The following is a 57,671-nucleotide window of genomic DNA, read 5'->3' as shown; positions in this document are numbered from 1 at the left end:
CGCTTTAAGGCCGCAACAAGGCACACGGTAGTGACCAAACGCAGAGTGTGGTCACGCCAGGGCGCCAGAGTCCGGGTCTCAGGGAGTACTGAACATGGCTACAGCAAACAAATGGTTCCAGCAGTTGGCGTTCGCCGGTCTGACCGCGGCCCTGGTCGGCGTAAGCGTCTCTGCCACTGCCGGTGACAGCGGCTACCCAGAGCCGTACGAAGGCCAGTATGTTGGCCAGCAAGGCTACCACTACGCCACTGTCACCGGCGTAACGCCTGTCTACAATGATGTCCGGGTTGTCGAACCCAGAACCCAGTGCTGGGACCAGACCGTCACCTATCAGCAACCTTCCCCTGCCGGCGCCATTATTGGCGGCCTTGTGGGCGCGGCTGTTGGGCGCAACGTGGTGAAGGGGCACAAGCACCGCGGCTATCGTCATTACGGCCGTCACCACTATCGCCACCACCACCGCGCCAATAAGGGCGCGGGTATGGTAGCGGGCGCTGCGGTGGGCGCGATCATTGGCAGCGCGATCAGCCGCAACCAGGCGCCGGTGCAATACGGCACCGAGCAACGCTGCCAGGTAGTGGAAGAAGTGAGCACCCGCCGGGAGCTGATTGGTTATGACGTGAACTACCGTTACAACGGCCAGGAATATCTAATTCGCACTGACCACCATCCTGGCGATAGAATTCGGGTTCGCGTAGACGTCACGCCGGTATTGTGAACATATATTGTTCTTTCAGCGGCGTTGTGGAATTGACAGGAGCAGAGCTGTGAAAGTCGCATTGGTTTGTCTGTGGGTGGCCGTTCTGGTCGCCGCGCCGGTTTCCGCATCCTCGCGGTATCAGGGGGATGTGCCAGCCCCGAGGATCGCCAGCGTTCACAAACTGCCTATGCAGCCCCTAGCCAGTTTTCGGGTGCAAAACAAGGGCATCTCTAAAAATGAAGCCGCCGCAATCGTAAAGCGCCAGTTCGGTGGCAAGATTCTGGCGATCAGTGAAGTCCAGCGCAAAGGCAAAGCCGCCTACCGGGTTAAGGGACTTTCTGACCAGAGTCAGGTCTATGTAGTGTTCGTTGATAAACAGAGCGGGCGTATCTCTCGCTAGTCAACCGCGAAGAGGTCGACAAGCGAACGCTCGCCCGCACAACGACTGCCGAAAAGAATTTATTGAGGAAAGACCATGCGCGCACTGCTGGTGGAAGATGAGCACGCCCTGCGTGAACAGTTGGCGGCCTCCCTGCGCAAGGGGGGATACACCGTGGACGAAGCCCCGGACGGCGAAGAAGCCCTGTACCTCGGGCGAGAGTTTCCCTACGACGTAGCGGTGATGGATCTGGGCCTACCCAAGGTGGATGGCATTCAGGTGATCGAGACCCTGCGCAAGGAATCCCGGCATTTTCCCATTCTGATCCTCACCGCCCGCGGCCATTGGCAGGAGCGGGTGCGCGGGCTCGAAGCCGGTGGTGACGACTATCTTACCAAGCCCTTCCATACCGAAGAGCTGCTGGCCCGGCTCAATGCGCTGGTGCGCCGTTCTGCGGGATTTTCTTCACCCACCATCAATGCGGGCCCCATCGAACTGGATACCAGTGCCCAGCGGGTAAAGGTGTCCGGCAGTGAGTTGGAGCTGACTTCGTTCGAATACAAGGTGCTGGAATATCTGATGTTGCACCCGGACGAAGTGGTGTCGAAAACCACGCTCACCGAGCACATTTACGAGCAGGATTGCGATCGCGACAGTAACGTGATCGAAGTGTTTATCGGTCGCCTGCGTAAAAAACTGGATGCCGCCGGTGGGGTCAAACCGATCGAAACCCTGCGCGGGCGCGGCTACCGCTTTAGCCCGGCGGACTGATGGCATGGTGGACGCGGCTGCACCGCCTGAGGCAGGTGCTGTTCCGCTGGGTACACTCCCTTTCTGGCCGCCTTTCTCTGATGGCCACACTGGTGTTACTGGTATTCCTCGCGGTTTTTTCCGGGGTGCTGGAGCGGGCTTTCCGCACCTCGCTGGATGAAGCCAAAGCGCGGGAACTGCAGTTGCACGTGTACACGCTGCTGGCCGTGGCGGAACCCGACGGCGATACCCTGCAACTACCCCTGAGCCTGCCGGAACCCCGGTTCAATCAGCCGGACTCCGGCCTCATCGGCGCGGTGATGGATGCGCGGGGACGGGTGATCTGGCGCTCTCCCTCGGCATTGAGCCTGCCGAATTTTTCAGCCCTTCCTCTTCCGCTGCCGCTGCGCCAGGGGCAGCAGGTATTTGCCGAAGTGCAGATGCCGGATCTGAATCAGCCTTACACCAGCTTTCGCCAGGGTATTGCCTGGGGGCTGGACAACGAACTGCAATTTACCTTTGTTGTGCTGGAAGACGCGGCGCCGCTGTATGCCCAGCTCAAGCAGTTCAATACCACGCTGTGGCGCTGGCTGGGTATCGGTTCACTGGCGCTGATCGCCGTGCAATTACTGGTGCTGCAATGGGGGCTGGCGCCGTTGCGCGGGCTGACCCGCGCGCTGAAAAACATGCAGCACGGCGGCGCCGATCGCCTGCAGGGTCGTTTTCCCCAGGAGTTGGTCCCGCTCACTGACAATCTGAACCTGCTGATCGAGAACGAACGACGCCAGCGAGAGAAGACCCGGCATACCCTCGGTGACCTGGCCCACAGCCTGAAAACACCCCTGGCGGTGCTGAAGGGGATGGATGTGGCTGCCGATCCCCGCAGTGCGCAGCAGGCGCTGGCGGAGCAGGTAGAGCGGATGGATAGCATCATCAGTTACCAGCTGAAGCGGGCGGTGACGTCTTCGCCAAAATCGATTCTGCGCGGCGTTCCGGTACAACCGCTTGCGGAAAAAATTCTGTCCGCGCTGGACAAGGCCTATCGCCACAAAACCATCGATGCCGAATTGCTGTGCGATGAGTCCGTTCTGTTTTACGGCGATGAAGGGGACCTGATGGAAATGCTCGGCAACCTGCTCGATAACGGCTACAAGTACGGTGGCGGTAAACTGCTGGTGAGTATCCGCAATACCGAGGATCGGCGGCGGCTTGAGATTACTGTCAGCGACAATGGCCCCGGCCTGTCCGAGTCCCAGTGGCAACATGTGATCCAGCGCGGTGTGCGCGCGGACCAGCAACAGCAGGGGCAGGGGATCGGGCTTGCGGTAGTGGTGGATATTGTGGAGAGTTACCACGGTTCAATCGGTCTGGTGCCATCGGTCCGGCGCGATGGTGAACCGCGCGATGATGACCAGCGCGCAGACGCAGACCTCGGGGGGCTTACCCTGCGCGTCGACCTGTAAAACCAAATAAACAATAAACAAAAGGAGTTGGTATGTTTTCTCGACCTTCCAAGACGTTGTCTCGCGGCCCGAGGTTTGCGCTATTGGGCCTTATCACCTGCGCATTTGCGGCGCCCGCGCTCGCCGCCAAGGTGCCCTCGCTCTGGCCCGGCGGTGCGGAAGTAGCGGTGGTGCTGACGTATGACGACGCACTGGATTCCCATCTGGATGTGGCCATCCCCCAGCTCAACGAGCACAGATTTCCGGGCACGTTTTATTTGAGTGGCGCGCGCCCCTCAATCCGCATGCGTCTGCACGAATGGCGCCGCGCCGCGGAAACCGGCCACGAGCTCGGCAACCATATGCTGTACCACCCGTGCCGCAAATCAGTCGCCAACCGCAGCTGGGTAAAGCCCTGGCAGGATCTGGATAAGTACACCCTGGAGCAGTTTGTCGACGAGGTGCAGGCTACCAACAGCATGCTCGAAGCCATCGACGGAGAGCAGCAGCGCACCTTCGCCTATCCCTGCGGCGATATGGTCGCTGGTGGGGAGGATGTGGTGCCGGAGCTGAAAAAGCTGGTGCCCGCAGCGCGTCTGTTTTCTGCAGATGGACAGCACCAACCTGCGGACAAGGATTTTTACCGGGTCGCATCGTTTGATGGCGCCGAGAAAAGTGGGGAAGAGCTGATTGCCGTGGTGGAAGCCGCGCGGGAAAACAACAGCCTGGTGGGCTTTATGTTTCACGGTGTGGGTGGGGATTACATCACCGTATCTGAAAAAGACCACCAGGCACTGCTGGAGCATCTGGCGGCACACCCAGATCGCTATTGGGTGGCTACCATGCGCGAGGCGGTGGAGCACCTGAAAAAAGAACAGGCGCGGCAAAAACTCTGATCAGCCCGGTCTACGCCGTGCGGGCGTAAACCGATTGGCGATCAGTGCGAAGGCGCTCAGGAGCTTTCGCTGCCCTTGGCGCCTTCGATTTCTTCCGCTGTTTCCAGTGGAGTATTGGTACTGGCCCGCTCCCCGCGGCGCTGACCCGGGACCACGCCCTGCCACAATTTGTCTGCCAGAGCCTGTGGCGACTCGCTGCGCCCGTCGGCGACCCACTGCACGATGGCGTGCGCCACATCCGGCCAGGCGATGCGCACGCCCCTGGGGTGCTCTTCCAACCAGCGGCCAATGGTCAGTGCATCGATATGCTCCACCACCTTGGCCAGCTGCAGCTCTTTTAGGGCCATGCCATTGGCCTCCTGTTCGAACTGTCCCTTGAGCGGGCGGGTGAGGATCGGTTTGCCGAGAGTCAGGGTCTCCGCGATCAGCTCAAAGCCGCTATTACAGATGACCGCACGTGCGCTGGCGACGTCGTGACGGAAGCCTTCCACCGATGGAGCCTTGAGGGTGATGTTATCTGCCTTGGGCAAGTCTGTGGGCAGGCCGTACACAATAAATTGCTGTGGCAGTTGTGCCAGGTGTTGCAGCAGTGGCGCCGCATGCTCAAACGGCAGGTAGACCAGAATATGGTCCTGTTCCACCGGGGCCGGTTCTTCGTGCGCGTGGGCGATAGGCGGCAGGATCGGGTGGCCAAAGTGATACCAGTGCATGCCCAGGCTTACCGGAACCGGCGCGAAGGCTTTCATGATGCTGCGCGCAACCCAGCCGAAGGCCGGGGTCGGAATGGCGAAGTTGAATGCGTACTGGTGACCGAGGCCCAGGCTCGGACATTTGCGCTTTTTCGCCGCCCAGGCCGTGACCGGCTCGAAGTCGCTGATGACCAGGTCAAAATCGTTCACCGGCAGATCGCGAATATCTTTCAGCAGTTTGCGCACATCCAGTTGCCTGGCGGTCGCCAGCTTATCGATCTTGCCTTCCTTGTGCACAAAGGTCAGGCCTTCGCGCCACCAGTAGTCACCAAAGGCTTCCATGGCAAAGAGCTTTTCCGGCGGGCGACCGGAGAAAAGCCACTGTACTTCCAGATTGGGAAATTGCTGAAAGGCTTCTGCCATGGCCCTGGCGCGGGAAATGTGGCCGTTACCAGTACCTTGAACGCCGTACAAAATTTTCAAGTTGCTTCTCCGGGAGAAATGCGAGGGTTGTCAATTTCTGGAGCAGGGTGGTGCTGCGCAATAGTTATAGCAGTACGCCGCTCACCGCGAAGCCAACACCGATGCCAAGTAGCGCACCGGCAAACACATCCGTGGGGAAGTGCACGCCGAGGCCTACACGGGAAGTGCCGACGCCCGCGGCCCAGAGGTATCCAAGCGCCCACAGAGGGTTAAGGCACTGAGCGAGCATGGTCACAAACAGGAAGGCGCCGGAGGTGTGGCCCGAGGGCAGGCTGAAGCGGTCATTGGCCACCACGATGGAGCGCAGTCCCGGAATGGATTCCGGCGGCCGGTTGCGGCGGGTGGTATTTTTGATGGTCCAGTAAAGGGAGCGCTCGATGGCGAATGCGGCACCGCACACGGTGAAAAACTGCAGTGCGGCGCTCAGGCTCATGGCCGCGACCACCAGCGGTGACAGCAGGTAGAGCCAGCCGTCGGCAGAGCGGGACAGCAGCAGATAGTTTCTGCGGGATGCCGGCCGTGTCGCCCGTTCTGCCATTCGCAGCACCAGTGACACATCGACGGTTTTCAGTGTGATAGGTAAGCTTCGCATACGGTAAAAGTACGAAGCCTATGTTGCGCAGACTTGAACAAAATATGTCAGGTCTGTGAAATCTGCCCCTTTTGCAGGAAATTAGTGGGTCCCGTCATGCCGGACTTGATCCGGCATCCAGTCTCGCGGCGCTGGATTCCGGGTCGAGCCCGGAATGACGGGGTTGGCTTCAATCAATACCAATCTTGATGGCACCAGACCCCGGCAGCTTTTCCACCAGCTCGTGACCGCACAGTTTTGAAGGGGTGAAATAACCCCCTTCTCCCTGATAGTCGAGCAGGAACTCCACCACCGCAAGGGAGCCGTGCACGGTCACATCGTAGCCGTTGGCGGTAACTACACGTCCCACCCGGCGCTCGCCGCGGCGGTCATTGCGCACTTCGCCCCACACCCAGGTTTGCTGCTCTGCGCGCTGGTTTTCGCTGGGGCCGCGGACCTTGTCGTCGACCTTGCCCTTGAGCCAGTTCTGCACCCATTTCATGCGCAACAGCCAGCGGAAGGCGTTCAGTTTCTGCATTTTTTTAGCCCGGCGCGGGCTCATGGGGATGTACACCTCGATATTGGGAATCTCGGTGGAGTAGTAGGCGGTGGCGACGTCACCCCAGGGAATGGCGACGGCGAACTTTTCACCGCGGCCGAAATTGATCTTGCGGGTCAGCTCGGCGTGGGGCGTCATCTCGATCTTGCCGTTGCGACGCACCGCGCCACCCACGCCGAGGCTTTCGATCGAGGTCTTGGCGGTACCGGGGCTGAGGCCGGAATCCGAATCGAATCCCAGGGTCAGGTGCGTAGCGCTGTACATTTCCCTGTGCAGAGCGGTCGCCAGGCAGTCTGTCGGAATCACATCAAACCCGGTGCCCGGGCACAGTACCACGCCGGCGGCGCGGGCTTCCGCATCCAGGCCATGGGCCAGTTGATAGACCGACATTTCACCGGTGATGTCCTGGTAGTGAGTGCCGCTGGCAATACAGGCGCGGATCATCGGTTCGGCGGTGGCCGAGAATGGCCCCGCACAGTGAATTACCGCCGCCACATCCTTCAGGGTATGTGCGAGCGCGTCTTCATCGTCCAGAGAAACGGCAATGGCGGGCAGGCCAAGCTCTGTGGCCAGCGGCTGCAATTTGGCCGCACTGCGACCGGACAGAATGGGCTTCAGGCCCTTGGCCACGGCTTTGCGGGCAATCAGCTCGCCGGTATACCCATAGGCGCCGTATATCAGGATGTGCTTTTTGTTAACCGAGTTGTTCACCGAGTGTCCTTATTGTCTTTTTTGGGCGAAGCCCGGTATCAGTCGAGGGGGCGTTCCAGGGCAAAGCGCGCGATCGTCTCGCCGTCTTTCTCAATGGTTTCCGCAAACATGGTGAGGGGGCGTGCCCACACACCGAACTCATCATACAGAGCGCGGTAGATCGCCAGTTGTTCCCCGGTCTCGCTGTGGGTGGCAATTTCCATCAGGTGATACAGGTTGCCTTTGTAGTGCCGGTAGATACCTTTTTGTGGGGCTTGCATAGAACTCACGTGGTTTAGTCCAAATGAAAAGGAGAGAGCTGAATCTGGGTAATACGCTGCCCGTGCAGCACGGCAATGCCACTGTAGCGGCGTTCACCGGTAGAGGTGAATTCAAATTCGTATTGCCGCTGCAGCCGCACATGACCGCGCCGGTCGCGCTTCAGGCGGGTGCGGTTCAGCATCACCGTATCGTCCAGCAACTGCACACCGGTTTTTGCACAGTGATCTTTTACGATGCGCCGCACCCGATCCTTGGCCGCCATACCGGCCCAGAAATACCAGGCGGGCAGTGCCAGGAGAGAAATCCAGAAGAGGTCGGCGAGCGAGTAATACATAAGCGTTGCAGTTGCTATCATCAAACCGCGCAAGAATACCACCACAGGAGGAAACATGTCTGGCACGATTCTCATCACTGGCTGCAACCGCGGCATCGGACTGGAAATGGCCCGCCAATTTGCCGCGGATGGTTGGAAAGTGATCGCTACCTGCCGCAATCCCTCCGCCGCCTGGGAATTGAGCGAGCTGGCGGAGTCCCATGAAAATCTGCAGGTACACGGGCTGGATGTCACCGATTACCAGCAGCTCGAGGAACTCGCGCACAGTTTAGATGAGCTTCCGCTGGATGTACTGGTCAGCAACGCGGGCTATTACGGCCCGAAAGGGGTGACCTTTGGCAGTGTGGATGTGGAAGAGTGGCGCAAGGTGCTGGAGGTCAACACCATCGCACCCTACAAACTGGTGGAAGCATTTGCTCCCCACCTGACCGCCGGAAAGCGCAAAGTGATCGGTGTACTGAGCAGCAAGGTCGGCAGTATCGATGACAATGGTTCCGGCGGTGGTTACCTGTACCGCTCATCCAAAACGGCGGTCAATCAGGTTGTTAAGAGCCTGTCCATCGACCTGGCGGAACAGGGCATCCGGGTGCTCGCGTTGCACCCTGGTTGGGTGCAAACGGAGATGGGGGGTCCCAACGCATTGATTTCCACTCAGCAAAGCGTGCAAGGACTCAAGCATCTACTGCTGAACGCGACACCGGAAGACAGCGGTTGTTTCTTCAATTACGACGGCTCGGAAATTCCCTGGTAAATCACTGTGCTTTCCTAGGGGAGCGGGATCAGGTCCAAATGCTGGGCGATCTGCCCAAGAGACATCAGTATGCACATGGTGATCACCAGAGGCCGGATCAGGCGGGTGCCGCCGGCGAGCATGGTGTGACTGCCGATAAAGGCGCCCAGCATCTGCCCGACCATCATGGCGCCGCCAATGGTCCATATCACCTTGCCACCTGCGGCAAACAGCGCGAGGGAAACCACGTTGGTGGTGAGGTTGAATAGCTTTGCGCGGATAGTAGCGGTGAGCAGGGTCTGCCCGCGAAACGCGACCCCGGAGGCCGCGAAGAAGGTGCCGGTTCCAGGACCAAAGGCCCCGTCGTACACGCCCACGGCGGGCACGCAGGTCAGCGCCCACTGCTTTTCACTCATTTTCCCCTCACGTTCGCTGTTGCCCATATTGGGGGTAAACCACACGTACAGCGCGACGCTCAACAGCAACAGGGGTATTACCCAGTCGAGCCAGCTGGTATCCACCCGCTGAATCAGCCAGGCACCCACGCCCGCACCAATCCCGGCAGTAATTACTGGGAAAATAAGTGAACGCTCGCGCAAATGCCCCTTGGAATACAGCGTGGCCGTTGCGGTAAAGGTACCCAGAATCGCCTGACTCTTGTTTGTGGCCAGTGCGGCCACCGGTGGTACACCGGCGAGCAACAAGGCGGGTACCGTCAGCAGGCCGCCGCCACCGGCCAGGGTATCCACCCAGCCCGCCAGCATAGCTACGGCAAACAGAATCAACAGCAGGGTCAGGGTGATTTCCATCGGGTACTTCTTGGATAAAACGGTTTAGGGTTTTTCGGTAGGGGAGTTCAGTGATTCTATCGGCAGGCTGAGCGCGCCGGCGATCAGTGCTTCTTTGCGCGCCTTGCTCCATTTCTTGATCTGCAGCTCCAGTTTCAATGCTTCGGAGTGACTGTCGACCCCCTGCTGGAATTCCAGGGTCAGGGGGCCGCGCCCACGCAGTGCTTTTGCCGCTTTTGGGCCACTACTGTTGTGCTCTTCAAAGCGCCGTTCAACGTCTCGGGTAATGCCGGTATAGAGCGACCCTTTGTTGGTGCGAATCAGGTAAATAAACCAGTCGGACAAAACACTACCGTCGATAAAAAGCGATTAAAACAGACTCTGCTGATCCCCGGACTGGGGTGGCAGGGTGAACTGGCTGCAGTCCAGGTCCAGCTTGCGTGCATTCAGCCCCAGCTTGCGACAGGTTATCCGAAATCGCTGCCGCAGTAACTGGGCAAATACGCCGGTACCGCGCTGGCGCTGTCCAAATTCCGCCTGGTTGTCCTTACCTCCGCGACTCTGTTGCACCAGGCTCATGACGTGTTGCGCCCGCTCGGGGTAGTGCTCCGCCAGCCACTGGCGAAACAGGGGCGCTACCTCAAAAGGCAGCCGCAGCAGAATATAGGCGGCGTGGATGGCACCTGCCGCGTGGGCGCGCGTGAGTATCTGTTCCAGTTCCGAATCGTTGAGGGCGGGAATCATCGGCGCGGCCATCACTGCGGTGGGAATGCCGGCATTGGCCAGCGCTTCAATGGTGCGCAGGCGCGCCGCCGGTCCTGCGGTGCGCGGCTCCAGCCTGCGTTTCAGTTCGTTGTCCAGTGTGGTTACGCTGATGCCCACGTGCACCAGATTGTCCCGGGACATTTCCGCCAGAATGGGCAGGTCACGCAGGATCAGCTGGCTCTTGGTGACGAGGGTGACCGGGTGGCGATAGCGTTGCAGGGTTTCCAGTATCCGGCGAGTGATCTGTTTGTCTTTCTCGAGCGGCTGGTAGGGGTCGGTATTGGTACCCATGGCGATGGGGCTGCACTGGTAGCTCTTTTTGCGCAGTGCCGATTCCAGCAGTTCCACCGCATTGGGCTTGTAGAACAGCCGCGTTTCAAAATCGAGCCCGGGCGACAGGTCCATATAAGCGTGGGCCGGGCGGGCGTAGCAATAAACACAGCCATGCTCACAGCCCCGATAGGCGTTGATCGACTGGGTGAAGGGAATGTCCGGTGAGTTATTGGTGGCGATGATCGATTTTGCCTTTTCCTCGATCGCTACCGTCTCGATCCGCTCCTGAGGTTCCAGCAGGGTCTCCCAGCCGTCACTCTCGCGGCTGCTAACCTGATTTACAAAGCGTCCCGCCAGGTTACTGATGGCTCCGCGGCCCTTGAGGGGTTGGGTGGGGTTGTCGGGAGCGTCATTGGCCACGGTGGGTATTCGGTGCTTGGCTGTATGTTTGTACAGTTTATTGCCAGGCCGCAGACGGTGCAAGCGCGTTCCCCAGCACTTACAATGACCGATCAGTACGCGCTAAAAACCAGCCATCAGGAACTAGGGAATGGATCTTCAATCTGTCGCCGCTATCTATGCATTTGCGGTCAAGGTGCTCCAGATATTCGCCATGCTGTTTGCCTTCGGGCTGGTGGTGCTGGTGCTGTATGTGGTGTATCTGTATCTGTCGGATATCAGCCAGACCAAGCAGGCGATCCGCCGCAATTTTCCGGTACTGGGGCGTTTCCGCTATCAGTTCGAGCACTTGGGCGAGTTCTTCCGCCAATATTTCTTTGCCCTCGACCGGGAGGAGATGCCGTTCAATCGCGCCCAGCGCAGCTGGGTGTATCGGGCAGCGAAGAATGTGGATTCCACCCTGGCCTTTGGTTCCACCCGCCCCCTGAATCAGCCCGGCGATATTGTCTTTCTCAATCATCCGTTTCCCACTCTGGCCAAGGATGCAGTACCAGCGCGGGAGGTCACTCTGGGGGAGGGTGTTGCGCGCAGACCCTATACCACCCGCTCGATTTTCAATATTTCTGGAATGAGCTTCGGCGCCCTGTCGGTACCGGCGGTGACTGCGCTTTCCAAAGGCGCGGCGAAAGCCGGTATCTGGCTGAATACCGGGGAAGGGGGCCTGTCTTCCCACCATCTGGCCGGTGGTTGCGACATCGTGTTTCAGATTGGCACGGCAAAATACGGAGTGCGCGATGCCGAGGGCAATCTGTCCGATGCAAAGCTGCGCGAGGTTGCCGGGCACGAGCAGGTAAAAATGTTCGAGTTGAAACTCTCGCAAGGGGCAAAGCCCGGCAAGGGCGGTATCTTGCCGGGGGTGAAGGTGACACCGGAGATTGCCCTGGTGCGCGGTATACCGGTGGGAGAGGACTCGATCAGCCCCAATGGCCACCCGGAGTTCAATGATGTCGACGGGCTGCTGGACATGCTCAATCATATTCGCGAAGTCACCGGCAAGCCCACCGGGTTCAAATGTGTGATCGGCAATAGCGACTGGCTGCACGAGCTGTGTGAAGCCATTTTGCGCCGCGGCGCCGAGAGCGCGCCGGACTTTATCACCATCGACAGTGCCGATGGTGGCAGCGGTGCTGCGCCGCAGAGCCTGTTGGACTACATGGGCCTGCCGCTGAATCGCAGCCTGCCCCTGGTGGTGGATCTGATTGCCGAATACGGTCTGCGCGACCGCATTAAAATCATTTGTGCGGGCAAACTGCTCACGCCTTCGATGGTGGCCTGGGCGCTCGCCATGGGGGCCGACTTCGTCAACTGCGCGCGGGGATTTATGTTCGCCCTCGGCTGTATTCAGGCCATGCAGTGCAACAAAAACACCTGCCCCACCGGCGTCACTACACACAACCCGGATTTACAGCAGGGGCTGGACCCCATGGACAAAGCAGAGCGTGTCTATCACTACGCGCACAATATGGAATACGAGGTGGGAACCATCGCGCACTCCTGTGGCGTACCGGAACCGCGCCTGTTGCGCCGCGCTCACGTTGAGGTCATCAACGAGCGCGGTGTGCCGGTCCCTCTGACCACCCTGGCGCCGGAAGGAAAGCCCAAGGCGGTGATCGCCAGCGATCGCGATCAGATCTGAGCGGCGTTACGCTCGACACAGGCACAACAAACATACGCACAACAGAGAGAGCGTGAGCATGGAAGGCGTCACCACACTGGTTGGGCAGGGGCTGTATATGGCGGTGGCCGCAGTGGTCGGTCTCGGTATCGCCCGTGTTCTGATGCGCGATAACACCCTTGGTTGTCTGATCGCCGGCGTACTTGCCGGAATGTTGTTACCGGTATTTGATTACGACACCGGGCTGCGCGCGGAAAACCTGCATCAGCTGGTATTTTTCGTCATCCTGCCGGTACTGATTTTTCAGTCCGCGTGGAAGATCGACCCGGATATCCTGTTTCGCTGGCTGGGGCCGGTACTGTTGCTGGCGACCCTCGGCGTGTTGATCTGTTGTCTGATTACGGCGCTGCTTGTCTTCTACGGTATTCACCATCCTACCGGTTTTCCCTGGCTGGCCGCGTTTCTCACTGGCGCCATACTGGCCGCCACCGATCCGGTGGCGGTGGTGGCGCGTTTGCGCGAGAGCCGTGCAAATGAAGAGTTGTTAACCCTGGTGGAAGGGGAAAGCCTGTTTAACGACGCGGTCGCAATTGTACTGTTTGCGTTTGCGCTGGGTATTGCCAGCCACAGTGCGATGGAAGGCAGTGTGGCCACCGGCGAGGCGATCAGTGGTGTGGGCGGTTTTGCGCTGTATTTTGCCGCGGTATTTTTTGGTGGCCTTGCGGTGGGCACCATCTGTGGGCTGGTTACCGCTATCGTGATTCTGTTTCTGGGCTCGGCGGGCGCTGCGCTGATGGTTCTGGTACTGGCGGCCTTCGGCAGCTTTTACCTGGCGGAGCACGTGGTCGGGGTCTCTGGAATCCTGTCGGTCATGATCTGCGCTATTGTGGCTCGCGCGTGTCTGCGCGAGCAGCAGGAAACCTACCTGGCTCATGCGGCACCGACCTGGGAGTGGCTGGGGTTATTTTTCAATGCGCTGATCTTCGTGATCATGGGGCTGGTGATCACCTTCGAGATGTTTACGCACCAGTGGCTGGCGATGATCATAGCCATCGTTGCGGCCATTGGTGCGCGGGCCCTGGCGGTGTTTCTGGTGGCGCCCTTCGCGCGCTTTGTGGGGCCCCCGATTCCAAACAGCTGGCGATTGATTTTGAGCTGGGGCGGTTTGCGCGGTGTCATTGCGGTGGCGCTGGTGCTGTCACTGCCCACGAAGCTGCCGTACTGGTGGACGGTGCAGTCGATGGTATTTGGTGTGGTGTTGTTTTCGTTACTGGTACAGGGGACAACCAGTACGCGATTGATCAAAAAACTGGGGCTTTGAATTCGGGCAGCGATATCACTGCCCGCAGGTGGTCAGTTAGATAGCCAGGGCTTTTAGGACGCCCAATTCAGAATAACCTTGCCCGATTCACCAGAACCCATGGTGTCAAAACCCTGCTGGAATTCGTCCACGGAAAATTGGTGGGTGATGATGGGGGAGAGGTCGAGGCCGGACTGGATCAGGCTGGCCATTTTGTACCAGGTCTCGAACATTTCCCGTCCGTAGATGCCCTTGAGAATCAGGCCTTTAAAGATCACCTGACTCCAGTCGATGGCCATTTCGCCCGGGGGAATCCCCAGCATGGCAATCTTGCCGCCGTGGTTCATGGCGGAGAGCATATCGCGGAAGGCGACGGCGACGCCGGACATTTCCAGGCCCACGTCAAAGCCTTCGGTCATGCCGATGTCTTTCATTACATCCGACAGTTTTTCCCTGCTGACATTGACGGTGCGCGTCGCGCCCATTTTCTTAGCAAGTTCCAGGCGGTAGTCGTTGATATCGGTAATCACCACGTGGCGTGCACCCACGTGGCGGGCGACGGCCGCGGCCATGATTCCGATGGGGCCGGCACCGGTAATCAGCACGTCTTCACCGACGAGATCAAACGACAGTGCCGTGTGCACCGCATTGCCAAACGGATCGAAGATGGAGGCGAGCTCGTCGGAAATATTGTCCGGAATTTTGAAGGCGTTGAGCGCCGGGATTACCAGGTATTCCGCAAACGCGCCCTGGCGGTCTACGCCCACACCGTAGGTATTGCGGCACAGGTGGCGGCGGCCGGCGCGGCAGTTGCGGCAGTGGCCACAGGTGATATGGCCCTCGCCACTCACTCTGTCACCGATCTTGAAACCGGCGACTTCCTGGCCCATGCCAACAACTTCACCCACATACTCGTGGCCCACCACCATGGGTACGGGAATGGTTTTCTGCGACCACTCGTCCCAGTGGAAAATGTGCATGTCGGTGCCGCAGATCGCGGTTTTACGGATCTTGATCAGCAGGTCGTTGTGGCCCGGTTCCGGTACCTCAACGTCGGTCATCCAGATGCCGGGTTCGGACTTTAATTTGGATAATGCTTTCATAAATACTGCTTAGATAATCTCGAGTTCTTTCCCGACTTCAATAAATGCGTCGATGCAGCGGTCCAGCTGTTCGCGGGTGTGCGCGGCGGACATCTGGGTGCGGATACGGGCCTGGCCTTTGGGGACCACCGGATAGAAGAAGCCCACCACGTAGATGCCTTTCTCCAGCATCTTGTCGGCCATTTTCTGTGCCAGGGCGGCGTCACCGATCATTACCGGAATAATCGCGTGGTCCGCACCGGCGAGGGTGAAACCGGCGTCGGTCATGCGCTTGCGGAAGTACTGGGAGTTTTCCTGCAGCTGGTCGCGCAGTTCGCCACCTTCCACCAGCATGTCCAGTACCTTCAACGACGCGGTGACGATGGCGGGCGCGACGGAGTTGGAGAACAGGTAGGGGCGCGAGCGCTGGCGCAGCAGGTCGATGATTTCCTTGCGGCCGGAGGTGAATCCGCCGGAGGCGCCACCCAGGGCTTTGCCGAGGGTGCCGGTGATGATGTCGACGCGCTCGACCACATCGCAGTATTCGTGGGTGCCGCGGCCGTGTTGGCCAAGGAAGCCGACGGCGTGGGAGTCGTCGACCATCACCAGTGCATTGTATTTGTCCGCCAGATCGCAGATGCCTTTGAGGTTGGCGATGACGCCGTCCATGGAGAAGACGCCGTCGGTGGCGATCAGTTTGGTTTTCGCGCCGGCGGCGTCGGCGGCCTGCAGTTGCGCTTCGAGATCGGCCAGGTCGTTGTTGGCGTAGCGGAAGCGTTTGGCTTTACACAGGCGCACGCCGTCGATGATGGAGGCGTGGTTGAGGGCGTCGGAGATGATGGCATCGTCCGGGCCCAGTAATGTTTCGAAGAGTCCACCGTTGGCGTCGAAACAGGAGGTGTAAAGGATGGTGTCTTCGGTCTGTAAAAATTCAGACAGCTGGAATTCCAGGGCTTTGTGGATGTCCTGGGTGCCGCAGATAAAGCGCACGGAGGCCATGCCGAAGCCGTACTGGTCGAGGCCTTCTTTGGCGGCTTCGATCAAGTCCGGGTGGTTGGCGAGCCCGAGGTAGTTGTTGGCGCAGAAGTTGAGGACCTGGTCTTCGTTATTGACCTGAATCTCGGCGCTTTGCTGCGAGGTAATGATGCGCTCGCGCTTGTACAGGCCGTCGGCCTCGATCTGTTTCAGTTCGTCGCGCAGGTGCTGGAAAAATTGCTCGGGCTTGGACATGGCGTTGTTATTGGCTCCTGTCAGTGCTTTTGGCAGTAGGGCATTCGGGAAGAGCATGTTCCCCACCGTTCAGCTTCAGTGGCGGTTGCGCTGCCGGGTACTGCTTTGCGAGACACGCCGTGAACCCATCCCTGGGGGCTCGGCTGCGGCCGTCCTGGCCGCAGACGGTCTCGCAAAACAGTACCCGGCATCGCAACCTTCGCGGGACATCCGCGGGTAAATCAGCCGTAAGTGTAGAATGGGCGTTTTCTTATAACGATTCGCCCAGCCCTTCAGATTTAATATTGGTCATCCCACCAGTTCACAGGCCTTGTGAGCCGTGACCGGTGCGTCGCTGGCGCGGCAGTGAGTAGCGAAGGCCAGCGCGTCTTCCGTTGTGTCGAACAGTAGTTGCCACAGCAGTTGCCGATCGCTGCGTTTGACTGCCCGGACGGCGGTTCGGGCGCGCTGGGGCGCGATCTGGATTTCGATAACGTCGGTGCTGGATAGCTGTAATTCGGACATGTTCCCTCCAAAAATTCTGGAGGGCTGACGGCGGAAGAGGCGATTCGTCAGTTAAAAAAATCGCATCCCGGTAGGATTGCAACGCTGTAACCAGTGCGGTTCAGCGAGAGCCCCATCCTCAGCACAAGTTTTGTGTTGAGAAACCACCTTGCCCCGGTAGGCAGGTTGGCGTTGGCGTCAGCCACTCTCTTGATGTCGGGGGCAAAGATAACGATGGCGGAACAACCAGTCAACAGCGCCGCCGCGGGCGACGGCGCGTCAGAGTATTATGCGGGAAGTTGCACGGATTTCAGTTCAATAAACTCGTCCAGGCCGGCGGCGCCAAATTCGCGCCCATTGCCGGAACGCTTAACACCGCCGAATGGGGCGTCGTAATTGAACTCACCGCCGTTGACGAAGCACAGGCCGGCTTCGATACGGCGCACGACGGGCATTGCGGACTCTGCGTCTTTGGCCCAGACACCGCTGGAGAGGCCGTATTCGGTGTCGTTGGCGATGGCGATGGCTTCGTCCATGTCCCTGTACGGAATCATGCAGGTGACCGGACCGAAGATCTCTTCGCGGGCGATGGCCATTTCGTTAGTGACGTCGGCAAAGACGGTGGGCTTGACGTAGAAGCCTTTGGCGAAGCCTTCGGGAATTTCGCTGCCGCCGGCAACCAGGCGTGCGCCTTCGGCGATGCCTTTATCGATATAGCCGCGCACGATGTCGCGCTGGCGGGCGGAGGAAAGGGGGCCCATAAAGTCGTCGGCTCCGGTGCCCATGGCCACTTCTTCGGCCACGCGTTTGGCAATGTTCACCGCTTCTTCGTAGCGTTCGGCCGGTACCAGCATGCGGGTCAGTGCGGTGCAGGTTTGTCCGCTGTTGATGAACACATCTTCACAGCCCCAGCGTACGGCGGCTTCGAGGTCGGCGTCGGGGGTGATGATAAATGGGGATTTACCGCCCAGCTCCTGACACACACGTTTGACCGTGGGCGCCGCGGATTTGGCCACCTCGATACCGGCGCGGGTAGAGCCGGTGAAGGACACCATGTCGATGTCCACGTGGCTGGAAAGCGCCGCACCGACAATGGGGCCGGCGCCCGGTACCAGGTTGAATACACCGGCGGGGAGGCCGGCGGCGTCGATGATTTCCGCCATCACGTAATCCTGCAGCGGGGTCATCTCCGAGGGTTTCTGGATCATGGTGCAGCCGGCAGCGAGGGCGGGGGCGACCTTGCCGACAAACTGGTGCAGCGGGTAATTCCACGGGGTGATAAATCCACACACGCCCACCGGTTCCCTGAGCACGACAGAGTGCCCGGCCTTTTCGGTTTCTTCCATCAGCGCGGCGCGGTCGGCATAGTAGCGCATGGCGTAGATGGGGCCATCGATATGCAACCACTCAGTGATATGCGCGGGGCAACCGAGCGCCTGGGATACGGCGTCGATCAGGTCCTGCTTGCGCGCTTCCATACCGTCGGCAATGGCGTGCATCAGAGCCTGGCGTTTGGCGGCGCGGGTGTGGCGCCACTCCTTGAACGCTACCTTGGCAGCCGCTACGGCGTCGTCCACATCTTCCATGGAGCCCTGAATGACTTCGCACAGGGTTTCTTCGGTGGCAGGGTTGATCACCGGGTGCAGGCTGCCGCCTTTTGAATCGCGCCATTCACCATTGATGTACAGTTTTTTTGTGGGCAGTTGACTGATTGTTGTCATGAATTTATTCCAAATTTCTCTGTGTTTCTTCTGTAGGAGCTTGCCGCATTGGGAACCGCTACAGAGCTCTGACTATTTCGCCTGCCGGCAGGCTCCTACAACGCGTCCATTCAGGGCGCAGTAATTTCAATCAGGGTCGGGCCCTGGCGGCCGAAGGCTTGTGCCACCGCTTCGCCCAGTTGTTCCGGTTGCTCGATGCGACAGCCCTCGGCACCGAAGGCGCGGGCGAGTGCGACAAAGTCCGGCGCGTGCAGATTGACACCTTCCTGCTCCACCGCCGCCTCGTCCATGAAATCGCGAATCTCGCCGTAGCCGCTGTTGTTCCAAACCAGTATTGGCAGCGCGAGCTTCTGCTCCACAGCGGCGGCCAGTTCACCCAGGGTAAACATGATGCCGCCATCGCCAATCAGGCCGATTACCGGGCGCGGGCTCGCCAGTGCGGCGCCGATGGCGGCGGGCAGGGCGAAGCCCAGGGTGCCGTAGCCGGTGGTGCAGGTAATGTGGCTGCGCGCCTGAAACAGACGTAACGCATGATTGGTGTTGTAGGCCAGCTGGGTGGAGTCGGTCACGAAGATGCCGTCATCCGGCAGCGCTTCGCGCAGCGCCTGCACCCAGGGGTAGCGATCTTCGGAACCCGGCCACCATTCGCTGCGGCATTCGCGCAGCAATTGCGCGACTTCGTCGGCGGCATGTTGCGCTTGCGCAGTTCTGTCGACAGCGGCCATTGCATCGACCAGCTGTTGCAGGGCGGCTTTGGCATCGGCACAGATTGCCAGGTCCGGATTGGCATTACAGACCAGTTGCGCCGGGTCCAGATCTACGCGAATCAGCTTGCCTTTGAAATGATAATTGTCACGCACCAGGTTGCGGTCGGTTTCCGCCAGTTCCGTCGCCACTGCCAGTACCACGTCCGCGTTTTCAATCCGCTCGCGCACATTGGAAAAGCTCAGGTTGGCGCCGCCGCACAGCGGGTGGCGCTCGTCGACGATGCCTTTTGCGGCGAGGGATTCAAATACCGGTGCGGCAATTTTTTCCGCCAGCGCGGTGGCCTCTGCGCCAGCCTGCTGCGCGCCGCCCCCCAGCAGAATCACCGGCCGCTCCGCGTTCGCTAACAGTTTCGCCGCGCGGTCAATGGTGTCTGCCGGTGCGGCAGGCAGGGCGGTGGGCGCCACCGCCCGATAGTCCGCTATCCCGTGGGACATGGCCGCGGGAAAAAGATCGATGGGAATTTCGATATGCACGGGGCCCGGCCGCGGCGCGTGCATCACCTGGAAGGCGCGGGCCAGGGTTTCCGGCAGTTGCTCGGCACTGGTCAGGGCGTGTTGCCACACGCAGAAACCGCGGGTGACATCCTGTTGCCGCGGCAGTTCGTGCAGGCGACCGCGACCACTGCCGAGATCTTCACGGCGGTTGACCGCACTGATCACCAGCATCGGAATAGAGTCGGAATAGGCCTGGGCCATGGCCGTAGCGGCATTGGTCACACCGGGTCCGGTGATCAGAAAACACACGCCGGGTTTGCCGCTGGCACGGGCGTAGCCATCCGCCATAAACGCGGCACCCTGTTCATGGCGCGGCGTGATGTGGGTCAGACCGCTGCCCGGTAGACCGCGGTACAGTTCGATGGTGTGTACCCCGGGAATGCCAAATACGGTATCCACACCGTAACCTTTTAACAGGTGCATCAGTACCTGTGCGCAGCTTGGTGCTCCGGTATTCTGTGGGGTTTGAGAAGTTGCGGAAGACATGCCTTGTTCCTGCCTGTTCTTTCTTGTGTTGGCTTGCCTGCGCAAGCGGGTATGCAACGGAGCCTAGTCTTGCGCCGCGGGGGCTGCAAGCGTCCGCAGAGTCTGCATCCCTGCGGGATTAAACGCAGGAAAATTGAGATAGGGCTGCCTTGGCGGCAGGATATTTGTGAATTCTGCCGGGGTCGCAGGTTGGGGGTGAGATGGTGTCCTCGCAGGGCGGCTCGTCAAATAGTGCCTGGCGCCTGAAATATGGTTCAATGGCGCACAACGATAAAAACATTTCAGCCGGTTTTATGTTCAGGGGGAACAATGGCCATTGTCGGGATTGATCTGGGTACGACCAACAGTGCATGCGGAATTTTGACGGATGAAGGTGTCACCCTGATCCCGAACCGGTTGGGGGAATTACTGACGCCCTCGGTAGTGGGGCTGGATGACGCCGGCGAGCTGGTAGTCGGGCGCACGGCAAAGGAGCGCCTGATCAATCACAGTGATCGTACCGTCGCCGCATTCAAGCGCCTGATGGGCACCGATCACAAGGTCAAGCTGGGCCGTCAGTTGTACAGCGCCACCGAGCTTTCTGCGCTGGTATTACGCTCTCTGAAAGAAGACGCCGAAGCGCATCTGGGCGAGCCGGTTAGCGAAGCGGTAATCAGCGTGCCTGCCTATTTCAACGACAACCAGCGTCACGCCACCAAGCTGGCGGGGGAACTGGCCGGGCTCAAGGTTGAGCGCCTTATCAACGAACCCACTGCTGCAGCCGTGGCCTACGGACTGCATGACAAACGCGAAGGAAACTTCCTGATTCTCGATATGGGGGGCGGCACCTTTGATGTGTCTATCCTCGAGTTTTTTGACGGCATTATGGAAGTGCATGCCAGCGCCGGTGACAATTTTCTCGGCGGTGAGGATTTTGTCGAGGCGATGACCGACAGCGTGCTGAAAGAGCTCGACCTGGAGAAGTCTGCACTGACTGCCCGGCAGCAGCAGAATCTGTATATGCAGATGGAGAGCGTCAAGCGCCGGATTGGCCAGCAGGCCTCCCAACCCCTGGCGCTGGAACTGGGCAAACAAAAATTCCAGTGGGCCGCTACCAGTGAATGGTTTGAAAAAGTGGCGACTCCGCTACTACTGCGCGCCAAACGTCCGATCGAGCGCGCCATGCGCGACGCGGACATGCCGCCGCAATCCATCGATGAAGTGGTTCTCGTGGGCGGCTCCACCCGCATGGCCCTGTTCCGCTCCATGGTGGGGCGTATGTTCGGGCGCCTGCCGTCCTGCCATCTGGATCCGGACACCGTGGTTGCCATCGGCGCGGCGATTCAGGGTGGACTGAAATCCCGCAATGCCGCGCTGGACGATATCGTGCTTACCGACGTCTGCCCCTACACCCTGGGCACCGGCATTGTGAATGAAGACAGCCCGGATCAGGGCAGTTACTTCCTGCCAATTATCGAACGCAATACGGTAGTGCCGGTCAGCGTGGTGCGGCAGGTGTGCACGGCCAGCGACAACCAGACCGAACTGCGTATCGATGTCTACCAGGGAGAAAACCGCCTGGTAAAGAAAAACGTATTTCTTGGCGAGATGAGTGTGCCGGTGCCCAAGGGGCCGCGGGGCAAAGAGGCGGTGGATATTCGCTACAGCTACGATATGAACGGCTTGCTGGAAGTGGATGTCACTGTGGTCTCCACCGGAAACACCTACAACAAGCTGATTGAATTTACTCCCGGTGCACTGGATGACAAAGCGAAAGCGGCGGCACTGGAAAAACTGGCTGCGCTGAAATTCCACCCGCGGGAGGACGAAGTCAACCGCGCACTGATTGCCCGCGGAGAACGTCTGTACGAAGCCAGTCTCGGTCCGCAGCGGGATGCCATTTCCCATGCACTGGGGGAATTCGACCGGGTGCTGAACGGACAAAACCCGGCGGAAATCAAAAAAGCGCAGGCGGGGCTGCAGGCGTTTCTCGACCGCTTCGACGGCGAGGACTGGATCTGATGAACCCCTGGGCGCACCTTGGCATCGAGCCCTGTGATGATCCCCGTGCGGTCAAGCGGGCCTATGCGGCCAAGCTGAAGCTCAACCGTCCCGACGAAAAACCGGAAGAATTTCAACAGCTGCACAGTGCGTACAAAATGGCACTGAAGCTGGCTCAGGCCCGGGCGCGGCGCAGCGTGCCGGTGGCCGAGGAGCTTGCGGAGGAAGTTACACAGGAGCTTACAGAGGAGCCTACAGAGGTCCTTGTGGAGGAGCCTGCCGGGGCAGCGCCAGAATCTGTTGTCGCGCCAGTTCGGGAACCGGTACCACCGCTGATCGAGTCGTCTCCGCAGGTATCTCCCGTAGAGCAGTCCGTTCCATTGGAACCGGAAGAGGCCAGCGAAGAGATCGGGTCTGAAGCGGAAGAGGACGCGGCCCGGCAATTGCGCATCGAAGAATACCGCCGAGTGCTTGTTCTGGTGGAGCAGGTGCTTGAAGACCCTCTGCGTATTCACCGTGAGGAGCGCTGGCACTTCCTCGCTGAATCCCGCTACATGCTGGAAGAAGAGTACAACTGGAATCTCGGGCTGGCGGTGTTTGAGCGTTTTGCGCGCTTCAATCAGGATGCCGCAAAGCACGGGGGTAAACACAATACCCATATCACCGGGAATGTACTGGTTTACTGTGATCAGTTATTTGGCTGGTCTGGCAATGCGCCGGCCTATTACCAGCAGTTTGACGAAGCGCTCGCGGATACCCTGTTTGATGCCATGCAGCCGGTTGGCATAGAGCGTGACCCGACGACCGCCATCCGGGGTGGAAGCAAACTGGTGCGCCAGAAGCCCAAGGTGGTGGATGAGCAACTGGATCACTACTTCTTCGGCTCGCTGCTTGGACGTTCCGTGGCAGTATTGCTGGATATTATGCTGGTGCATCTGATGGTCGGTGTTATGGCGACGGCAATCATCATGAAAGTCTCCGGCCGGCCGGAGTCCGATGCCACCTTTCTCGCTATCGCGGTTTCCGGCGGGCTCTACCTGCTGGGTTCCTGGCTGGCGGAGTGCTCCCGCTGGCAAACGACTCCGGGAAAATGGGTGATGGGTTACAAGGTTACAGACAAGAGTTTCCAGCGATTGGGGTATGGGCGTGGCCTGTGGCGCACTTGCAGTTTCACGCTTACGTTGGTCACCTACAAGATCGGCTGGTTTATCAACTGCTTCCTCGGTGGCAATTTGATGCACGATCGCCTCAGTGGCACCCACGTGATCAACTACCGAAAAAGCCGCGAGGAATATCTGCGCCGGCAGAAGTAGCGCCGGCGCAGATTGGGGATCGGAGGCCAAACTGCGTACACTTATTGGCGTTGCCAAGGTTGATGACGACAGTGAGACCGGTGATACGTTGTTTTTATTGGTTAGATGATTAAAGTGCTGCATGTAAACAGTTGTAAAGGATATGACAGCGATGGAAATTGATCAGTGGCGTAGAGATTACCTGCAGGGTGGCCTGCAGCGGGAAGATCTGGCGGAAGACCCGATCAGTCAGTTTCGCAGCTGGCTGGAAGAGGTGGTTAAAACGAATATCTCTGATCCCAGCGCCATGTGCCTCAGTACTGCCGACGCCAGTGGTCAGCCCTCTCAACGTATCGTGTTATTGAAAGGATTTGATGAGGCGGGCTTTGTTTTCTACACCAATCTGAAAAGCCAGAAGGCCTGGGATATCACTGCAAATCCACAGGTATCCCTGCTATTTCCCTGGCATTTTCTCGAGCGCCAGGTCATCGTGCGCGGCGTCGCCGAGCAGGTGGCTGATAGCGAGGCGGATGCGTATTTTAGTACCCGCCCCCGGGAGAGTCAGATCGCAGCCTGGGCCTCCCACCAGAGTGATGCCATTGTGTCGCGTCAGGTACTGGAAGATCAGTTTGCGGCCTGCGAAAAAAAGTTTTCCGGCACTGAAGTTCCGCGACCCGAATTCTGGGGAGGCTACCGAGTGGCCCCTCACGCAATCGAGTTCTGGCAGGGCCGGGCATCCCGCCTGCACGACCGCTTCATCTATCGCGCCATGCAAGCGGGCGAGTGGCAGCTGGAGCGCCTGAGCCCTTGATCCGGTTCGCCGAGATTATCTCTCGAGACTATGGTTGGACGCGTGTGCAATAGCCTGTGTGAATATATAAAAATAAACTTTTGAAACTCAAACAGCTCTTGTAGTCTTTGCTTGCCGGCATTGGAGTGTGCCGGCATAAAACAGCGCGGTTTCAGATCGGGTTGTCAGAGGTATTGGCGACAAGCGGTGCCGGTCATGTTGAATCTGTTGCTGAAAATTACATAAAAATAACTCAGTGCAATGGAGAGAAAATATGGGAAGCGATTCCAATGCTTTCAATACGCCTATTACCCCCTTTAATCCCACTTGCGAACGCAATAGAAGCGCGAGCCTGACCCTGGCTTCGGCCTGTTCTGTATTTGTGCTGTCGGTTTTGTGCGGTACTGGCGATGCCCGCGCAGCGGAGAGCTCGGTCAATACTTTGATGGAAGAGGTTCAGGTTACCGCGCGTAAGCGCGCGGAGGCCGAAAAGCTGCAGGAAGTGCCCGTAGCGGCGACGGCCTACTCCGGAGACCAGTTAGAAGCCCTGCAGACACGAGATCTGCAGAGCCTTTCTTTCAAGATGCCGAATGTTCAGCTTGAGGATATTGGTACCGTAAAGAATACCGCCAACTTTACCGTGCGTGGCCTGGGGGTAAACAGCTCGATTCCCTCTATCGATCCTACCGTAGGGGTGTTTGTCGACGGAATGTACATGGGGGTCAATGCCGGGGTTGTTACCGACATGTTCGACCTTGAAGGTATTGAGGTGCTGCGCGGGCCGCAGGGGCTGTTGTTTGGCCGCAACGTCACCGGTGGCGCTGTGGTGATCAACACCGCGCGCCCCACCGAGGAATTCTCCAGCAAGTTCAAGCTCTCAACGACGGATAACCTGGATACCGTGGCTGCGGCGACGGTAAATGGCGCTATTTCCGAGCGGGTCAACGGCCGAATTACCGCCTACTACAACGATGATCAGGGCTGGTTCGAGAATGTATATACCGGTGACGACCAGGCCGGCGCCTCGGATACCTGGTTCGTACGGCCGAGCCTGAGTATTGCCCTGAGTGAATCGGCTGAACTGCTGGTGCGGATGGAGCACGGACGCATGGACTCCGCCGGGGTAGTGGCGCAGAACCGCGGTGCACTGGCCGCTAATTTCCCGGCCTACCCGCTGTTTGGAGTCGATGTCTCTGATTGGGATAACGGCGAAGGCTCGTTTGAAATCGCCCAGAATGAACCGGGCTATCAAAACGACGAATGGTCGCAGGTGATTACCGAGTTCAATCAGGATGTCGCTTTTGGTGACGGCACCATCACCAATATTCTGGCCTGGCGCGAATATGCGGCGGTTGGTCTGGGTGATATCGACTCTTTGCCCATTACCGCGTTTCACGCCCATACCAGTATCGACCAGAGCCAGTTGAGCAATGAATTGCGCTACGCCGGTCGATTCGGCGCAACCGCTGTGACAGCGGGGCTGTACTGGTTCAGTCAGGATCTGGCCTACTTTGAAAATCGCCAGTTGCCCCTCAATGGCCTCGATATTACCGGTGGCGGCTTGCAGGAGCATGAGGCGCTGGGTGTTTTCGCCCAGGCGGATATTGACCTGAGCGAAGCCTGGGTGCTGACTCTTGGTGGGCGCTATTCGACGGAAGAAAAGTCGGCAAAAGTTGCCACCATTAATCCCGTGGTGACGGCGTCGACCATGTGCGATCTGGGAGGCTGTGCCTTTTACGATTTCGAAGACAGTGAGAGCTGGAATGCGTTTACTCCCAAGGTGGGCCTGCAATGGAATCTATCGGACAGCGCGCAGCTTTACAGTTACTGGACCAAGGGGTTCCGCAGTGGCGGATACAATATGCGCAATACCGGGTTGTTGCATGAGCCCGGCCCTACAGATCAAGAGGAGCAGACATCGTTCGAGATTGGCGGTAAAGCTGAGTGGCTGGATGGCCGGTTGCGTACCAACGTAGCCGTGTTCCACAACACCATTGACGATATGCAGCGTGAGGAAAACCTGGCGGATCCTGTATTTTCGGTTGTTCAGTATATTCGCAATACCGCGGATGCCACGATTCAGGGTGCGGAATTTGAATTGATGGCGGTAGCCAGCGAGAACCTGCTGTTTACTGCAAATGTCGGTTACGTTGACGGCGCATACGATAGCGTCCGCGGCGATATCAGTGGCGATGGGGTGATCGATGGGCAAGATCTTGCACTCGATATACCACGCCTGGCGCCCTGGACTTACGGCGTGGGCGTGGTACATGATTTGCAGATGGGCAGTCTCGGCATCCTGACCTCGCGGGTGAACTTCAATCACCGGGATGCTGCGCCTTATACGGACAACAATGCGGGGATGCTGTCGGAAGCGGATATGCTCGATGTAAGTCTCGGATTTGTACCCGATGCCGGCAACTACCGCCTCGCACTGTTCGGTAAAAATATGCTCAACGAGGTCACCGAGGGCAACAATACGCAGTTACCCTCTACATTGGGTGGGCCCGGTGCGAGCTTTACCCCGCTGAACAAAGGGCGGGTGTGGGGTGTCGAGTTAACGTACGAGCTATAACTGTTCGACTTATTTGAGCCCGGCACCGCCGGGCTTTTTTGTATCAGGGCTCAGGTATCAGGAAACGGAGTTTTGTCATGCGGTATATTGATCTGCCAGAGTACGGTGGCCCGGAAAAAATGGTCGTCGCCGAGGGCGAAGTGCCAAAGGTTGGCGCTGGCGAGGTGTTGATTCGCGTAGCCGCGGCTGGTGTCAACCGCCCGGATATTGTGCAGCGTGCCGGCTTTTATCCGCCTCCACCTGGCGCGTCTCCGGTGCTCGGGTTAGAGGTGGCCGGAGAGGTTGCCGCACTCGGCTCTGGCGTGGAGCGCTGGAAGATAGGCGACAGGGTGTGCGCGCTGACCAACGGCGGCGGTTATGCTGAGTTTGCGGTTGCGCCCCAGGGGCAGTGCTTGCCGGTTCCCGAGGGTCTGGATGACGTGGAAGGTGCAGCGTTGCCCGAAACCTTCTTTACGGTATGGAGTAATCTGATGCACCGCGCACAGTTGCAGCCCGGTGAGGTGCTGCTGGTGCACGGCGGCTCCTCCGGAATCGGCACCACCGCGATTCAGATGGCGACCAGCCTGGGTGTCCGTGTGTTCGCCACCGCAGGCAGTGATGGTAAATGTGCCGTTTGCGAACAGCTTGGCGCGGAGCGGGCGATCAATTATCGCGAGCAGGACTTTGTGGAAGCCGTGCTCTCGGCGACAGATGGCAGCGGCGCCAATGTCATTCTGGACATGGTGGGCGGCGACTATGTCGATCGCAATATCCAGTGTGCCGCTCGCGATGGCCGTATCGTCAACATTGCATTTCTCTCCGGTGCGAAAGTGGCAGTCAATATGCTACCGGTGATGCTGAAACGCCTGACCCTGACCGGCTCGACCCTGCGCCCGCAGCCTCCCGAGGTGAAGGCGAAGATCGCCCGGGACCTGGAACAGCAGGTGTGGCCGATGATTGCTGCTGGCAGGATTCGTCCACATGTGACGGCCACATTTCCGCTGCAATCGGTTGCGGATGCGCACCGGAAAATGGAATCCGGAGAGAATATTGGCAAGATTGTTCTGGTGACTTGAGGGATACGTACAATCCTTCCAGCAAGTGCTCAAGTCGGGCGGAAAGACTGGCGACCGAGGGCAGTTCCCGCATTTGGATATGGCCCACGTCACCGGGTTTCAGGTCGGTGTAGGCTTTGTAAATGTTGCTGATATTCTGCACATAGTGCACGGGTTCTGCGCCACGTACATAGCCATAGCGGGCTTTTTTGAAATACTTCGGCTCTGAAAGCTTGAGCATTGCCTTTTCCACATTGTCAAACCAGACATTTGGGTCCAGTCCCAGTTCTTCTGCCAGTCGCTGGGCGTCGTACAGGTGTCCGATACCCGCGTTGTAGGAGGCCAGTGAGAACCAGAGCTTGTTTTCCAGTGTCAGGTCTTCATCAAATCGGTCGCGTACCCAATCGAGATATTTGACACCTGCCTCGATGCCGCGTTTGGGGTCAAACAGTGGATGCGGATAGCCCACTTCGTCGGCGGTGCGTGGCATCACCTGTAACAGCCCCTGGGCCCCCACCGGCGATTCTGCTTTTGGATTGAAACTGCTTTCCTGCCACATCTGCGCAACGATAAGCCGCCAATCGAATTCGTGTTTGCGAGCAGAGCGTTTCACCAGTTTGTCGAAGGGGGATAGGTTCCCGTCCGGGGTTATGCTTTCCAGTAGCTTGGCGGTTGCCGTACGGTCAGGTTCGAAGTAGGTCTTGACTTTTTTTGCGTAACTTTTGCTTTGCACATACTCGGACAGAAACGCATCCAGCTTTTTCAGCAGCGCTTGGCTGTTTTTCTCTACCATCCAGCCCTGAGGCAGCGGGTCGCTGACCAGGGGGCCGGCTGAAAGAGTATCGCGTAGCATTGATTGCACTTTTGCGGCATGTGCATCGACAATCGTTGCGTCTGCCTCGCCGTTGGCCACCATGTTCATGATGGCTTCATAGCTGATTTCTGGTGCGGTAAACTCAATCTTCAGTTTAATGCCGCTTTTTTGCAGTGCTTTCGCTGTCGCAACGAACGCGGTTGTCGGGCGCAGGGTGAGAGTGCGTCCATTGAGGTCGTCAAGGGTTTTGATTTCCGGCTTGGAATTGTTACTCAGAATCTGCTGTGAGGTTTCGAAATACGGGGTTGTGAATTCCACTCCCTGAGCTTTTCGCTCCGCCGTAATGGTCATTGACGCGCCGGCGAAGTCTCCGCGGCCTTTGTTCAACCATTCGATCAGCGATTCTTCCGGTGGGACAGCGATCAGTTGCAGCTCAAGGTCGTGTTTTTTGGCAAAGGCCTTGGCGAGGTCGTAGTCAAAGCCCATCAGTTCACCTTTCCACATAAAATAACTGGTGGGCCCGTTATAGGTCAGAAAGCGGATAACGTCGGATTTCTTGATGGCGTCCCAATCCGCGGTGCGTTCAACAGGGGCCTTGATCAGTTTTTTGGTAAGGAAGTTGTTGATTCGCAGGCGCAGCTCCGGCGAGTCTTTGCGCATGGCCCAAACGATATCTTCTTCCCCGCTGACCATAGCTCCGGCTTTTAGATCGTCGCGATAAGAAAGGAGCCCGCGCACCAGATTGCTATCCAGTATCATCACTGTGTCTTTTTGTTTAGTCATCTTATCGAAAACTTGATCCAAGGGTTGGTCACGCTTTAAGACCAGTGTTTCAAGCTTTGCACTGGGAATTTTCTCCACAAGTTTTTTGGCGGTATCCATATAGGTGCTATCGGCGAGGGCAATAATAGTGATGCCTTTCAGGGCGTCTACAGATGCGATATCCGGGCCATCTTTTCCCGTGATCAACTGCTCATGCACACGATAGATGTTTTCGCTGAGATCGTAGCGTTCTTCGCGCTGGTCAGTGCGGGTGAGGTTGGCTGCTACCACATCGGCACGGCCATCGTTCAGCATTTGCAGTGCTTCATCAGGTGTTGTTGCACTGATCCAGTAAGGCTCTAAATCTAAGCGTTTCGCCAGGTCCGCGGAAAGTTCAAAGTAGTGTTGGGTCACCATGGTGGACCTGGGGAGCATATGGTCAATTCCCGTCACCAAATTTACAAAGCGAATAGAGCCTCGTTTTTTCAAGGCGTCCAGATCACCTTTCTCAATATAGTTTTCGAACGGACCGCTGCTATACCTCCGCTCGGCAGATGGGGATTTTTCTTGCTGGGCTTCTGCTTTAGTGTCCACTTGAGGGGCTGTGGGATCCTTGTCGCAGCCAACAATGGCGAGTGTACAAAGCAAGAGTAGGTGCAGCAGGCAAGAGTGCGGGCGAGGGGTATCGGCTTGCAATGGCATGGGCAGCTCCGCAATTTCAAAATCGCATGGCCCGTAATGCTAATGTGCCGGCAGCTGAATTGGTGTTTTCAATCTGCCGGGCGGGAAAAGGGAAAGGGAGAAGTTGCGCCCGGTTATTCGACCCGGGCAGAAATCTGCCCACGGCTCAGTTTCGCGGTGATCGGCTCGCCGGGTTTCACATCCTCCGGCTGTCGAATGACCCGCTGGTTCTCATCAAGCAGAATGGCGTAGCCGCGATCGAGCACGGCCAGGGGGCTGACGCTGTTTAGCAGCTGGCCGGAATAGGCGGCCTGCTCTTTCTTGTGTTGCAACAGCGCCTCTACTGACTTGTACAGGCGCTGGGCCTGCTGCGTCAGCTGGGTTTGCGCAACCGCAATTCTCTGGCGGGGGTGCACCTGATGCAGGGCGCGTTCCAGCTGTGTCAGTCGCTGGGCCTGAGACTGGGAGCGAGTGCGCACGGCGGCCTTCAGGCGCATTTCCAGGTGGTCCAATCGCTGCGCGTGGTTTTGCAGTTGTTCCCTGGGATGGCGGATACGATTACTTACCAGCTGGATTTGCTGCCGCTGGTGGCGCAGCTGAATTTCTATTGCGCGGGCCATTCGCCAGCGATACCCCTCGATTTCCTCACGCAGTGCGGCTGCATTGGCGCTGGCGATCTCGGCGGCGGCTGAGGGGGTAGGTGCGCGGACATCTGCCACCAGGTCGGCAATGGTGGTGTCGGTCTCGTGTCCCACCGCGGAAATTGTCGGAATCGGGCAGGCTGCCAACGCGCGTGCCACAATTTCCTCGTTAAAGGACCACAGGTCCTCCAGTGACCCTCCGCCGCGACCCACGATCAACAGGTCGTGGCGCTGCAGCCGCCCCGCCATGGTAATGGCGTCAGCGATCTGTTGGGCCGCCCCCTGTCCCTGGACCGACACCGGAATCAGCTCTATGTTCGCGGCCGGGTAACGGCGTCCCAGTACCTGGATCATGTCCCGCACCGCCGCGCCGGTGGGAGAGGTAATAATGCCGATAGTAGTTGGCAGGTAGGGCAGGGGTTTCTTGCGCGCGAGATCGAACAGTCCTTCGGCCTGCAATTTCGCTTTCAGCATCTCCAGCTGGCGCATCAGTGCCCCGAAGCCCGCTTCTTCCAGATGCTCGATGATCAGCTGGAACTCGCCGCGTCCTTCGTAAAGGCTCACCCGTGCCCGCGCCAGGACCTCGCGACCGTTACCGGGCTGGAAGCGTACGCTGCGGTTGCGCCCACGGAACATGGCGCAGCGCACCTGGGCGCGGGCGTCCTTGAGCGTGAAATACCAGTGTCCGGAGCTGGGCGCGGCAAAGTTGGAAATCTCGCCACCGACCCATAACAGCGGCACATTACCCTCTAACAGCTGCTTCACTTCCCGATTCAGTTCGCTGACGGACATGACTGGACGGCCGTCGGTGGGGAGTGGATTGGGTGTGCCGGGGGGAGTATTTAGCATTTACGTCTCAACTGGGCTGGGTTGGGCGGGCAATATTGCAAGGATGAGGGTTCACGTAAAGAGTTTTGCCATTCCTGTAGAAATAGGCTTTTGTTTCGGGGCGGGTTGCGGCTATAATCGCGCCGATACCCAATCCCGCTCCCTAGAGGTTTGAGTGTCCATGTCTGAATCTCTGCGTATTGCACGCGAAGCCCTCACTTTTGACGACGTCCTCCTTGTGCCCGGTTATTCCGAGGTCACGGCCAAAGACGTTTCCCTGAAGACAAAACTGTCTCGCAATATCACCCTGAATATTCCGCTGGTGTCCGCTGCTATGGATACCGTGACCGAGTCGCGCCTGGCCATTGCCCTGGCTCAGGAAGGCGGTATCGGCATCATCCACAAGAGCATGTCCATTGAGGAACAGGCGCTTGCGGTACGCGCGGTCAAGAAATTCGAAGCGGGTGTTGTAAAAGACCCGATTACCATCGAATCCGACGCCACTGTACGCGAGCTGATCGCACTGACCAGCCACCACAATATCTCCGGTGTACCGGTGATGGAAAAGGGTGACCTGGTCGGCATCGTAACGAGCCGCGACGTGCGCTTCCAGACCAATCTGGATATCCCTGTCGCCAAGATCATGACGTCTAAAGAGCGTCTGGTCACCTGCGACGAGGGTGCCGCTCCGGAAGAGGTGCGTGAGTTGCTGCACAAACACCGCATTGAAAAAGTGCTGGTGGTCAACGACAAGTTCGAGCTGCGCGGCCTGATTACCGTCAAGGATTACAACAAGGCGGAGCAGTACCCCAACTCCTGCAAAGACGCCGATGGCCGCCTGCGCGTTGGTGCTTCCGTAGGTACCAGTCCGGATACCGACGACCGTGTCGCGGCGCTGGTGGAAGCCGGTGTCGATGTGCTGGTAGTGGATACTGCCCACGGCCACAGTAAGAACGTAATCGATCGTGTGCGCCGCATTAAAGAAATGCATCCGCAGGTCGACGTGATCGGCGGCAACATTGCCACCGGTGAGGCGGCCACCGCGCTGATGGAAGCCGGTGCCGACGCCGTAAAAGTTGGTATTGGCCCCGGTTCCATCTGTACTACCCGTATCGTGACCGGTATCGGTGTACCACAGATTTCCGCGATCGCGGAAGTGGCGAAGGCGCTGGAAGGTACCGGTGTACCGCTGATTGCCGATGGCGGTATCCGCTTCTCCGGTGATATTTCCAAAGCCATCGTGGCCGGTGCCTACTCGGTAATGATGGGCTCCATGCTGGCGGGTACCGAAGAGGCGCCCGGTGAAGTCGAGCTTTACCAAGGGCGTACTTACAAATCCTACCGCGGTATGGGCTCTCTCGGCGCCATGTCCCGCACCCAGGGTTCTTCCGACCGCTATTTCCAGGATGCCAGCAAGGGCGCCGAGAAACTGGTGCCGGAAGGTATCGAAGGTCGCGTTCCTTACAAGGGCCCGATTTCTGCCATCGTGCACCAGATGATGGGCGGCCTGCGTTCAGCCATGGGCTATACCGGCAGCGTCGATATGGAAACCATGCGTACCAAACCACAGTTTGTGCGTGTTACCGCCGCTGGCATGGGCGAGTCTCACGTTCACGACGTGCAGATCACCAAGGAAGCGCCGAACTACCCGGTGGGTGGTCGTTAATTTTCATTTGCGTAATGTTCCATTCGCGAACCAAAGCCGCGCGGAATGTTTTCTGAAAAATAGAAGTGCACTATTCAAGTGAACCGCAAACGGACCTCTCAGGGTCCGTTTGCCGTTTATTAACCCCTACGAGTAAGCCATGAGCCAAGACATCCATTCCAGCCGAATCCTGATCCTCGACTTCGGCTCCCAGTACACCCAGCTGATTGCCCGTCGCGTACGTGAACTGGGTGTGTTCTCCGAGATTCGCGCGTTCGATATGAGCGACGAGGAAATCCGCGAGTACAACCCCAAGGGTATTATCCTCGCCGGTGGTCCCGAGTCCGTACCGGAAGAAGGTTCTCCACGTGCACCGCAGGCGGTGTTTGAACTGGGTGTGCCGGTACTGGGTATCTGCTACGGCATGCAGACCATGGCGCATCAATTGGGCGGTGCGGTTGAAGGCAGTAACGTGCGCGAGTTTGGATACGCGCAGGTAAAGGTGGAAGGCGAATCTGCACTGTTGCACGACATCAAGGACCATCTGGACGATGCCGGCAGCGCGCTGCTGGACGTGTGGATGAGCCACGGCGATAAAGTGGTGAAGATGCCGGAAGGCTTCGAGCTGATGGCTTCCACATCGTCCTGCCCGATTGCCGGTATGTACAACGCGGAAAAGAATTTCTTCGGTGTGCAGTTCCACCCGGAAGTAACCCACACTCTGCAGGGCAACCGCATCTACGAACACTTTGTGATTCAGCTGTGTGGCTGTGAAAAGCTGTGGACTCCGGCAAACATTATCGAAGACTCCATCGCCAAGGTGCGCGAGCAGGTTGGCGGCAACAAGGTTCTGCTGGGCCTGTCCGGTGGCGTCGACAGCTCCGTGGTTGCAGCGCTGCTGCACAAGGCCATTGGCGATCAGCTGACCTGTGTATTCGTGGACAACGGCCTGTTGCGCAAGAATGAAGGCGATCAGGTCATGCAGATGTTCGCTGACAACATGGGCGTGCGTGTGATTCGCGCCGATGCGGAAGAAGAGTTTCTGTCTCGCCTCGCCGGTGAAGATGAGCCGGAAGCCAAGCGCAAGATTATCGGTAACACCTTTATCGAAATCTTCGACCAGGAAGCGACCAAGCTGAAAGATGTGAAGTTCCTGGCCCAGGGTACCATCTACCCGGACGTGATCGAATCTGCCGCCGCAAAAACCGGTAAGGCGCACGTGATCAAGTCTCACCACAATGTGGGCGGCCTGCCGGAAGATATGGCCTTTGAACTGGTAGAGCCCCTGCGCGAACTGTTCAAGGACGAAGTGCGCAAGATCGGCCTGGAGCTGGGCCTGCCCTACGACATGGTCTACCGTCACCCCTTCCCGGGCCCGGGCCTGGGTGTGCGTATTCTCGGCGAAGTAAAAAAGGAATACGCGGATATTCTGCGCGAAGCGGATGCCATCTTTATCGAAGAACTGCACAACGCGGATTGGTACCACAAAACCAGTCAGGCGTTTGTGGTGTTCCTGCCGGTCAAATCCGTGGGCGTTGTCGGCGACGGCCGCCGCTACGAATACGTGGTGGCACTGCGTGCCGTGGAAACCGTGGACTTTATGACCGCGCGCTGGGCGCACCTGCCCTACGATCTGATCGAGAAGGTTTCCAACCGCATCATCAATGAAATCGAGCACATCTCGCGGGTGGCTTACGACGTCTCCAGCAAGCCGCCGGCGACGATTGAGTGGGAATAAGTACTCATTAGGTAGCTATTGTCCCTAACCAGCCAGAAATGACAAAAATGCCCATGTTTTCATGGGCTTTTTTGTATTTAAAACGCGTGCTTTCCAGCATTGTTCCGCAGGATAAAGCTCGGCTCGAATTGGGTATCGAACACCCATGACCGGTGGCCAGTAGGCGTAAAGCACTACAGTTCAGTTTAATTCAAAGCCATAAGTTCAGTCCCACGGTTGCGCCGCGGCGCTTCTTTGCTAATTTAATTTGTAAACTGGCGCTACTGACTCTCAAGGAGTGATCCATGGCTTTGGAAGGCGCATTATATGCCTGTAAGTATTGATGCCCATACTGTTGCGCAGTCGGGCGCTTTACGTCTGGCGCAGCTTACAGGATTGAACGGCAAGTTCCGCTATCGTTACGACTCCGAGTCTGGCGAAGACCTGTCTGGGTATAACGTACTCCGCCATGCTGGCACTATCTGGGCGATGCTGGATGTTTACAGTACAACCCGGGACCCGGCACTGCTCGCAAGCGCGGAACGCGCTACCGCATTTTTATTGGATGGATATCTCCGGTTTTACAGGCGTGTACGAGGGGCATGTATCTGTGAAGACAATAAGATAAAGCTCGGGGGGAATGCGTTGTCGGCGCTGGCACTGTTGCAGGTGTACAGGCTGACCGAGGACAGCTTCCTACTCACGGTTGCAGAACGACTTTGTGATTTCATGCTGGAGCAAAGGCGTGAGCATGGAGACTTCGTACACAAGCGATATTTTCGGTCTGGGAAAATATCGGCGTTCACTTCAGATTATTACGTCGGGGAGGCGTTGCTGGCGTTAATTTCGTGCTATGAAGTGACAGGAAACTCTGAAATCCTGCAAGAAGTGAAGTCGATCGAGGTTGAGTTAGCGAATCAGGACTATGGTGTCAAAGAGCATTCTCACTGGATGCTGTATTCCCTGGAGAAGCTGCAGCGTCATCATAATTCTCTGCATATTTATAATCATGCTGCGAAAATCGCTCGAGAGATAATCTCCAACCCTCGATATATAACGTGGCAACGCAGTACACCCACCGCCTGCCGATCCGAGGGTTTGCTTGCCTTTTTACGCATGGACCATGGAAATGCCCCCGACTATGCATTGATCCGCGCGGCCAAAGAGCGGGTGCAGGGAAATTTGCTTGAGCAAATGAAGTTCTATTTGCCTGACGGTAGTTTTGTGCGAGGTGGTGGGGACCGCAGGGACAGGGAGGTCAGAATCGACTACATACAGCACAACATATCTTCTTTCCTGCATTATGCGCGGTTGACAGAATAAACATACAGGGCCGGTGTGAACCTATGGTGGAGCTTTTGCGAAATGACTTTTCCGGGGAGCACTACATTCCAATTTCCCAGTTGTTTCGTGCGCATTTCAGACGTAATGGATGCACCGTAAAACGCATTGGGCGCATCTTGCAAGTGGAGTTCGAGGGGCGGATTTGCCATCTGCTTCAGACGGAAACTCCATATACCTCCCTTCTTGCGTACCGGGTCCTCAAGGATAAACGTGTTGCCAAGTCTATTTTTGAACGAATAGGCGTGAATACCGCTGGCGGCGCTGCATTCGGTCCTGATGAGCGGCTCGCTGCGCTGGAGATGGTAAGGGAGCTTGGCCTTGCCGTGCTTAAACCGGCTGATGGGCGCAAGGGGCAGGGGGTATCAGTCGGGGTTACACCAGGAAATTTTAATGACGCCTGGATGTCCGCGGTGGCATCCACTCAGTCACAGGTTCTGGTTGAGCGATGTTTTGAAAATGGCGTCGAGGCTCGATACTGCGTAATTGAAGGCAGGTGTGTGGCGGTACACTCCAGGATTCCGCCCTATGTGATCGGCGACGGTGTCAGTTCAATACAGGAACTCAATGCAAGGCGTAACGCGTTGCGGTTGAAACTCAATCCGAGCAGGCGCAATGCCGAAGCAAAAATCGATGGGCACCGCAAGAACTTACTGGCAGAGCGAGGGTATATGCTCGACAGTATTCCGGAAGACGGTGAAAAAGTGGTGATCGACTGGAAAGCCGGGATATCGACGGGCGGTGACACGAAGGATATCACCAGTGAAGTTCACCCGGGAATGATTCAGGCGGTCGAGTCGATTGTAAGCGCTATTCCAGGTCTCGATGTATGTGGCGTCGATATCATCGCGCGGGATCACTCTCAGGCGCCAACCCGGGAGAACTACATCGTCGTCGAAGCCAATACACGCCCTGGTATCCGGGGTCATCAGTACCCGGATTTCGGTAAGCCGGTCGATGTGTGCGGGCTGATTGTGGAGTCAGTGATGCGTCGCTTGCGTGCAGATCAGCCCATTTTCTGATTTAGACCAGTCAGCTGAGCGATTTCCCTCTACCAGGGGCTCTGCGATCTGTCCGTTTGAAAAACTAAGGTCTTGCAAAGAAGGTGAGTACCGGATGTGAACCCGTGGTCAGGTAGGACACCTGATTTCGCCACCGGGTTGAGCAGCTATTTGCCGGCATCCGTTTGTCGTATTTCGCGATCGTTTCTACACTTTGTTCTCCTGCCTGTTTTTTAACCTACTGCCAGTGCAGCCGAACTGGATTTCAGGAAAAGTCAGTTATGTATGATTACGTAATAGTTGGAGCCGGATCCGCCGGCTGTGTGCTCGCCAATCGTCTATCTGCAGACCCCGAAGTCAGCGTTTGTGTCATCGAGTCAGGTCCGAAGGACGGCTTTGAGTTCATTCACACACCGGGCGCTTTCGGATACTTTATGTTCACAAAAAAGTATGACTGGTGCTACGACGCCAAGTCTGAACCGAATATTCGCAATGGGCAGCCTGTGTTCTGTCCTCGTGGTAAAACGCTGGGTGGCTCGTCCTCGATCAATGGCATGGTGTACACGAGGGGGCACCGATCGGACTATGACCGCTGGGCTGATCTTGGCAACGAGGGCTGGAGCTATGAGGAATGCCTGCCTTTCTTCCGTAAGGCGGAGAACAATGTTCGCGGCGCGGACGAATACCACGGGGTCGGCGGCCCGCTCGCAGTCTCCGACGGTGAGATGAAATTCAAGATTACCAAGGTGTTCGTGGAAGCCGCCCGTCAAACCGGCTTTCCGATAAATGATGATTTCAACGGTGCAGAGTACGAGGGATTTGGTCCCTACCAGTTTACGATCACCCACGGCCGACGCTGCAGTGCTTCGGTTGCCTATCTGCATCCCGCTATGAGCCGACATAACCTTACAGTACTCACCAACACAGATGTACTTCGCGTTGAGCTGGAAGGTAAGCGCGCAGTTGGCGTGGTTGTAAAACATAAGGGGGAGGAAAAGTGCATCCGTGCTAAGCGTGAAGTTATTTTATCGGCGGGTGCATTCAATAGTCCAAAGATACTCATGCTCTCCGGAATTGGCGATCCAGAAGAGCTCGCAGCACATGGTATTGGCGTGATGCATGAGCTACCGGGAGTTGGTAAGAATCTGCAAGAGCACGCGGATGCCGTAGTTCTCACAAAAAGTCATTTTCACGGTGGCGTGCAGTTATCTGCGATAGGGATGCTACAGATGGTGGGCGAAGGAATCGAATACTATGGCGCACATTTAGGAAAACTGCGAGCCTCGGTTATTGAAGGCGGCGGTTTTTTGAAAACCGATCCCGCACTCGATGTCCCGGATGTGCAGTTGCACACTATCCCACTTCTGTTCGATGACGCCGGTCGTGATCTTAAGTTGTTGCATGAAGATGGCTATTCTTGTCATGTCTGCTGTCTGAGACCGAAAAGCCGCGGTTTTGTTGGCCTGAATAGTGCCAACCCCTCCGATCCGCCCTTGATCGATTTCCAGTTCTTTAGCCACCCAGATGATATGAAGACGCTGGTTGCTGGGGTACGACTTGTACGCCGGCTACTTGCTGCGCCGGCTTTTGATAAATATCGTAAAGAAGAAATCCATCCGGGCCCGGATAAACAGAGCGATGAGGAACTGGAGCAGGCGATACGCGACCGACTGGGTGTAGTCTTTCACCCTGTTGGCACCTGCAAGATGGGGTCGGATGATATGGCGGTAGTAGATAGCCAATTACGTGTGCACGGCTTGGATGGGCTGCGTGTGATTGACGCGTCGATCATGCCAACAATTGTTGGCAGTAATACCAACGCTCCCACCATCATGATCGCCGAAAAGGCGGCAGAAATGATTCGCACTGGAGGCGGTGATACCGCATCTTGAATGTGGCTACCGGTATGGTTACGAGTTTCGTCAGTATTCGTGGCGGAATTAGTAACCATACTGTGGAGTACATTGTGATTAAAAGGCCGCCGGTCAATTGGAAAGGCTCTTGAGGGGGCTGCTGCCACTTTGCCGGCTGCCTATATTACACGAATGTGTAATCGCTCCGATTGGTAGTCACCGGGACTTCCGGAATCACAGAAAGATTGCGCTTTTCGCTACAGCAGCTAATCACTGTAGTACTATAGCCAGTATACGAATAGAAAAAGTAGCAACCATACCACGTCGACGAAATGCCAGTACCAAGCTACCCCCTCTAACGCAAAATGATCTCCCTTGTGGGCGAAGTGGCCCCTGATGGCACGACCGAGCATAGTCGTGATCATGATGACTCCCACTAGGACGTGGAAGCCGTGAAAACCGGTCAATAGGTAAAAAGTACTGCCGTAGATGCCGGCATTGAGAGTGAGGTTATTGCGTTGGTAGTCGTCAATGTATTCGTGAGCCTGCAGTCCGAGAAAGGTAAAACCCAGCAGAATAGTGAGTAGTAGGCCCACTTTTAGTATGACACCGTGCCCCTTGGTCATTGCTCGGTGGGCAAAGGTCAGGGTCAGACTGCTTGTGAGTAGTAACAAAGTATTGGCTAGTGGCACGTGCCAGGGGCTGCTCAGCTCCGTGGCTCCAAGAAAACGCTGATTGTCCGGGTTTTCACGCAAGGGCCATTGGGCTTGAAAATCCGGCCACAGAGTTACGTTCGTTATTGGGTGTACTTCTCCTGATAACATGGGAATCACCCACAGTCGGATGAAGAAGTAGCCCGCGAAAAAACCACTAAAAAAAATAACTTCAGATAAAATAAACAACTTCATTCCGGAGCGAAATGATCGCCCCACCTGCTCGTTGTAGACCCCCGATAAATTCTCGTCGATTACCTTGCCGAACCAGCCGCACAGCGCCACCAATAACAGGGTGGCCCCGCACATCCAAATCCAGGGGCCGCTGGGGAGTTCGTGTAGCCAGCGGCCGATACCGGTGAAAAAAATCAGTAGAGAGAGGCCACAGAGTATGGGCCAGTAGGATGGAGCGGGGACATAATATTTTCCTTTCGGAGGGCCGGGCTCGCTCATGATTGATTCCCTGGTTTGATTGCACCGCTGTGCTTCGGGGGCGCCTCACGCTGGAGTGCAAACAGTGCGTAGGATAGGGTAAGAGTGGCATATTTTTCTGGGAGGGCGGAGTCGATCAAAAACACCACTGGCATCTTGATCGACTCGCCGGGTTCCAATGTTTGCTGCTCAAAGCAGAAACACTGGGTTTTGAATAAATAGTCTGTACCCTGGACCGGAGTGATACTGGGTATTGCCTGTACTGTCATGGTGGATGCGCTGTTGTTTCTCGCCACAAAATTCACCAGATAAGTCCTTCCGGTAGTTACCTGTAGAGATTTAACTAGGGGATAGAAATGCCAATTGAGCTGTTCAGCATTGGTGGTGACAAACTCGACCTTTAGCGAGTGTGGGGGAAGAACACTGCCAGCAGAAGGCTTCTCGGATATGCGTATCTTGCCAATGCCCAACGCATCACACATGAGGTCATACAGTGGTACCAGCGCGAAAGAAAACCCAAACATTATCAGTGTAGTGAGCGCCAGCTTAATCAGTAGCGGGCGCCGCGCTGGGGCAGATTCATTCTTCGCCATACTCAACCCACCTTCGGCGGGCTCTGGAAACTGTGGTGTGGTGGTGGCGAGCTCAGATTCCACTCCAGGCCTTCGGCACCTTCCCATACCCGGTTGCTTGCAAGTTGGCCTCGGCGCTGAGAGACGATCAGGTTGTACACGAATATCAGCTGACTGAAACCGAAGACGAACGCGCTCACGGACGAGATTAAATTGAAATCGGAGAACTGCAGGGCGTAGTCCGGAATGCGCCTGGGCATTCCGGCTAGCCCAAGAAAATGCATCGGGAAGAAAAGCATGTTCACTGAAACTGTCGACAACCAGAAGTGCCATTTCCCAAGTCGCTCATCGTACATGCGCCCCCAGAATTTGGGATACCAATAGTAGGCTCCTCCAAGAAAAGCGAAAAGCAGCCCGTTAACCAGTACATAGTGAAAGTGGGCCACAACAAAGTAAGTGTCGTGATACTGGAAGTCGGCTGGAGCTACTGCCAGCATGATTCCGGTAGCGCCGGCGAAGGTGAACATAAAAACGAAAGCGATTGCAAACAGCATGGGTGTTTCGAAGCTTATCGACCCACGAAATATAGTGGTGATCCAGTTGAATACTTTCATACCGGTTGGAACCGCAATCAGCATGGTGGCCAGCATGAAATACATTTGTGCCCCATAGGGCATACCGCTGGTGAACATATGGTGTGCCCAAACGATATAGGACAGGAAGCCTATGAGAACGGTGGCTGCGACCATGGTGCGATAGCCGAACAGCGGTTTACGGCTGAACGTAGGAATGATCTGGGAGATTACGCCGAATGCCGGAAGCGCAAGCACGTACACTTCGGGGTGCCCGAAGAACCAGAATATATGTTGGAATAGTAGTGGGTCGCCACCGCCGGCAGCGTCGAAAAAGGCGGTGCCGAAGTTGCGATCGAACAACATCATGGTCACTGCACCGGCCAGTACTGGCATGATCCCGATCAGGAGAAAGGCTGTGACCAGCCATGTCCAGACAAAGATTGGTAATTTCATGAAGGTCATACCCGGCGCGCGCATGGTAAAAATGGTAGTGATGATATTGATGGCACCGAGGATTGAGGAGATGCCGAGCATGTGGACTGCGAAAATCATGTAGTCAGTGCTGGGCGGGCCGTACGTGGTAGACAGAGGGGTGTACATGGTCCAGCCGAAATTTGGGGCACCGCCATCCATGAACAGGGTGCTGGAAAGCAGCACGGTGGCGAATGGCAGCAGCCAGAAACTCAAATTGTTTAGTCGCGGCAGGGCCATGTCGGGTGCACCAATCATCAACGGTATTAGCCAGTTGGCGAAGCCGACCGCCACAGGCATGATAAAACCGAATAGCATTACCAGGCCGTGAAGAGTGGTTAGCGAGTTGAAAAAATTTGGCTCGACAAATTGCAGCCCGGGTATGAACAACTCTGCGCGAATACACAGGGCTAAAGCGCCGCCGATAAATAAGTTCACCAGTGCGGTACACAGGTATAATGTGCCGATGTCCTTGTGGTTGGTGGTGGTGGCCCAGCGATGGAGGAAATCCAGTACGCGCCTACCTTTGCTCTCTTGGCTTGTCAAAGTTTCGCTTTGCACGGTATTCATCTCCTGCGCGCCTGGATCTGGGAAGGGAGCACTAGGTCGCCGGTATCGTGCTCCCAGGCGTTCCGTTCGTAAGTGATGATTGCAGCCAATTCCTCGTCGTCGAGCTGGGGGGCGTAGGCCTGCATGGCGGTATTGGGCACGCCGAACATCACCAGGTCGATGTGACGATTGACATCGGTACTTGTGGCGATAGAGCTATCACGCAACGAGGGGAAGGTGGGCGGCATACCGCTACCGTCTGGCTTGTGGCAGGCACTGCAGTGCTGGTCGTACAACGCGGCGCCGCGTTCCATTACCGCGGGTAAGGTCCAATTCTGGCTCAAGGATTTTCTTATCGGAACATTTTTGCGTCCGGCGATCCATTGATCGAATTTCTGTGGTTCGACTGCCTTGACCACAATGGGCATGAAGCCATGGTTGACTCCGCAAAGTTCGGCGCACTGACCTCGATAAATACCCGGTCGATCAATGCGCGCCCAAGCTTCGTACATGTAGCCGGGGACTGCGTCGCGCTTTATACCCAGCTCTGGTACCCACCAGGAATGGATGACATCATTTGATGTGACAATGAAGCGCACCTTGCGATCTGTCGGAAGAACCAGTGGTTCGTCTACTTCCAGCAGGTACCAATCGTTTTTCGCTTTGGCCCCGACCACCTCCGCCATAGGCGTGGCCAGGTTACTGTAAAAGCCGATACCGTGATCCATGTATTGGTATTGCCATTTCCACTGGTATCCGGTCACCTTGACCGTTAGGTCGGCAGCGTCGTAGTCGTCCATATCCACAAGTAATCTGATGGACGGTATGAGGATTGCGGTGATGATGGCGATAGGAATCACCGTCCAGGTGATTTCCAGGAGGTTGTTCTCGGAGAAGGTGGAGGCGACAGCACCCTTGGATTTTCGATAACGGATGACGGAGTAAATCATGACTCCGTAAACCACAGCCATGATACCGACGACAATCCAGATTACCTGCATATGCAGGTCGTAGATTCCCTGGCTGACGGGGGTTACGCCGCGCGGCATATTGACTTGCGCTGCAGCCGCCGCGGCGTTGGAAACCAGGCTCAAGGCCAGCGCGCAGAGTAGGACTACCATAACGAGAAATCCTTATCCGGTTGGGCCTGCTCGGCCATGTATTTCACCGCCTCGACCACTTCTTCGCCACTGCATGTGGTACACCCCCCCATAGGAGGCATTCCATTCATTCCCTTAAGGGTGTTGTGCAGCAGTACGTCAAAATTCTTATTCAGTCGCGCAGCCCATTGTTGTCGGTCACCCAGTACGGGTGCTCCCAGAGCACCTTTATCATGGCAGGATGCGCAAGAAGCCAGGTATATAGCCCTGCCTGTATTGTGACTGATAGCAACCGGCCTCGGCGACTGAACAATGCCGGTATATTGCCGCCATTGCGAGTCTGTGAGGGATTTTTTGATGATGTAGTCTACCGCTGATTCAATATCCTTATTATCGCAGCTCACACACGCGCCGCGCGCGGGCATATTGTTGTAGCCTGCAATGGCATGCTGGTAGAGCGTGGCGATAGGTCGGGCCTGGAGGCGGCGCCACCAGTTATCACTGTCCTTGATGCGAGGTGCACCCGCCTCACCATCGACGTGACACAAGTTGCAGGCATTCCAGAACACTTGTTCGCCGCGTTTCAAATGTGGCTGACCGGCTCTGCGCTCATCCAGCGGTCGCGGTTGCTTACTGCGCACCGATTTCAGGTATTCTGCCACCGCGAGTGCATCGGTTTCGGTAAGGTGTCGCAGACTATTATGGTTGGCATCTGCCATGGGACCGCGCACATTTCCTGCGCTGTTAATCAACTTGCCTTCGTGGAAAACGTCGGCGATCTGAAAGCGGGGTGCCGTTTCCAGCCCGCGGCTGGTGATGTCTGGCGCCCAATATCCATCGATCATTGAGCCGGTAAGATAATAGCGGTCCTTGGTGGCGCCCAACAGATTCATGGGTGTATGGCACATACTGCAGTGGCCAAGGCCCTCGACGATATATGCACCGCGATTCCATGTCTCGGAACGATTTTGGTTCGGCGTGAATTTGCCTCGATCAGGGTAAAAAAACAGCAACTTCCAGCCGTACTGTGCAAGCCTCACGTTCGCTGGAAAGGGAAGGGTGTTTTCCTGGTTCTCACGTTTTACTGCGGGAATGGCCTGGAGATAGGCCCAGAGGTCTTTTAGATCTGACTCAGTTACCCGATTGAAGTAGATGTAAGGAAACGCTGGAAAAGAATTTGAGCCGTCGGGTCGAATTCCCTCCTTCATTACCTTTATAAAGTCTGCTTCGCTCCAATTGCCCAGGCCAGTAGCCTGGTCAGGTGTGATGTTGGGAGTGTAGAAAGTGCCAAATGGAGTTGGGATGGGCAGTCCACCGGCGAAAGGTTTGCCGCCCTCGGTAGTCGTATGACAGGCCAGGCAGTCACCGATTTTTGCCAAGTACTCTCCACGCCGGATTGTCTGAGCCTGGGCACCGGTGCCGTAGTCTACCGGCGGGTAGGTGGGGTAAGTAGTGATGAATTCCAGTTTTTTTGAAATGGGGTGGAAGGCGTAGCTCAACGGAACCGCACATAACAAACAGGAGAAGAATGCGGCGACAATTGATCGGCGGTTCCTCGTGAGGAATTCCGCTCTCGAGTTTTCTGTTCCCAAGGTGTTCCTTCCATCATCCTGACGTTGAATGTTGTATCGCCAATTGCATTTTTTCGAACAGGAGTAAATATCTGCGCCAGCCATCGGTGGGCGTAGACTAAATGTCATTCAATTCTGTAACCGAATTTTAATGCAAGGCTGGAAATTGCAGCCTATGTCGTTGACTACACCAATAATGGCGCTCCCCGCAAATACTGTATAGTTCGCGTAGTTACATTCCGCAAATAAAGAAATAGTGTCAATTCTGGCATTTATCACTCCTGATTGAACAGGTAACACCTATCGCGATAGGTAGCCAATGGATCGATTTTTCCGGCGTGTAGGAATTCCAGCGTCGACTCAAACGGATTTGTTGATTTGGCGCTCTGCCCATGGCAAGTGCATTCCGTATCGGTGCTCTTCTGGGAAGTGTATAACCTGGATTACAAGTACTGTCGATTTAGGCCTTCGATTACCTATTAAGGCGCGCATAAGGAACGTGGTCTATCCGGTATAGTGTATTTATTGCTCAAATATTTTGTCCCAATACCCGGTGCGGTCGCGCATTTCTTCCTTCACCGGTTCTGGCAATAAATTGATGGGATTACTACCAGTCCGTACTTCCCATCCACCACCAAGCGCGAGATAGACTTGGATCAGATTTACCGCAACCGCGCCTTGTGCTTGCACGAGCAAGTCTTGTTGCTGTGCGTCCGCAGTGAGTGTGCTGATAACGGTGTTGAACCCAATCTGCCCGTTTGTGTACTGAGTAGTGGAGATGGTGACGGACTCACTCGATGCCCGTGCGGCACGCTGTAGAAGTGTGAGTCGATCAAATGATTTTAAATAGGCGACGATTGCATTTTCAACATCCGCTTGTGCATCTATTACGTACTGACGATATTCCTCCACCAGCTCCTGGAAACGGGCGTCCTGCAGACGTACATTGCTGCGCAGTCGACCGTAGTTAAACAGATTCCATTGAAAGCCCCCGAGAAGACCCCAGGTTTCGCTCTTGCTTGTAAATAGATCGCCAGGTGTAGTAGCTTGCGAACCGATAGATCCGGCGATAGAAAATGCAGGATAAAGCTCTGCACGCGCAATCCCGATTTGCGCACCTTGCGCGGCCAGACGTCTTTCTGCTGCGCGTATATCCGGTCGCTGGCGCAGCATATCTTGTGGCATGCCAATGGCGATTTTCAGAGGCGGCGAAGGAATCCTGCCGGGTTTTCCCTCGAGTTGACTGACGCCATCGGGGGGAAGCCCGAGGAGAGTAGCCAATGAATTTTTCAATTGCTGAAGCGTCGTCTCCAGTACAGGGACAGATGCCTTTGTATTATTTAATAGCGTGTCTGCCTGCGCGACGTCCAGGCCACTAACGGCACCGGCGTCAAATTTTGACTGCGCAATTTTTAAGCTTTGTTTCTGCAGGTCAATATTGCGTTCCGCAACAAAAATCTGTGATTGAGTTGTGCGTATCAGGATATAGGTCTGGGCGATTTGTGCCACTAATGATACTAGAACACCATCGTAGTCTGCGGCACTAGCACTGAGTTCAGCGGCTGCGCTCTCAACCCCGTGGCGAAGTCGCCCCCACATATCAAGCTCCCAGCTGAGATTGAATCCTACGTTATAGTCATCGATGATGATGTCATTCTCTTTACTTCTTGAAGCAGAACCGGTTAGCTGTTGCGATTGGGGGAACTGATTGCCGATGGCGATGGCTAATTGCTGTTGTGCCTGAAGGACGCGTAGCGATGCAGAACTCAGGGACAAGTTTTCTTGTAGCGCAAAACCCACTAGATCATTCAAAACAGGGTCGGAAAAAGCCGTTTCCCACCATGCCACGTTAACCGGAATTTCAGTGGTTAAACGGGAATCAGTTTCATAAATCCAGCTCTCCTGTACGGGAACAGGTGGTTCTCGGTAGTCTGGGCCGAGCGTACAGCCGTTAACAAGGAGGACACAGGAGCCGGCGGCAACGGTCGATCGGCTGCGGAGGTAAAAATTACGCCACCTATTTTTCACTTGATTCAGCGCCATCATGGACAGTGGCTGTTCCACTCCTGACTGTGATCGAACAGGTAGTGCCTACCCTGAGGGCGATATTTTCCGGGATCATTTTTAGGCGAATTCGAACCGGTATCCGCTGTGCAAGCCGAATCCACTCAAAGGTTGGGCTGACATTGGGCAGTAAATCGTAGCCTGGGCTACCATCCTGTTGTGAGATACCCCAGCCGAGGCTTTCCACGCGTCCTTGAAGTGGGTGGTCAGGGTACGACATCAGAGTAACTACGGCATCATCACCTGGCCGTATTCTCGCAATTGTAGTTTCTTTGAAATAGCCTTCGATCCAATAATCCTCGGCACTGACGATCGCCAAGGCTGGCTGGTTCGCCATCGCATGACTACCAACATGCAGATTCAAGTCGGTGACATAGCCATCAACTGGCGCAACCAGTCGTGTAAATTCAAGATTCAGCTCTGCCTGGCGCACGGCAGCCCGGGCGGCGCGAATACTGGCATTGGCTTCACCCAGTTGGCCAAGCTCTGCTCGAGCCTCCTTTAGTTGTGAGCGCGTACCGGAAAGTGACGCCCTAGCCTGAGCTAAGGCCGCTTGCGCGGCCCTACGCTTTTCCAGGGCAACATCATACTGTGCCTGCGCCGATTCCAGTGATCTTTGAGAGGTGGCTCTTTGTGGTAGTAAGTGTTGTTGGCGCAAGAGCTCCGCTTGGTATTTTTTGATTTCGGCGTCGAGCTCTTTGATTCTACTTTCCGCCTGCCACACGGCTGCGTCAGACTCCTCAACCTGCGCTATTGCAGCTTCTACTTTTTGTTCCTGTGCCAAATAGCTGTCATCAGTCTTGTCGTATTGTGCTCTGGCGCCGGCCAGTGCAGCCTGATAGGGACGTGGGTCAATTTGAAAAAGTAGATCTCCCTGGTGTACAAACTGATTATCTTTGATTGGCACTTCAATCACCTGACCGGAAACATTCGGTGTCATTTGAATGATATTCGACTGGACCTGTCCGTCGCGTGTCCAAGGGTTGTTTAGAGAACTCCAGAATTTAAGCAGCGCAATGAGCAACGCTATCAGCAGGACAGAGCCGGTCAGGAGGTACTTGCTGAACAACTTCAAGGGTCAGATCCCAATAAACAGATTGCCGATCACCAATGTGTAAATGACACATATGCTTAGCAGTACCAGTGGCGGGTGGACAAAATGTCGCGAAATTCGATAACGATCCATCAGGCGAGCAGAGTATAGGGTAGCGATCAGACCAACGATACTGGCGATCAATAGCGGCGGAAAATACACGCCGCCCAAGGAAATTTCGTGTGCCATTGGAATATCCTTGTCCGCAGTACATTTAGTAAAAGCGTGTCTCCGTCCACTTCTTCCAGTCGATATGAGTTGCGGCCGTTGACAGCTCAGAAAGCGTCCCGCCGGTACAGTGTGCGAGTCCGAGTAGCAACAGCTGAGAATCGCGCTGGTTCGGGACACCATTCCACTTTAGTCCCGATTCTGGGACCGTGGACGACTCTTTTTGTATTCTGCGCCACACGTTGGAGTCGTGTGGGCATGTGTCATGGGTAAAGCAATGATGGGATAGAGTCTGGATGTCGCTGATAATTGCATTGCGCCATGCCACAAACGCGGGTGTCGGCACGTATTCATGAGAAGCTTCCAGCGCAATGACTGCTTCTAGCAACTTGTCGATACGGATACTCAAAATCTTGGCGTTTTCTGCAATGTTCTGAAGCACGGAAATTCCATTGTCAGGTAGCAGATTAGGGCTTACCAGCCCCGCTAGCGATACAAGCTTCGGGGGTATTTTCTTCAGTACATTGCGATGATAGTGGGTGCGCCACTTGAAAAACCATTTACACTGAAATATTTTCCGGCTGCTTGAGGGCGGCTTAGTGGCGTATATCTGTTTGACTAAAATTTCAACGCTGTCGAGGTATTTTTCTAGTAGCCTTGCAAATATTCTTTCCGGTTTTGGGGGGGTGGGAATGTAGGCCGCGACTACCAAAATTATGACGACAATCACCATGGATAGAGCCAGATCTGCAACAGCGAGGAAGCTATAAACCTGTTGGCTTTGTATGTTGAAAACGTTTAGAAATAGAGCGAGTGCAACGCCTTTTCCTGCAGCTTTGGCGGGTGAAGAGAAAGACTGACAGATTGCGAATATCGCCAGAAATAGTACTGTGCCCAAGCCCCAGTAGCTCGAAAGGTGGGGCAGTACCAGTAGATATAGAGTTGCGGCCGAACCGATACTGATCAAAATGGGACCAACGAGAAGCCACGGTGACATGAACGGTACTGGCGCCAATGCCAGGCCCAGTGAGGCCGCGGTGATTACAAGATTTGGTCCTCCAGGGAGACTCGGGACATAAATGAACAGCAGGTAGGCCATCCACATCGTGAAGTAGGCTCGTAATACCGCCGCAAGTTGCTGTGGATCAGGTAGCATGAAGTGAGCTGTCGCGTCGGCGGCGGGAGAGGACGATGTAATCTTACTGCTGCTACTGCCTGTTCGTATCGCATATGCGCTTTGCCACATAGAGAGAATACATGCTTGTAGTTCGTTTAATACATCTCTGATTAGCTGCAGCCGGGCCACCTCTATCTCCCCTAGCTGGTTTAATATTCCAGTGTTGGTCTGCAGGGGGGGGGCTTTGGGGGGGGTGGTATTGCATTCCGCTGACGCAGTGGGGTCAGCCTTTTCCATGCAATCAATAAGGCACTGCTGGAATATTTCCAGATTTGGAAAGTATTCACGAACGGGCAAGCTGCTTGTTTCTTTCCATTCACTATTGATTTGCAGCAATGTATCGGTGAGGCGTTCTGAGTTATCTGCAAGGTATTGCCATTGGCGACGTAACGTGCGTACAGATTGAGTATCTGATATGGCAGCAGTAACAAGTGCTCCCAGTTTGGATTGCTCCGCATACAGTTGTCGAAGCAGGTGTTGGGGTTCGGCTTGAAGCCGGTTTTTCTTCGACGACAATTCGTGAAGCAACGAAACTTGTATATTGCGTAATATCTCGCACTGTGTAGTCAGTTTACTTCCAGAGGTACGGGGCCATAATAGAGAGGCCACTAGTGAATAAATCAGTATCCCGAGTCCGGTCTGCTGTGTACGTAGAATAGCTACCTTGAAGGGGTCCACGGATGCGGTCGCCGCATCCACACAAATAATGACTGAGACAAAGCCGGCCACCACCCAAAAATAGGCGCGCTGACTGTACAATTGCATATAGGTGCAGATCGCGATCCAGGATGACAGGGCAATTATGAATAGCCAGCGCTGTTGTGAAAACAGAGCGATGATCGTGATGGCGATGACGGCGGCAAGTAGAGTGCCGCCCATTCGCATGGCAGCTTTGTTGAGTGATGAGCCCAAAGAGTCAAGACTGACGAATACTACGGCGAAACCAGCCCAGGCTGGATTGTGCCAACCCAAGCTCAACGCAATGCCGTAAGTCACTACCAGGGCGAGAGCCGTTTTCAGGGATTCTTTTGTGGTACTTGTCAGCGGAAAGGTCATCCGCGCTACCATTCGTGCAGCGATAACATAGTGAAAATATAGTGTAGATCCCGGGACATGCTCGTTGTCTACACTGCATGTCATCTAAAACGGTATAGAAGCGCTGATTTCTCATGATGAAGTGGTGCGAATACGTATTGGTGTCAGTGTGCCACTACAGCTTTTTATTGCGTTGGAGGTGTCTTCATGCTGAATAATCTACTTATTGCTTCACTTTTACTTGTGATAACTACAGTGATTCATGCTGCGGGAATGGAAATTTCTTTGCGCTGTAGTCGCGATATTTTGCGGTTTAAGATGGGGCATCCTAGTTTGGCGCTTATCAAGCCACTGGTAATTTCTTCTGTTGTTGTTTTGTTGTTTGTCGTGTCAGTGCTCGAGGTGATGGCCTGGGCGTACGCTTATACGTTGTTGGGGGCTATCGAGAATTTTGATTCCGCAACCTATTTCTCAATGGTGACGTTTACGACACTTGGTTACGGCGATATTGTTCTGGATGCCCGTTGGCGTTTACTCGGTTCATTTCAGGCCGCCAGCGGTATCATCATGTTTGGTTGGACTACAGCAATTGTAATTTCCGTTGTCCAACGGGCTTATGGAAAAAGTAATATGAGCTGATTACGTCGGATCATTTAGTAGTGCTGGCGTATTAAGACGCTTAAATTTCAACTCTTCATCCTCGCAAGTCAATTTCAAGAACCCTGGATAATCGCTCCATGTCGAGCTCAGGCTCGCAATTGGCTAGCGCTATACCTGCCCTGTTATTCAGTGTATCCCTACACTCTCATCATGAAAAGTTTTAAAGTTTAGGTTAAATGTATTCAATATAATTAATGTTGCTGTTGCCTTAGAATACGGGTATTCAGCGTCAGCGGTTTGAAGCTCCGCTGTCAGAAAAAAGCCCGAATACCGTGATACTCAGTGCAGTATGAGTTCAGAGGTCGGGGTCAGATGTAGGGATAAAGGACTACTATGAGCAACAAGTTCACATTTGTCATCAAGCGCATTGATTTCAACGAGAACTATCACCCTTTGGAAAATTCTCGGATCACTACCAACTTCGCCAATCTGGCCCGTGGGGAGCGTCGACAGGAGAATCTGCGCAATGCTTTGCGAATGATTGACAACCGCTTCAATGCCCTGGCGCACTGGGATAACCCGAATGCGGATCGCTATTCCGTGGTACTCGAAATCATTTCCGTGGACATCGATGTACAAGGTAATGGAGAGACTTTTCCGACGATAGAGGTTCTGAAAACGAATATTATCGATCGCAAAGCTGGTAGGCGCATTGAAGGTATCGTGGGCAATAATTTTTCGTCTTACGTGCGGGACTATGATTTCAGCATATTACTGTCGGAGCATAATAAGGGAAAGCAGCAATTCAGCCTCCCGGAAAACTATGGTGATCTTCACGGAAAAATATTCAAGTCTTTCCTGGGCTCCAATGCCTATAAAGAAAGTTTTAAAAAGCCACCGGTAATCTGTCTGAGTGTCTCAAGTAGTAAGACATACTATCGCACAGAAAATAAGCACCCGGTGCTGGGTGTCGAGTACAGGAACGACGAGTATTCATTAACGGATGAATACTTCGCGAAGATGGGGTTGCGGGTTCGTTATTTTATGCCTCCGGGTAGTGTTGCTCCCCTGGCGTTTTATTTCGCTGGTGATTTGCTGGAGGATTATTCAAACCTTGAGCTTGCGAGCACCATCAGCACCATGGAAACGTTTCAGAAAATTTATCGGCCGGAAATATATAACGCGAATTCAGCCGCTGGGAAAATCTTTCGGCCCAGCCTGAAGCATACCGATTATTCTTTGACCCAGGTTCAGTACGACCGGGAAGAGCGTAATCAATTGGCGTTAAAGCAGGGGAAGTTCACCGAAGAGCGGTTTATAAAACCGTATAAACGTATCCTCGATCAGTGGGCAGCTAATTACGCTGTTTGATCAACCAGAAAATAAGATTTTTACTATGCAAAAATTATTGCCGACCTCTACCGCGGGCAGCCTGCCCAAGCCGTCATGGCTGGCCGAGCCGGAAAAACTCTGGTCCCCCTGGAAGCTGGAGACTGCTCAGTTGACGGAGGGCAAGCGGGATGCACTCTGCCTCGCGCTGCAGGAACAGCAACAGGCGGGTATTGATATTGTCAGCGACGGCGAGCAGACCCGGCAACATTTTGTAACCACCTTTGTTGAGCATCTCACCGGTGTCGATTTTGACAAGCGTGAGACTGTGCGAATTCGCGATCGGTACGATGCCAGTGTACCGACGGTTGTCGGAGCAGTGTCCCGACCAAAGCCGGTTTTTGTGGAGGACGCCAGATTTTTGCGACAGAAAACAAGCAAGCCAATCAAGTGGGCCCTTCCTGGTCCGATGACGATGATCGATACGTTGTTCGACAACCACTATAAGAGCCGTGAAAAGCTCGCCTGGGAGTTTGCCAAGATTCTCAATCAGGAGGCCCGGGAGCTTGAGGCGGCGGGTGTCGATATCATTCAGTTTGATGAGCCTGCGTTCAATGTGTTTTTTGACGAGGTGAACGACTGGGGAATCGCCACCCTGGAAAAGGCCATCGAAGGGCTTCGCTGTGAGACCGCGGTGCATATCTGCTACGGCTACGGGATCAAAGCGAATACGGACTGGAAAAAGACGCTGGGCTCAGAATGGCGACAGTACGAAGAGACCTTCCCCAAGCTGCAAACGTCCAGTATCGACCTGATCTCTCTGGAGTGCCATAACGCCCGGGTGCCTATCGAACTGTTGCAGCTGGTGCGAGGTAAAAAGGTGATGGTGGGCGCTATTGATGTGGCGACCAATGACATCGAGACTCCGGAAGAGGTGGCCAATACCCTGCGTGAAGCCCTGCAGTTTGTAGATGCGGACAAGCTTTACCCGTGTACGAACTGTGGCATGGCGCCGTTGTCCCGTAGTGTTGCCAAGGGCAAGTTAAACGCATTGAGTGCCGGTGCCGAGATTGTCCGGGGAGAGCTGTCGCGCTAGCGCTGTTCCGGCAGTGCTCTCGATCGGGCGCTCTCGATTCTGAGCCCCCGATCTAGAGCCTGTCCCGGCGCTCACTGTTGTATCCAGATTCAGGACGGATTATGTCACTACCCAAGACGGCCATCGAGCCGCTGCACTTTCGTCAGGCCCTCGGACACTATGCCTCCGGAATCACCGTGATTACGTCGCAGGCTGGTGAGGAGCCTGTAGGGTTCACCTGTCAGTCATTCTATAGCGTATCGATGCACCCACCACTGGTTTCGTTCAGCGTGATGGCAAGCTCATACAGCTATCCCAAGATCCGCAGGGCAGGGCGCTTTGCGGTGAATATACTTTCTGGCGCGCAGGTGTCCGTGTCCAATCAATTTGCCCGGCAGGGGGCAGATAAATGGCATGGAATCGACTGGCAGCGATCGTCCCTGGGTAACCCGGTGATTGCGGGTTGCCTGCATTGGCTCGATTGCGAAATACACGCCGAACACGCCGCCGGCGACCATGTCATTGTTATTGGTGAAGTGAAGGCCCTGCAGTCACCCGCCGATATCCCCGAGCAACCGCTGCTGTATTTCAGGGGACAGTACCGCAACCTCGCGGCCAATGTCCCGGCGTAAGCGGTGAGAGATGGAGGTTTGTGGGGCTTAGCGCCTGTGCCCAAATGGCGCGGACAGCGCCCGCAGGTTCTCCAGTAGCTTCTCGGCCCGGGCGATATTGGCTTGCAGCTCGACATTTTCCGGGACGAGGGCTTGTGCCTTGCGCCATACCGCCAGTGCCTGCTCAATTTCGCCCTGGCTGTACAGTTCGTTGCCGGTTTTCAGCGCAGACGCTACGCGGGCACTTTTCTGGGCGTTGAACTGCGCCTGCAGCGGTGTCAGTTGTGGGTGTCGCGGTGCTTTTTTCTGGAACTGGTTTAAATGCTGCTGTGCGCGGATCAGGTCGCCACTGGCCAGCGCCTGCTGCAATTCCGCAATGGGTAGCGGGTCCATTTTTTTGCGCGGTGGTTTTGCGCGGCGCGGCTGCGCCGGTCGCAGCCGCTTTTCCACGCTGTTCAGATCCCGCTGGATCGCATCTCGTAATGCCGTGTTCTCAGCCAGCTGCAGGTCGCTCCCCAGAAGGCCCTGGGCCACGGTCAGCGCGCGCCGCGCCAGCTGGTCGTCGGTGCGTTGTTCTCGCTGTAATGCCCGCTGAGCGTATTCCAGCAGCGATTTCGCGGATGCGTTACGTTTGCGGTGAAAGTTTTTTAGCTCCAGCCAGTTCATGACACCTGGCCCCTGCAACTGCTCCAGGCGCTGGTACGCTTGCGCGTCTTTTAACAGTTGCTCTCCGCGGTGAATGGCCAGCTCCATACGCACCCGGTCTTCATGCAGGTGACGACGGGTCTGCAGTTGCTGCAGGGCACTGTTGAGCGTAGGGCTGTCTGGCAGCAGATCGAGTGCGCCGTTGAGTAGCTCGCTGGCACTGTGCCAGTCATTCTGCGCCTCCAATTCTGTCGCCGTATGCACGGCGTCCCGTGCAAACGCCTTCAAAGCTTCGTCGAGCTGGGTGGTCTGCTGCTGTTGTGCGGGGGAGGGGTGAGGTTGCTTCTGCAGCTGTTTCAAAGCTGTAGACTGCTGGCGAACCTGTGCGACTTGTTGATGCGAAAAACCCGGTAGTGACGGTGAGGTAACGGGCAGCAGGCTGCAGCCCGGCAGGAGCGGTAGCAGCAACAGGCCGGTCAGGTACCACGCGGGCGCGTGCCGGCGATCAGGCATGATCGACAGCTCTCCGCACTGGTGATTGCGTGTGATGTTGCAGTATCTGTTGCAGGTTGCTTTCCAGCGTCTTGCGGGCGTCAGTGCGGATATCGTGTACAGAATAGGCCTGTACCGGAAGAGATTTGCCGCGTATTGAGAGAGCCTGCTCTCTGCGGGCAACGATGCGTGGTTGCAAAATATTGAAGAGTTGCTCCCGAATAATGATCTGGTCCGGCGCTGCCTCACAACACAGGCGGGAGGCAAGATTGACGGCGTCGCCGACCACGGTATATTCCATGCGCTCATCCGAGCCAAGGTTCCCCGCCAGCATGGCTCCACAGTTGATACCGATACGGAACTGTACTTCCGGGCGCCCTTCGGCACGTCGCTGCTGGTTCAGCCGCGCCGCCATCTGCTGAATCAGAACGCCACAGCTCACCGCGTTGAAGGCGTGGTCCGTATCATCTTCCAGCACCCCGAATACCAGCATTGCGCAGTCGCCAATAAATTTGTCGACGACGCCGCCATAGAGTGCGCAGGCGCGGGAAATATATGAGAAGTACTCGTTGAGCAGTTCAGATACCTGGCAGGGCTCCAGCTCTTCCGACATGGCGGTAAAGCCGGTGATATCCGCAAACAGGACCGTGGCTTCGATGGGGCGATCCACCAGCCGCACTTCATCCAGGTTGGCGAGCACCTTGTCTGCAACACTTTTCGATACGTAGCGGGAAAATACCTGCTCAACCTGAGACTTTTTCAGCAGCCCGGCGGCCATATTGTTGAAGCCTTCGAACAGGTAGCCAATTTCGTCGTTGCGCTGTTGGTGAATTCGGGTTGCCAGATCGCCGCGGCCGATGGCCTCGGTGGCCTCCATCAGGCGATGAATCGGCAGTGACAGGCGGCGGCTGAGCCAGTAGGCCAGAAGGGAGGCCAGCAGGATCATGGCCAGGGTGGCGTAGATCACCGCGGTGCGGGCCTCGCTGGCGGCACGATCCATCAGCGAGGCCGACAGCGTGACCACCACTGAGCCAACCCGTACATCCTGATACATCGCCGGTGCTACAAAGCTGATGACCCGCTCGGGAGCTGCGGCCGGGTCGCGGTGAAACCACGGGTGCGCACCGCCTTTGGGGGAGGCCAGTGCGGAGGACGCAAGCGCGGGTTGAATACCGGAGGTGGACAGCAGTTCGCCGCTGTGGGCGTAAATACTGGCGCCGAGCACTTTCGCTTCCTCACCCAGATTGGCAGTGAGCAGGCTCAGGCTGAGACTGTTCTCCGAAAGAATGGGTTCGCTGGCCTGACTCGCCAGCTGGGCCGCCATGGCGTTGCCAAAATCATGCAACTGGGTGCGAATCAGGTGATTCTGTTTGTCACTGATCAGCAGGCCGAGGGTCGTCATGCCCAGCACCAGCAATAATGTCATGGCCAGTGCCAGCTTGAATGCGATGGGGACGTGACGGGGCCGCAGACGCGCCAGGCGCACTCGTAGACCGGCAATCACGCGCTTCATTGTCGATCTGTTTTCGGTGGTCATAGATAGCCGGTCAGGGGACGCATGAGATGCGCTCAGGATTATTCGTTATGTGTACCGGGGAGCCTCTGAACCTGTCCGTGTTGTCTGGCGTGACCGGAAGGCAGCAGGCAGAACGCGGTGGTCGCTGCCCCGAACCGGGAAATTATAGCAAATTTCTGGCCGATTTATGACCAGTGTCGCACGAAGACACCGGGGAATTTCAGGGGGCCGCAAGGGGTAAATCCGGACAGCGGATTCACCTCCGGATTGGCCGGTTTGAGGATTTATGTGTCGTGAATCGATTCAATTCTCGCAATCCATGCCATCGCCGTCGACGGAGATGGTGGTGCCCGCTTTTCCGGCGATGATGTGTTGCAAGTCCCCCAGCGCGCCGATGGCGGCGCGCTTGCCGGTGTTCTCGGCAAACTGACACGCTGCCTTGACCTTCGGTCCCATGGAGCCCGCTGCGAAGGGAATGTCGGCAAGGGATGCCGGTGTGGCGCGGCGGATTTCCCGCTGGGTGGCCTCGCCCCAATCCAGGTAAACCGCGGGGGCGTCGGTCAGCATGACGAACAGGTCTGCGTCCAGCTCCCGGGCCAGCAGTTCGGAGCAGAAATCCTTGTCGATGACCGCTTCCACCCCCACCAGCTTGCGTTCTGTTCCCCGGGTTTCATACAGGGTGGGAATGCCGCCGCCCCCGGCGCAGATTACGATGGTATCCCGCTCCAGAAGCCATTTGACCGGTCGTATTTCGAAAATGCGCTTGGGCAGGGGTGACGGCACCACTCGGCGCCATTTGTCCCCGTCCTGTTTGAACACCCAGCCTTTGTCCGCCTGCAGCTGATCGGCTTCCTGTCTGTCGTAGACGGGCCCGACAAATTTGGTGGGGTTCTCGAAGCCGGGGTCTTGCGGGTCCACTTCCACCATCGTGAGCAGGGTGGCGAAGGGGACTTCCTGCGG

The 57,671-nt window shown here is 56.2% G+C and carries 48 protein-coding genes and 1 pseudogene (1 of these 49 cut by a window edge); 22 read left to right on the top strand and 27 right to left on the bottom strand.

Features of this window, described 5'->3' with window-relative positions:
- Positions 1-94 precede the first annotated feature (94 nt).
- The 5 genes from ACXAG1_RS10925 to ACXAG1_RS10905 all read left to right on the top strand — a co-directional run bounded on the left by ACXAG1_RS10925 (position 95) and on the right by ACXAG1_RS10905 (position 4,167).
- Entirely contained in the window at positions 95-718 is a 624-nt protein-coding gene (locus ACXAG1_RS10925; protein ID WP_475092472.1) for a glycine zipper 2TM domain-containing protein, read from the top strand.
- A 49-nt stretch (positions 719-767) separates the two neighbouring features.
- The gene (locus ACXAG1_RS10920) at positions 768-1,100 is read left to right on the top strand and encodes a PepSY domain-containing protein (protein ID WP_475092473.1); all 333 of its coding nucleotides are present in this window, start codon (positions 768-770) and stop codon (positions 1,098-1,100) included.
- A gap of 75 nt (positions 1,101-1,175) precedes the next feature.
- Entirely contained in the window at positions 1,176-1,850 is a 675-nt protein-coding gene (locus ACXAG1_RS10915) for a response regulator transcription factor (RefSeq protein ID WP_231757771.1), read from the top strand.
- Positions 1,850-3,292 carry an ATP-binding protein gene (locus ACXAG1_RS10910; protein WP_475119721.1) on the top strand — a complete coding sequence of 481 codons (1,443 nt, stop codon included), beginning with the start codon at positions 1,850-1,852 and terminating at the stop codon, positions 3,290-3,292. Before ACXAG1_RS10915 ends, ACXAG1_RS10910 begins: the two co-directional genes overlap by 1 nt.
- A 32-nt stretch (positions 3,293-3,324) precedes the next feature.
- On the top strand, positions 3,325-4,167 hold the full coding sequence (locus ACXAG1_RS10905) for a polysaccharide deacetylase family protein (protein ID WP_475119720.1): 843 nt from the start codon (positions 3,325-3,327) through the stop codon (positions 4,165-4,167).
- 56 nt (positions 4,168-4,223) lie between these two features.
- On the opposite strand, the gene ACXAG1_RS10900 is transcribed toward ACXAG1_RS10905, so the two are convergent.
- The 5 genes from ACXAG1_RS10900 to ACXAG1_RS10880 form a co-directional block, all read right to left on the bottom strand.
- Positions 4,224-5,339: an MJ1255/VC2487 family glycosyltransferase gene (locus tag ACXAG1_RS10900; RefSeq protein WP_475092476.1), complete on the bottom strand. Its 1,116-nt coding sequence runs from the start codon at positions 5,337-5,339 to the stop codon at positions 4,224-4,226.
- A gap of 64 nt (positions 5,340-5,403) precedes the next feature.
- Positions 5,404-5,931 (bottom strand): phosphatase PAP2 family protein, encoded by a 528-nt coding sequence (locus tag ACXAG1_RS10895; RefSeq protein WP_475092477.1) that lies wholly within the window; start codon positions 5,929-5,931, stop codon positions 5,404-5,406.
- A 169-nt stretch (positions 5,932-6,100) separates the two neighbouring features.
- Complete coding sequence (locus ACXAG1_RS10890; protein ID WP_475092478.1) at positions 6,101-7,180, bottom strand: saccharopine dehydrogenase family protein; 1,080 nt, start codon at positions 7,178-7,180, stop codon at positions 6,101-6,103.
- Positions 7,181-7,218: 38 nt separating this feature from the next.
- The gene (locus ACXAG1_RS10885) at positions 7,219-7,440 is read right to left on the bottom strand and encodes a DUF1653 domain-containing protein (RefSeq protein ID WP_475092479.1); all 222 of its coding nucleotides are present in this window, start codon (positions 7,438-7,440) and stop codon (positions 7,219-7,221) included.
- A gap of 14 nt (positions 7,441-7,454) precedes the next feature.
- Positions 7,455-7,775 (bottom strand): DUF3301 domain-containing protein, encoded by a 321-nt coding sequence (locus ACXAG1_RS10880; RefSeq protein ID WP_475119719.1) that lies wholly within the window; start codon positions 7,773-7,775, stop codon positions 7,455-7,457.
- Positions 7,776-7,830: 55 nt separating this feature from the next.
- On the opposite strand from ACXAG1_RS10880, the gene ACXAG1_RS10875 reads away from it, so the two are divergent.
- Positions 7,831-8,526, top strand: a complete 696-nt coding sequence (locus ACXAG1_RS10875) for an SDR family oxidoreductase (RefSeq protein ID WP_475092481.1) — start codon at positions 7,831-7,833, stop codon at positions 8,524-8,526.
- Between the two features lie 14 nt (positions 8,527-8,540).
- On the opposite strand, the gene ACXAG1_RS10870 is transcribed toward ACXAG1_RS10875, so the two are convergent.
- From ACXAG1_RS10870 to ACXAG1_RS10860, 3 genes are read right to left on the bottom strand one after another with little or no spacing between them, the layout of a single operon-like run.
- Positions 8,541-9,314, bottom strand: a complete 774-nt coding sequence (locus ACXAG1_RS10870) for a TSUP family transporter (protein WP_475092482.1) — start codon at positions 9,312-9,314, stop codon at positions 8,541-8,543.
- 24 nt (positions 9,315-9,338) lie between these two features.
- The gene (locus tag ACXAG1_RS10865) at positions 9,339-9,638 is read right to left on the bottom strand and encodes a GIY-YIG nuclease family protein (protein ID WP_475092483.1); all 300 of its coding nucleotides are present in this window, start codon (positions 9,636-9,638) and stop codon (positions 9,339-9,341) included.
- 24 nt (positions 9,639-9,662) lie between these two features.
- Positions 9,663-10,751: a PA0069 family radical SAM protein gene (locus ACXAG1_RS10860; protein ID WP_475119718.1), complete on the bottom strand. Its 1,089-nt coding sequence runs from the start codon at positions 10,749-10,751 to the stop codon at positions 9,663-9,665.
- 130 nt (positions 10,752-10,881) lie between these two features.
- Between ACXAG1_RS10860 and ACXAG1_RS10855 the strand changes: the two genes are divergently transcribed.
- Both ACXAG1_RS10855 and ACXAG1_RS10850 read left to right on the top strand, forming a co-directional pair.
- Entirely contained in the window at positions 10,882-12,426 is a 1,545-nt protein-coding gene (locus ACXAG1_RS10855; RefSeq protein ID WP_475119717.1) for an FMN-binding glutamate synthase family protein, read from the top strand.
- A 58-nt stretch (positions 12,427-12,484) separates the two neighbouring features.
- Positions 12,485-13,726 carry a cation:proton antiporter gene (locus ACXAG1_RS10850; protein WP_475119716.1) on the top strand — a complete coding sequence of 414 codons (1,242 nt, stop codon included), beginning with the start codon at positions 12,485-12,487 and terminating at the stop codon, positions 13,724-13,726.
- A 53-nt stretch (positions 13,727-13,779) separates the two neighbouring features.
- Here ACXAG1_RS10850 and tdh read toward each other — a convergent pair whose 3' ends face one another.
- From tdh to ACXAG1_RS10825, 5 genes are all read right to left on the bottom strand, one after another.
- Complete coding sequence (gene tdh / locus ACXAG1_RS10845; protein ID WP_475119715.1) at positions 13,780-14,808, bottom strand: L-threonine 3-dehydrogenase; 1,029 nt, start codon at positions 14,806-14,808, stop codon at positions 13,780-13,782.
- 9 nt (positions 14,809-14,817) lie between these two features.
- Positions 14,818-16,017 (bottom strand): glycine C-acetyltransferase, encoded by a 1,200-nt coding sequence (locus tag ACXAG1_RS10840; protein WP_043315587.1) that lies wholly within the window; start codon positions 16,015-16,017, stop codon positions 14,818-14,820.
- 288 nt (positions 16,018-16,305) lie between these two features.
- Positions 16,306-16,521 carry a hypothetical protein gene (locus ACXAG1_RS10835; protein WP_043315589.1) on the bottom strand — a complete coding sequence of 72 codons (216 nt, stop codon included), beginning with the start codon at positions 16,519-16,521 and terminating at the stop codon, positions 16,306-16,308.
- 266 nt (positions 16,522-16,787) lie between these two features.
- On the bottom strand, positions 16,788-18,221 hold the full coding sequence (locus ACXAG1_RS10830) for an aldehyde dehydrogenase family protein (protein ID WP_475119714.1): 1,434 nt from the start codon (positions 18,219-18,221) through the stop codon (positions 16,788-16,790).
- Positions 18,222-18,331: 110 nt separating this feature from the next.
- The gene (locus ACXAG1_RS10825) at positions 18,332-19,969 is read right to left on the bottom strand and encodes a 5-guanidino-2-oxopentanoate decarboxylase (RefSeq protein ID WP_475119713.1); all 1,638 of its coding nucleotides are present in this window, start codon (positions 19,967-19,969) and stop codon (positions 18,332-18,334) included.
- Positions 19,970-20,278: 309 nt separating this feature from the next.
- Here ACXAG1_RS10825 and ACXAG1_RS10820 point away from each other — a divergent pair, with 309 nt between their 5' ends.
- From ACXAG1_RS10820 to ACXAG1_RS10800, 5 genes are all read left to right on the top strand, one after another.
- Positions 20,279-21,970: an Hsp70 family protein gene (locus ACXAG1_RS10820; protein WP_475119712.1), complete on the top strand. Its 1,692-nt coding sequence runs from the start codon at positions 20,279-20,281 to the stop codon at positions 21,968-21,970.
- A complete protein-coding gene (locus ACXAG1_RS10815) occupies positions 21,970-23,262 on the top strand; it encodes an RDD family protein (RefSeq protein ID WP_475119711.1) in 1,293 nt (430 codons plus the stop codon). The genes ACXAG1_RS10820 and ACXAG1_RS10815 overlap by 1 nt, the downstream gene beginning before the upstream one ends.
- Before the next feature lie 151 nt (positions 23,263-23,413).
- Entirely contained in the window at positions 23,414-24,052 is a 639-nt protein-coding gene (gene pdxH, locus ACXAG1_RS10810) for a pyridoxamine 5'-phosphate oxidase (protein WP_475092492.1), read from the top strand.
- 253 nt (positions 24,053-24,305) lie between these two features.
- Positions 24,306-26,606 (top strand): TonB-dependent receptor, encoded by a 2,301-nt coding sequence (locus tag ACXAG1_RS10805; RefSeq protein WP_475092493.1) that lies wholly within the window; start codon positions 24,306-24,308, stop codon positions 26,604-26,606.
- Between the two features lie 77 nt (positions 26,607-26,683).
- Positions 26,684-27,661 (top strand): NAD(P)H-quinone oxidoreductase, encoded by a 978-nt coding sequence (locus tag ACXAG1_RS10800; RefSeq protein ID WP_475092494.1) that lies wholly within the window; start codon positions 26,684-26,686, stop codon positions 27,659-27,661.
- A gap of 280 nt (positions 27,662-27,941) precedes the next feature.
- Here the strand turns inward: ACXAG1_RS10800 and ACXAG1_RS10795 are convergent.
- Positions 27,942-29,633, bottom strand: a pseudogene (locus ACXAG1_RS10795) (transporter substrate-binding domain-containing protein); the annotation flags it as partial.
- Between the two features lie 398 nt (positions 29,634-30,031).
- Complete coding sequence (gene xseA, locus ACXAG1_RS10790) at positions 30,032-31,387, bottom strand: exodeoxyribonuclease VII large subunit (protein WP_475092495.1); 1,356 nt, start codon at positions 31,385-31,387, stop codon at positions 30,032-30,034.
- Positions 31,388-31,547: 160 nt separating this feature from the next.
- Here xseA and guaB point away from each other — a divergent pair, with 160 nt between their 5' ends.
- From guaB to ACXAG1_RS10765, 5 genes are all read left to right on the top strand, one after another.
- Positions 31,548-33,032, top strand: coding sequence for an IMP dehydrogenase (gene guaB, locus ACXAG1_RS10785; RefSeq protein ID WP_475092496.1), 1,485 nt, complete (start codon positions 31,548-31,550; stop codon positions 33,030-33,032).
- A gap of 139 nt (positions 33,033-33,171) precedes the next feature.
- Positions 33,172-34,749 (top strand): glutamine-hydrolyzing GMP synthase, encoded by a 1,578-nt coding sequence (guaA, locus tag ACXAG1_RS10780; RefSeq protein WP_475119710.1) that lies wholly within the window; start codon positions 33,172-33,174, stop codon positions 34,747-34,749.
- Positions 34,750-35,055: 306 nt separating this feature from the next.
- Entirely contained in the window at positions 35,056-36,051 is a 996-nt protein-coding gene (locus ACXAG1_RS10775; RefSeq protein ID WP_475119709.1) for a hypothetical protein, read from the top strand.
- 23 nt (positions 36,052-36,074) lie between these two features.
- A complete protein-coding gene (locus ACXAG1_RS10770) occupies positions 36,075-37,091 on the top strand; it encodes an ATP-binding protein (RefSeq protein ID WP_475119708.1) in 1,017 nt (338 codons plus the stop codon).
- 260 nt (positions 37,092-37,351) lie between these two features.
- Positions 37,352-38,962 carry a GMC family oxidoreductase gene (locus tag ACXAG1_RS10765; protein WP_475092506.1) on the top strand — a complete coding sequence of 537 codons (1,611 nt, stop codon included), beginning with the start codon at positions 37,352-37,354 and terminating at the stop codon, positions 38,960-38,962.
- Positions 38,963-39,204: 242 nt separating this feature from the next.
- On the opposite strand, the gene ACXAG1_RS10760 is transcribed toward ACXAG1_RS10765, so the two are convergent.
- The 9 genes from ACXAG1_RS10760 to ACXAG1_RS10720 all read right to left on the bottom strand — a co-directional run bounded on the left by ACXAG1_RS10760 (position 39,205) and on the right by ACXAG1_RS10720 (position 50,464).
- Complete coding sequence (locus ACXAG1_RS10760; protein WP_475119707.1) at positions 39,205-40,089, bottom strand: cytochrome c oxidase subunit 3; 885 nt, start codon at positions 40,087-40,089, stop codon at positions 39,205-39,207.
- A complete protein-coding gene (locus ACXAG1_RS10755; RefSeq protein ID WP_475119706.1) occupies positions 40,086-40,661 on the bottom strand; it encodes a cytochrome c oxidase assembly protein in 576 nt (191 codons plus the stop codon). Before ACXAG1_RS10755 ends, ACXAG1_RS10760 begins: the two co-directional genes overlap by 4 nt.
- Positions 40,662-40,663: 2 nt before the next feature.
- On the bottom strand, positions 40,664-42,256 hold the full coding sequence (gene ctaD / locus ACXAG1_RS10750; protein ID WP_475119705.1) for a cytochrome c oxidase subunit I: 1,593 nt from the start codon (positions 42,254-42,256) through the stop codon (positions 40,664-40,666).
- Complete coding sequence (gene coxB / locus ACXAG1_RS10745) at positions 42,253-43,356, bottom strand: cytochrome c oxidase subunit II (protein WP_475092510.1); 1,104 nt, start codon at positions 43,354-43,356, stop codon at positions 42,253-42,255. Before coxB ends, ctaD begins: the two co-directional genes overlap by 4 nt.
- Positions 43,350-45,035 carry a c-type cytochrome gene (locus ACXAG1_RS10740; protein WP_475092511.1) on the bottom strand — a complete coding sequence of 562 codons (1,686 nt, stop codon included), beginning with the start codon at positions 45,033-45,035 and terminating at the stop codon, positions 43,350-43,352. The genes coxB and ACXAG1_RS10740 overlap by 7 nt, the downstream gene beginning before the upstream one ends.
- A gap of 393 nt (positions 45,036-45,428) precedes the next feature.
- On the bottom strand, positions 45,429-46,970 hold the full coding sequence (locus ACXAG1_RS10735; RefSeq protein WP_475119704.1) for an efflux transporter outer membrane subunit: 1,542 nt from the start codon (positions 46,968-46,970) through the stop codon (positions 45,429-45,431).
- Positions 46,924-48,045, bottom strand: a complete 1,122-nt coding sequence (locus tag ACXAG1_RS10730; protein WP_475092513.1) for an HlyD family secretion protein — start codon at positions 48,043-48,045, stop codon at positions 46,924-46,926. Before ACXAG1_RS10730 ends, ACXAG1_RS10735 begins: the two co-directional genes overlap by 47 nt.
- A gap of 3 nt (positions 48,046-48,048) precedes the next feature.
- Positions 48,049-48,252, bottom strand: a complete 204-nt coding sequence (locus ACXAG1_RS10725) for a DUF1656 domain-containing protein (RefSeq protein WP_475092514.1) — start codon at positions 48,250-48,252, stop codon at positions 48,049-48,051.
- A gap of 25 nt (positions 48,253-48,277) precedes the next feature.
- Positions 48,278-50,464 (bottom strand): FUSC family protein, encoded by a 2,187-nt coding sequence (locus tag ACXAG1_RS10720; RefSeq protein WP_475119703.1) that lies wholly within the window; start codon positions 50,462-50,464, stop codon positions 48,278-48,280.
- Between the two features lie 186 nt (positions 50,465-50,650).
- Here ACXAG1_RS10720 and ACXAG1_RS10715 point away from each other — a divergent pair, with 186 nt between their 5' ends.
- The 4 genes from ACXAG1_RS10715 (at position 50,651) to ACXAG1_RS10700 (ending at position 54,079) form a co-directional block, all read left to right on the top strand.
- On the top strand, positions 50,651-51,082 hold the full coding sequence (locus ACXAG1_RS10715; protein WP_475092516.1) for a potassium channel family protein: 432 nt from the start codon (positions 50,651-50,653) through the stop codon (positions 51,080-51,082).
- 354 nt (positions 51,083-51,436) lie between these two features.
- Entirely contained in the window at positions 51,437-52,414 is a 978-nt protein-coding gene (locus tag ACXAG1_RS10710; RefSeq protein WP_475119702.1) for a DUF1852 domain-containing protein, read from the top strand.
- 25 nt (positions 52,415-52,439) lie between these two features.
- A complete protein-coding gene (locus ACXAG1_RS10705) occupies positions 52,440-53,468 on the top strand; it encodes a methionine synthase (protein WP_475119701.1) in 1,029 nt (342 codons plus the stop codon).
- A 101-nt stretch (positions 53,469-53,569) separates the two neighbouring features.
- A complete protein-coding gene (locus ACXAG1_RS10700; protein WP_475119700.1) occupies positions 53,570-54,079 on the top strand; it encodes a flavin reductase family protein in 510 nt (169 codons plus the stop codon).
- Positions 54,080-54,106: 27 nt separating this feature from the next.
- Here the strand turns inward: ACXAG1_RS10700 and ACXAG1_RS10695 are convergent, their stop codons facing one another.
- The 3 genes from ACXAG1_RS10695 to arcC all read right to left on the bottom strand — a co-directional run.
- Complete coding sequence (locus tag ACXAG1_RS10695; protein WP_475119699.1) at positions 54,107-55,216, bottom strand: tetratricopeptide repeat protein; 1,110 nt, start codon at positions 55,214-55,216, stop codon at positions 54,107-54,109.
- Positions 55,209-56,708 (bottom strand): adenylate/guanylate cyclase domain-containing protein, encoded by a 1,500-nt coding sequence (locus tag ACXAG1_RS10690; RefSeq protein ID WP_475092521.1) that lies wholly within the window; start codon positions 56,706-56,708, stop codon positions 55,209-55,211. Before ACXAG1_RS10690 ends, ACXAG1_RS10695 begins: the two co-directional genes overlap by 8 nt.
- 306 nt (positions 56,709-57,014) lie before the next feature.
- Positions 57,015-57,671, bottom strand: partial view of a carbamate kinase gene (gene arcC, locus ACXAG1_RS10685; RefSeq protein ID WP_475119698.1) — the 3' portion only. It continues 285 nt past the right edge of the window; the window shows 657 of its 942 coding nt (coding positions 286-942); its start codon lies beyond the right edge, outside the window; its stop codon occupies positions 57,015-57,017.

The organism is Microbulbifer sp. ABE4_465, assembly GCF_056160765.1.
The sequence above is the reverse complement of the archived record's forward strand: the minus strand, read 5'-3'. Positions and strand labels throughout refer to the sequence as shown.

Coding starts and splice junctions, on each gene's coding strand:
- ACXAG1_RS10765 (WP_475092506.1), top strand. CDS start 37,352: ATGTATGATTACGTAATAGTTGGAGCCGGATCCGCCGGCTGTGTGCTC.
- ACXAG1_RS10700 (WP_475119700.1), top strand. CDS start 53,570: ATGTCACTACCCAAGACGGCCATCGAGCCGCTGCACTTTCGTCAGGCC.
- ACXAG1_RS10815 (WP_475119711.1), top strand. CDS start 21,970: ATGAACCCCTGGGCGCACCTTGGCATCGAGCCCTGTGATGATCCCCGT.
- ACXAG1_RS10880 (WP_475119719.1), bottom strand. CDS start 7,775: ATGTATTACTCGCTCGCCGACCTCTTCTGGATTTCTCTCCTGGCACTG.
- ACXAG1_RS10820 (WP_475119712.1), top strand. CDS start 20,279: ATGGCCATTGTCGGGATTGATCTGGGTACGACCAACAGTGCATGCGGA.
- ACXAG1_RS10885 (WP_475092479.1), bottom strand. CDS start 7,440: ATGCAAGCCCCACAAAAAGGTATCTACCGGCACTACAAAGGCAACCTG.
- ACXAG1_RS10870 (WP_475092482.1), bottom strand. CDS start 9,314: ATGGAAATCACCCTGACCCTGCTGTTGATTCTGTTTGCCGTAGCTATG.
- ACXAG1_RS10915 (WP_231757771.1), top strand. CDS start 1,176: ATGCGCGCACTGCTGGTGGAAGATGAGCACGCCCTGCGTGAACAGTTG.
- guaA (WP_475119710.1), top strand. CDS start 33,172: ATGAGCCAAGACATCCATTCCAGCCGAATCCTGATCCTCGACTTCGGC.
- ACXAG1_RS10925 (WP_475092472.1), top strand. CDS start 95: ATGGCTACAGCAAACAAATGGTTCCAGCAGTTGGCGTTCGCCGGTCTG.
- ACXAG1_RS10825 (WP_475119713.1), bottom strand. CDS start 19,969: ATGTCTTCCGCAACTTCTCAAACCCCACAGAATACCGGAGCACCAAGC.
- ACXAG1_RS10875 (WP_475092481.1), top strand. CDS start 7,831: ATGTCTGGCACGATTCTCATCACTGGCTGCAACCGCGGCATCGGACTG.
- ctaD (WP_475119705.1), bottom strand. CDS start 42,256: ATGAATACCGTGCAAAGCGAAACTTTGACAAGCCAAGAGAGCAAAGGT.
- ACXAG1_RS10905 (WP_475119720.1), top strand. CDS start 3,325: ATGTTTTCTCGACCTTCCAAGACGTTGTCTCGCGGCCCGAGGTTTGCG.
- ACXAG1_RS10705 (WP_475119701.1), top strand. CDS start 52,440: ATGCAAAAATTATTGCCGACCTCTACCGCGGGCAGCCTGCCCAAGCCG.
- ACXAG1_RS10715 (WP_475092516.1), top strand. CDS start 50,651: ATGCTGAATAATCTACTTATTGCTTCACTTTTACTTGTGATAACTACA.
- ACXAG1_RS10760 (WP_475119707.1), bottom strand. CDS start 40,089: ATGAGCGAGCCCGGCCCTCCGAAAGGAAAATATTATGTCCCCGCTCCA.
- ACXAG1_RS10725 (WP_475092514.1), bottom strand. CDS start 48,252: ATGGCACACGAAATTTCCTTGGGCGGCGTGTATTTTCCGCCGCTATTG.
- ACXAG1_RS10855 (WP_475119717.1), top strand. CDS start 10,882: ATGGATCTTCAATCTGTCGCCGCTATCTATGCATTTGCGGTCAAGGTG.
- ACXAG1_RS10695 (WP_475119699.1), bottom strand. CDS start 55,216: ATGCCTGATCGCCGGCACGCGCCCGCGTGGTACCTGACCGGCCTGTTG.
- ACXAG1_RS10740 (WP_475092511.1), bottom strand. CDS start 45,035: ATGACATTTAGTCTACGCCCACCGATGGCTGGCGCAGATATTTACTCC.
- ACXAG1_RS10835 (WP_043315589.1), bottom strand. CDS start 16,521: ATGTCCGAATTACAGCTATCCAGCACCGACGTTATCGAAATCCAGATC.
- ACXAG1_RS10770 (WP_475119708.1), top strand. CDS start 36,075: ATGGTGGAGCTTTTGCGAAATGACTTTTCCGGGGAGCACTACATTCCA.
- ACXAG1_RS10775 (WP_475119709.1), top strand. CDS start 35,056: ATGCCTGTAAGTATTGATGCCCATACTGTTGCGCAGTCGGGCGCTTTA.
- ACXAG1_RS10910 (WP_475119721.1), top strand. CDS start 1,850: ATGGCATGGTGGACGCGGCTGCACCGCCTGAGGCAGGTGCTGTTCCGC.
- ACXAG1_RS10850 (WP_475119716.1), top strand. CDS start 12,485: ATGGAAGGCGTCACCACACTGGTTGGGCAGGGGCTGTATATGGCGGTG.
- pdxH (WP_475092492.1), top strand. CDS start 23,414: ATGGAAATTGATCAGTGGCGTAGAGATTACCTGCAGGGTGGCCTGCAG.
- ACXAG1_RS10690 (WP_475092521.1), bottom strand. CDS start 56,708: ATGAAGCGCGTGATTGCCGGTCTACGAGTGCGCCTGGCGCGTCTGCGG.
- xseA (WP_475092495.1), bottom strand. CDS start 31,387: ATGCTAAATACTCCCCCCGGCACACCCAATCCACTCCCCACCGACGGC.
- coxB (WP_475092510.1), bottom strand. CDS start 43,356: ATGGTAGTCCTACTCTGCGCGCTGGCCTTGAGCCTGGTTTCCAACGCC.
- ACXAG1_RS10755 (WP_475119706.1), bottom strand. CDS start 40,661: ATGGCGAAGAATGAATCTGCCCCAGCGCGGCGCCCGCTACTGATTAAG.
- ACXAG1_RS10895 (WP_475092477.1), bottom strand. CDS start 5,931: ATGCGAAGCTTACCTATCACACTGAAAACCGTCGATGTGTCACTGGTG.
- ACXAG1_RS10710 (WP_475119702.1), top strand. CDS start 51,437: ATGAGCAACAAGTTCACATTTGTCATCAAGCGCATTGATTTCAACGAG.
- ACXAG1_RS10720 (WP_475119703.1), bottom strand. CDS start 50,464: ATGACCTTTCCGCTGACAAGTACCACAAAAGAATCCCTGAAAACGGCT.
- ACXAG1_RS10840 (WP_043315587.1), bottom strand. CDS start 16,017: ATGTCCAAGCCCGAGCAATTTTTCCAGCACCTGCGCGACGAACTGAAA.
- guaB (WP_475092496.1), top strand. CDS start 31,548: ATGTCTGAATCTCTGCGTATTGCACGCGAAGCCCTCACTTTTGACGAC.
- tdh (WP_475119715.1), bottom strand. CDS start 14,808: ATGAAAGCATTATCCAAATTAAAGTCCGAACCCGGCATCTGGATGACC.
- ACXAG1_RS10805 (WP_475092493.1), top strand. CDS start 24,306: ATGGGAAGCGATTCCAATGCTTTCAATACGCCTATTACCCCCTTTAAT.
- ACXAG1_RS10830 (WP_475119714.1), bottom strand. CDS start 18,221: ATGACAACAATCAGTCAACTGCCCACAAAAAAACTGTACATCAATGGT.
- ACXAG1_RS10800 (WP_475092494.1), top strand. CDS start 26,684: ATGCGGTATATTGATCTGCCAGAGTACGGTGGCCCGGAAAAAATGGTC.